At 40.9% G+C, this 57671-nt stretch carries 58 protein-coding genes and 2 pseudogenes (2 of these 60 cut by a window edge); 32 read left to right on the top strand and 28 right to left on the bottom strand.

Annotated elements, in window-relative coordinates; all coding sequences use genetic code 11:
* The 3 genes from GHNINEIG_RS11195 to GHNINEIG_RS11185 all read left to right on the top strand — a co-directional run.
* Nucleotides 1-1845 carry the 3' portion of a type I restriction-modification system subunit M gene (locus GHNINEIG_RS11195; protein ID WP_135796714.1) on the top strand. 570 nt of this gene lie to the left of the window's left edge, so 1845 of the gene's 2415 nt are visible here — the last part of the coding sequence; its start codon lies beyond the left edge, outside the window; it ends in the stop codon at nt 1843-1845.
* On the top strand, nt 1846-2646 hold the full coding sequence (locus tag GHNINEIG_RS11190; protein WP_135796713.1) for a restriction endonuclease subunit S: 801 nt from the start codon (nt 1846-1848) through the stop codon (nt 2644-2646).
* A 57-nt stretch (nt 2647-2703) separates the two neighbouring features.
* A protein-coding gene (locus GHNINEIG_RS11185) for an IS3 family transposase (RefSeq protein ID WP_135795037.1) occupies nt 2704-3881 on the top strand; the annotation gives its coding sequence in 2 pieces (ribosomal slippage) (nt 2704-2968 and nt 2968-3881; 1179 coding nt in all).
* Here the strand turns inward: GHNINEIG_RS11185 and GHNINEIG_RS11180 are convergent.
* The 18 genes from GHNINEIG_RS11180 to GHNINEIG_RS11090 form a co-directional block, all read right to left on the bottom strand.
* The gene (locus tag GHNINEIG_RS11180) at nt 3839-4192 is read right to left on the bottom strand and encodes a hypothetical protein (RefSeq protein ID WP_135796712.1); all 354 of its coding nucleotides are present in this window, start codon (nt 4190-4192) and stop codon (nt 3839-3841) included. The two genes, GHNINEIG_RS11185 and GHNINEIG_RS11180, sit on opposite strands and share 43 nt — an antisense overlap.
* Nucleotides 4193-4294: 102 nt before the next feature.
* Entirely contained in the window at nt 4295-5293 is a 999-nt protein-coding gene (locus GHNINEIG_RS11175; RefSeq protein WP_223260893.1) for a helix-turn-helix transcriptional regulator, read from the bottom strand.
* Between the two features lie 949 nt (nt 5294-6242).
* Nucleotides 6243-6626: a hypothetical protein gene (locus GHNINEIG_RS11165; protein WP_135796710.1), complete on the bottom strand. Its 384-nt coding sequence runs from the start codon at nt 6624-6626 to the stop codon at nt 6243-6245.
* Between the two features lie 190 nt (nt 6627-6816).
* The gene (locus tag GHNINEIG_RS11160) at nt 6817-7689 is read right to left on the bottom strand and encodes a DMT family transporter (RefSeq protein ID WP_135796709.1); all 873 of its coding nucleotides are present in this window, start codon (nt 7687-7689) and stop codon (nt 6817-6819) included.
* Complete coding sequence (gene phnP / locus GHNINEIG_RS11155; RefSeq protein ID WP_135796708.1) at nt 7689-8456, bottom strand: phosphonate metabolism protein PhnP; 768 nt, start codon at nt 8454-8456, stop codon at nt 7689-7691. Before phnP ends, GHNINEIG_RS11160 begins: the two co-directional genes overlap by 1 nt.
* Nucleotides 8453-9040, bottom strand: coding sequence for a phosphonate metabolism protein/1,5-bisphosphokinase (PRPP-forming) PhnN (gene phnN / locus GHNINEIG_RS11150; RefSeq protein WP_011371503.1), 588 nt, complete (start codon nt 9038-9040; stop codon nt 8453-8455). The genes phnP and phnN overlap by 4 nt, the downstream gene beginning before the upstream one ends.
* Nucleotides 9033-10196, bottom strand: coding sequence for an alpha-D-ribose 1-methylphosphonate 5-triphosphate diphosphatase (locus GHNINEIG_RS11145; RefSeq protein ID WP_011371502.1), 1164 nt, complete (start codon nt 10194-10196; stop codon nt 9033-9035). The genes phnN and GHNINEIG_RS11145 overlap by 8 nt, the downstream gene beginning before the upstream one ends.
* A 2-nt stretch (nt 10197-10198) precedes the next feature.
* Entirely contained in the window at nt 10199-10933 is a 735-nt protein-coding gene (phnL, locus tag GHNINEIG_RS11140; protein ID WP_011371501.1) for a phosphonate C-P lyase system protein PhnL, read from the bottom strand.
* Nucleotides 10934-10947: 14 nt separating this feature from the next.
* Entirely contained in the window at nt 10948-11784 is an 837-nt protein-coding gene (locus tag GHNINEIG_RS11135; protein ID WP_135796706.1) for an ATP-binding cassette domain-containing protein, read from the bottom strand.
* A gap of 1 nt (nt 11785) precedes the next feature.
* Nucleotides 11786-12712, bottom strand: coding sequence for an alpha-D-ribose 1-methylphosphonate 5-phosphate C-P-lyase PhnJ (locus tag GHNINEIG_RS11130; RefSeq protein ID WP_011371499.1), 927 nt, complete (start codon nt 12710-12712; stop codon nt 11786-11788).
* Nucleotides 12705-13841 (bottom strand): carbon-phosphorus lyase complex subunit PhnI, encoded by a 1137-nt coding sequence (locus GHNINEIG_RS11125; protein ID WP_011371498.1) that lies wholly within the window; start codon nt 13839-13841, stop codon nt 12705-12707. Before GHNINEIG_RS11125 ends, GHNINEIG_RS11130 begins: the two co-directional genes overlap by 8 nt.
* Nucleotides 13841-14449: a phosphonate C-P lyase system protein PhnH gene (gene phnH, locus GHNINEIG_RS11120; protein WP_011371497.1), complete on the bottom strand. Its 609-nt coding sequence runs from the start codon at nt 14447-14449 to the stop codon at nt 13841-13843. Before phnH ends, GHNINEIG_RS11125 begins: the two co-directional genes overlap by 1 nt.
* Nucleotides 14442-14933 carry a phosphonate C-P lyase system protein PhnG gene (gene phnG / locus GHNINEIG_RS11115; RefSeq protein WP_011371496.1) on the bottom strand — a complete coding sequence of 164 codons (492 nt, stop codon included), beginning with the start codon at nt 14931-14933 and terminating at the stop codon, nt 14442-14444. Before phnG ends, phnH begins: the two co-directional genes overlap by 8 nt.
* Before the next feature lie 11 nt (nt 14934-14944).
* Nucleotides 14945-15952 (bottom strand): phosphonate ABC transporter, permease protein PhnE, encoded by a 1008-nt coding sequence (gene phnE, locus GHNINEIG_RS11110; protein WP_135796705.1) that lies wholly within the window; start codon nt 15950-15952, stop codon nt 14945-14947.
* Nucleotides 15949-16767: a phosphonate ABC transporter ATP-binding protein gene (gene phnC / locus GHNINEIG_RS11105; RefSeq protein ID WP_135796704.1), complete on the bottom strand. Its 819-nt coding sequence runs from the start codon at nt 16765-16767 to the stop codon at nt 15949-15951. The genes phnE and phnC overlap by 4 nt, the downstream gene beginning before the upstream one ends.
* A 113-nt stretch (nt 16768-16880) precedes the next feature.
* Nucleotides 16881-17798 carry a phosphate/phosphite/phosphonate ABC transporter substrate-binding protein gene (locus GHNINEIG_RS11100; RefSeq protein ID WP_011371493.1) on the bottom strand — a complete coding sequence of 306 codons (918 nt, stop codon included), beginning with the start codon at nt 17796-17798 and terminating at the stop codon, nt 16881-16883.
* Between the two features lie 107 nt (nt 17799-17905).
* The gene (phnF, locus tag GHNINEIG_RS11095; protein WP_223260892.1) at nt 17906-18649 is read right to left on the bottom strand and encodes a phosphonate metabolism transcriptional regulator PhnF; all 744 of its coding nucleotides are present in this window, start codon (nt 18647-18649) and stop codon (nt 17906-17908) included.
* Nucleotides 18650-18887: 238 nt separating this feature from the next.
* Nucleotides 18888-20035, bottom strand: a protein-coding gene (locus GHNINEIG_RS11090) for an IS3 family transposase (RefSeq protein WP_135796703.1) whose coding sequence is annotated in 2 segments (ribosomal slippage) — nt 18888-19786 and nt 19786-20035 — 1149 coding nt in all. Because the reading frame shifts where the segments join, the coding sequence is not laid out codon by codon here.
* A gap of 243 nt (nt 20036-20278) precedes the next feature.
* Here GHNINEIG_RS11090 and GHNINEIG_RS11800 point away from each other — a divergent pair.
* Nucleotides 20279-20401, top strand: a complete 123-nt coding sequence (locus tag GHNINEIG_RS11800) for a hypothetical protein (protein WP_262982063.1) — start codon at nt 20279-20281, stop codon at nt 20399-20401.
* On the top strand, nt 20398-20637 hold the full coding sequence (locus tag GHNINEIG_RS11085) for an FtsX-like permease family protein (protein ID WP_135796702.1): 240 nt from the start codon (nt 20398-20400) through the stop codon (nt 20635-20637). Before GHNINEIG_RS11800 ends, GHNINEIG_RS11085 begins: the two co-directional genes overlap by 4 nt.
* A 22-nt stretch (nt 20638-20659) precedes the next feature.
* Here GHNINEIG_RS11085 and merA read toward each other — a convergent pair whose 3' ends face one another.
* From merA to GHNINEIG_RS11060, 5 genes are all read right to left on the bottom strand, one after another.
* A complete protein-coding gene (merA, locus tag GHNINEIG_RS11080; protein WP_223260891.1) occupies nt 20660-22093 on the bottom strand; it encodes a mercury(II) reductase in 1434 nt (477 codons plus the stop codon).
* Nucleotides 22094-22102: 9 nt separating this feature from the next.
* Nucleotides 22103-22375 (bottom strand): mercury resistance system periplasmic binding protein MerP, encoded by a 273-nt coding sequence (gene merP, locus GHNINEIG_RS11075; protein WP_135796701.1) that lies wholly within the window; start codon nt 22373-22375, stop codon nt 22103-22105.
* 32 nt (nt 22376-22407) lie between these two features.
* Nucleotides 22408-22770: a mercuric transporter MerT family protein gene (locus GHNINEIG_RS11070; protein ID WP_135796700.1), complete on the bottom strand. Its 363-nt coding sequence runs from the start codon at nt 22768-22770 to the stop codon at nt 22408-22410.
* A 144-nt stretch (nt 22771-22914) separates the two neighbouring features.
* A complete protein-coding gene (gene merR / locus GHNINEIG_RS11065; protein ID WP_449549720.1) occupies nt 22915-23331 on the bottom strand; it encodes an Hg(II)-responsive transcriptional regulator in 417 nt (138 codons plus the stop codon).
* A gap of 166 nt (nt 23332-23497) precedes the next feature.
* Nucleotides 23498-24397, bottom strand: a complete 900-nt coding sequence (locus GHNINEIG_RS11060; protein WP_135796699.1) for an IS481 family transposase — start codon at nt 24395-24397, stop codon at nt 23498-23500.
* A gap of 253 nt (nt 24398-24650) precedes the next feature.
* Between GHNINEIG_RS11060 and GHNINEIG_RS11055 the strand changes: the two genes are divergently transcribed.
* The 12 genes and pseudogenes from GHNINEIG_RS11055 to GHNINEIG_RS11000 all read left to right on the top strand — a co-directional run bounded on the left by GHNINEIG_RS11055 (nt 24651) and on the right by GHNINEIG_RS11000 (nt 37544).
* Nucleotides 24651-25028, top strand: a complete 378-nt coding sequence (locus GHNINEIG_RS11055; protein WP_223260890.1) for a hypothetical protein — start codon at nt 24651-24653, stop codon at nt 25026-25028.
* Nucleotides 25029-25153: 125 nt separating this feature from the next.
* A complete protein-coding gene (locus GHNINEIG_RS11050) occupies nt 25154-27154 on the top strand; it encodes a copper resistance system multicopper oxidase (RefSeq protein WP_135796697.1) in 2001 nt (666 codons plus the stop codon).
* A 38-nt stretch (nt 27155-27192) separates the two neighbouring features.
* Nucleotides 27193-27900: a copper resistance protein B gene (locus GHNINEIG_RS11045; protein WP_029939052.1), complete on the top strand. Its 708-nt coding sequence runs from the start codon at nt 27193-27195 to the stop codon at nt 27898-27900.
* A gap of 60 nt (nt 27901-27960) precedes the next feature.
* A complete protein-coding gene (locus tag GHNINEIG_RS11040) occupies nt 27961-28407 on the top strand; it encodes a c-type cytochrome (RefSeq protein ID WP_029939051.1) in 447 nt (148 codons plus the stop codon).
* A 34-nt stretch (nt 28408-28441) separates the two neighbouring features.
* Nucleotides 28442-29956, top strand: a complete 1515-nt coding sequence (locus GHNINEIG_RS11035; protein WP_038152333.1) for a multicopper oxidase family protein — start codon at nt 28442-28444, stop codon at nt 29954-29956.
* 12 nt (nt 29957-29968) lie between these two features.
* Nucleotides 29969-30193 (top strand): SHOCT domain-containing protein, encoded by a 225-nt coding sequence (locus tag GHNINEIG_RS11030; RefSeq protein ID WP_011370998.1) that lies wholly within the window; start codon nt 29969-29971, stop codon nt 30191-30193.
* 130 nt (nt 30194-30323) lie between these two features.
* Nucleotides 30324-30707: a DUF302 domain-containing protein gene (locus GHNINEIG_RS11025; protein ID WP_135796696.1), complete on the top strand. Its 384-nt coding sequence runs from the start codon at nt 30324-30326 to the stop codon at nt 30705-30707.
* A 66-nt stretch (nt 30708-30773) separates the two neighbouring features.
* Nucleotides 30774-33104, top strand: coding sequence for a heavy metal translocating P-type ATPase (locus GHNINEIG_RS11020; protein WP_135796695.1), 2331 nt, complete (start codon nt 30774-30776; stop codon nt 33102-33104).
* Between the two features lie 118 nt (nt 33105-33222).
* Nucleotides 33223-33528, top strand: a complete 306-nt coding sequence (locus tag GHNINEIG_RS11015; RefSeq protein WP_223260889.1) for a hypothetical protein — start codon at nt 33223-33225, stop codon at nt 33526-33528.
* 432 nt (nt 33529-33960) lie between these two features.
* A complete protein-coding gene (locus GHNINEIG_RS11010; protein ID WP_011371519.1) occupies nt 33961-35298 on the top strand; it encodes an APC family permease in 1338 nt (445 codons plus the stop codon).
* A 300-nt stretch (nt 35299-35598) separates the two neighbouring features.
* Entirely contained in the window at nt 35599-36264 is a 666-nt protein-coding gene (locus GHNINEIG_RS11005) for a DsbA family oxidoreductase (RefSeq protein WP_135796694.1), read from the top strand.
* 166 nt (nt 36265-36430) lie between these two features.
* Nucleotides 36431-37544 (top strand): annotated as a pseudogene (locus tag GHNINEIG_RS11000) (IS3 family transposase).
* Between the two features lie 207 nt (nt 37545-37751).
* Here GHNINEIG_RS11000 and GHNINEIG_RS10995 read toward each other — a convergent pair.
* On the bottom strand, nt 37752-38108 hold the full coding sequence (locus GHNINEIG_RS10995; protein WP_135796693.1) for a DsrE/DsrF/TusD sulfur relay family protein: 357 nt from the start codon (nt 38106-38108) through the stop codon (nt 37752-37754).
* A 52-nt stretch (nt 38109-38160) separates the two neighbouring features.
* Nucleotides 38161-39420 carry an MFS transporter gene (locus tag GHNINEIG_RS10990; protein WP_135796692.1) on the bottom strand — a complete coding sequence of 420 codons (1260 nt, stop codon included), beginning with the start codon at nt 39418-39420 and terminating at the stop codon, nt 38161-38163.
* Nucleotides 39421-39690: 270 nt separating this feature from the next.
* Here GHNINEIG_RS10990 and GHNINEIG_RS10985 point away from each other — a divergent pair, with 270 nt between their 5' ends.
* From GHNINEIG_RS10985 to GHNINEIG_RS10935, 11 genes are all read left to right on the top strand, one after another.
* Nucleotides 39691-40434: an MBL fold metallo-hydrolase gene (locus GHNINEIG_RS10985; RefSeq protein ID WP_135796691.1), complete on the top strand. Its 744-nt coding sequence runs from the start codon at nt 39691-39693 to the stop codon at nt 40432-40434.
* A 69-nt stretch (nt 40435-40503) separates the two neighbouring features.
* Entirely contained in the window at nt 40504-41610 is a 1107-nt protein-coding gene (locus GHNINEIG_RS10980; protein ID WP_135796690.1) for a YeeE/YedE family protein, read from the top strand.
* Nucleotides 41611-41632: 22 nt separating this feature from the next.
* Nucleotides 41633-42208 carry a class I SAM-dependent methyltransferase gene (locus tag GHNINEIG_RS10975; protein WP_135796689.1) on the top strand — a complete coding sequence of 192 codons (576 nt, stop codon included), beginning with the start codon at nt 41633-41635 and terminating at the stop codon, nt 42206-42208.
* 100 nt (nt 42209-42308) lie between these two features.
* A complete protein-coding gene (locus GHNINEIG_RS10970; RefSeq protein WP_135796688.1) occupies nt 42309-42959 on the top strand; it encodes an ArsR/SmtB family transcription factor in 651 nt (216 codons plus the stop codon).
* 279 nt (nt 42960-43238) lie between these two features.
* On the top strand, nt 43239-43589 hold the full coding sequence (locus tag GHNINEIG_RS10965) for a DUF3147 family protein (protein ID WP_135796687.1): 351 nt from the start codon (nt 43239-43241) through the stop codon (nt 43587-43589).
* Between the two features lie 152 nt (nt 43590-43741).
* Nucleotides 43742-44086, top strand: coding sequence for a hypothetical protein (locus tag GHNINEIG_RS10960; protein WP_145963192.1), 345 nt, complete (start codon nt 43742-43744; stop codon nt 44084-44086).
* Between the two features lie 159 nt (nt 44087-44245).
* The gene (locus GHNINEIG_RS10955; RefSeq protein WP_223260888.1) at nt 44246-44965 is read left to right on the top strand and encodes a HupE/UreJ family protein; all 720 of its coding nucleotides are present in this window, start codon (nt 44246-44248) and stop codon (nt 44963-44965) included.
* A gap of 172 nt (nt 44966-45137) precedes the next feature.
* Entirely contained in the window at nt 45138-45497 is a 360-nt protein-coding gene (locus GHNINEIG_RS10950; RefSeq protein ID WP_135796685.1) for a DUF6488 family protein, read from the top strand.
* Between the two features lie 82 nt (nt 45498-45579).
* Nucleotides 45580-46887: a TolC family protein gene (locus tag GHNINEIG_RS10945; RefSeq protein WP_135796684.1), complete on the top strand. Its 1308-nt coding sequence runs from the start codon at nt 45580-45582 to the stop codon at nt 46885-46887.
* A 2-nt stretch (nt 46888-46889) separates the two neighbouring features.
* Nucleotides 46890-48137, top strand: coding sequence for an efflux RND transporter periplasmic adaptor subunit (locus GHNINEIG_RS10940; protein ID WP_135796683.1), 1248 nt, complete (start codon nt 46890-46892; stop codon nt 48135-48137).
* A 9-nt stretch (nt 48138-48146) separates the two neighbouring features.
* Nucleotides 48147-51260 carry an efflux RND transporter permease subunit gene (locus GHNINEIG_RS10935; RefSeq protein WP_135796682.1) on the top strand — a complete coding sequence of 1038 codons (3114 nt, stop codon included), beginning with the start codon at nt 48147-48149 and terminating at the stop codon, nt 51258-51260.
* Nucleotides 51261-51452: 192 nt separating this feature from the next.
* Here GHNINEIG_RS10935 and GHNINEIG_RS10930 read toward each other — a convergent pair.
* The 3 genes and pseudogenes from GHNINEIG_RS10930 to GHNINEIG_RS10920 form a co-directional block, all read right to left on the bottom strand.
* Nucleotides 51453-52566: pseudogene (locus GHNINEIG_RS10930) on the bottom strand (IS3 family transposase).
* A gap of 605 nt (nt 52567-53171) precedes the next feature.
* A protein-coding gene (locus GHNINEIG_RS10925; RefSeq protein ID WP_135796681.1) for an IS3 family transposase occupies nt 53172-54349 on the bottom strand; the annotation gives its coding sequence in 2 pieces (ribosomal slippage) (nt 53172-54085 and nt 54085-54349; 1179 coding nt in all).
* A gap of 42 nt (nt 54350-54391) precedes the next feature.
* Nucleotides 54392-55099: a hypothetical protein gene (locus tag GHNINEIG_RS10920; protein ID WP_189636885.1), complete on the bottom strand. Its 708-nt coding sequence runs from the start codon at nt 55097-55099 to the stop codon at nt 54392-54394.
* Nucleotides 55100-55418: 319 nt separating this feature from the next.
* Between GHNINEIG_RS10920 and GHNINEIG_RS10915 the strand changes: the two genes are divergently transcribed.
* The 4 genes from GHNINEIG_RS10915 to GHNINEIG_RS10900 all read left to right on the top strand — a co-directional run.
* Nucleotides 55419-55643, top strand: coding sequence for a ChaB family protein (locus GHNINEIG_RS10915; RefSeq protein ID WP_135796680.1), 225 nt, complete (start codon nt 55419-55421; stop codon nt 55641-55643).
* A gap of 128 nt (nt 55644-55771) precedes the next feature.
* Entirely contained in the window at nt 55772-56818 is a 1047-nt protein-coding gene (locus GHNINEIG_RS10910; protein ID WP_135796679.1) for an AI-2E family transporter, read from the top strand.
* Between the two features lie 95 nt (nt 56819-56913).
* On the top strand, nt 56914-57297 hold the full coding sequence (locus GHNINEIG_RS10905; protein ID WP_135796678.1) for a DUF302 domain-containing protein: 384 nt from the start codon (nt 56914-56916) through the stop codon (nt 57295-57297).
* A 47-nt stretch (nt 57298-57344) separates the two neighbouring features.
* Nucleotides 57345-57671, top strand: the 5' end (the start) of a protein-coding gene (locus GHNINEIG_RS10900; RefSeq protein ID WP_135796677.1) for an ATP-binding protein. Its footprint extends 2520 nt past the window's final position; the window shows 327 of its 2847 coding nt (coding positions 1-327); its start codon is at nt 57345-57347; the stop codon falls past the right edge of the window.

The following is a 57671-nucleotide window of genomic DNA, read 5'->3' as shown; positions in this document are numbered from 1 at the left end:
TGCGGTTCCGGTTCGTTACTGCTTAAAGTCAGCGATGAGAGTCCGCGCGGTATGACGATTTACGGTCAAGAAATGGACAATGCCACCAGCGCCTTGGCACGTATGAACATGATTCTGCATAATACCGCTACCGCTAAAATCGTAAAAGGGAACACGCTTGCTGAGCCAGAGTGGAAAGAAGCCAATGGTGAACTCAAGCGCTTTGATTTTGCGGTGGCCAACCCTCCGTTTTCTTCCAAAAACTGGACGTCGGGTCTGAATCCGGAACAGGACGAGTTAGATCGTTTTCATTGGGGCGTGCCACCAGAGAAAAACGGCGACTATGCCTTTTTACTGCATATTCTAAAATCGCTTAAAAGCACGGGTAAAGCCGCAGTAATTTTGCCGCATGGTGTGTTATTCCGTGGTAATGCCGAGGCGCGCATTCGTGAAAATCTGATCAAACAAGGCTATATCAAAGGCATTATCGGTCTGCCTGCCAACCTGTTTTACGGCACCGGCATTCCGGCTTGTATTATTGTGGTCGATAAAGAACAGGCTCAATCCCGCACGGGCATTTTTATGGTCGATGCCAGCAAAGGCTTTATTAAAGACGGCAATAAAAACCGTCTGCGTTCGCAGGATCTGCACAAAATCGTCGATGTGTTTACCAAACAAATCCAGCTACCACGTTTTAGCCGCATGGTGGCCATGCAGGAAATTGCTGACAACGATTACAACCTTAATATTCCGCGCTATATCGACAGCTCCGAACCGGAAGATTTACATGATCTAAGCGCCCACTTACAAGGCGGTATTCCCAATGCCGATATTGATGCATTAAACGAATATTGGCAAGTCTTTCCCAGTATTCGCGCCACCTTGTTTGACGATGATCGAGAAGGCTACAGCAAGGGGTTGGTAGAAGCCAGTCACGTCAAAAGCACAATTTTGAACCATCCAGAGTTTATGCATTTTGCCAAACAAAGTCTGAAACCGTTTAGCGACTGGTATCAAGCCTGCGACTTAACAAAGCTGCAAATTGGCGAGGCGCCTAAAGCCATTATTCACCGTATTAGTGAAGCCTTGTTACAGGCCTATACAGATGCGCCGCTGTTAAGCAAATACGATATCTATCAAATCCTCATGGATTACTGGGCAGACATTATGCAGGACGATGTTTATGTCTTGGTGCAAGACGGCTGGCAAGCGGGTAGCCGTATTCGAGAACTCAAAGTCGCCAAAGGCGAAAAACTCAAAGAAACGCCGGATTTAATCATTGGCAAAGCCAAATACAAAGCCGAACTGATTCCACCAGGCCTGGTGGTTTCTCGTTATTTTGCCGACCAACAAGCGCAAATCGAACAGCAGCAAACCGAACTGGACAGCATTACGCAAGAGCTGGAAACCCTAATCGGAGAAAACAGCGGTGAAGACGGATTACTGGTCGAGGCAATGAACGATAAAGACAAAGTCACCAAAGCCACTGTGACCGCCAGATTAAAAATCGTCACCGAGGCAGACGAAAAAGCACTGTTAATAACGGTTCAAAAACAATTTGAAAGCGAAGCCAAAGCCAAAAAAACACTGAAAGAAGCGCAAGAAGCCTTGGATTTAGCGGTCTTTAAAAAATACCCAGGTTTGGTGGAATCGGAGATTAAAGCGCTGATTGTTGAAGATAAATGGTTGGCTACCTTACAAGCGAATATTGAAGCCGAAATTGAACGCATCACCCAACAACTCGCCAACCGAGTGAAAGAGCTGGAAGAACGCTACGCTGAAACTTTGCCCAAAATCGAAAGCCAAGTGTCGGCTTTAAGTGAAAAAGTTGCCGACCACCTGAAATCCATGGGATTGGAGGTCTAAATGAGCAAGCAAACGATTCCAGCGGGTTATAAGCAGACAGAAATAGGCGTGATTCCTGAGGATTGGAATGTCAAAAAAATTGGTGAGTTTACCGACTGCACAGCAGGAGGGACTCCTAGCACATCGATTTCTTCATATTGGGGAGGAAATAATCCTTGGATGAGTTCTGGAGAATTACATTTAAAAAGAGTGTTTGATGTTTCTGAAAGGATTACAAATGAGGGTCTCTCAAATAGCAGTACTAAATATGTTCCATCAGAGTCAGTATTGATGGGGTTGGCTGGTCAAGGAAAGACGAGAGGAACTGTAGCTATATCAAAAATAGACTTATGTACAAATCAATCTATTGCGGCAATATTTCCAAGTTCAAAACACTCAACAGAATATCTGTTCTACAACTTAGATTACAGGTATGAGGAGCTTAGAAGCTTATCAACAGGTGATGGAGGTCGTGGAGGATTGAATCTAAAAATAATTAGAAGCTTATCGTTACCATATCCTTCTCTAGAAGAACAAACCACCATTGCAAATGCCTTGTCGGATGTGGATGGGTTATTGGCGGAGTTGGAAAAACTGATTGTCAAAAAACAAGCCATTAAGACCGCCACCATGCAACAACTGCTCACCGGCAAAACCCGCTTACCGCAATTCGCCCACCACCCCGATGGCACAAAAAAAGCCCAAAAACAAACCGAACTCGGACCAATCCCAGAGGATTGGAAGGTAAAGACAGTTTATGAGTTAGCTGAAAATCAGAAGCCACAATTTGATGATGGGGATTGGATTGTAGTGGTAAAGTGAAATTGGCCACCTAATTGGAGATGCTAAAATGCATCTAAATCAAAAAGGTGAGTCAAAATGACAAAGACAAGAAGAACATTTTCAGCCGAATTCAAACTTGAATCTGCGCAATTGGTCGTTGACCAGGGCTATACGGCATCAGAAGCCGCTGAAGCCATGGGTGTTGGTTTATCAACGATGAATAAGTGGGTTAAGCAGTTGCGTGAAGAACGCAAAGGTAAAACGCCTAAAGCCAGTGCTTTAACGCCTGAACAGATTGAGATTCAGCAACTCAAAAAGCGGGTTAAGTACCTCGAAGAGGAAAAAGACATATTAAAAAAGGCTACAGCGCTCTTGATGTCGGATTCACTGAACAGCTGAAGGTCATCAAAAAGCTTCAGGAGCGCTATTCAGTCAAGCGTCTTTGCAAGGTCTTCCAGGTTCACCGTAGCACGTTTAAATACTGGAAAAATCGTCGCAGACGACCGAATGCCAAACGAGTTAAAGAACTCGCTATGGTTCGGCGAATTCATGCGGAAAGCAACGGTTCAGCCGGGGCAAGAACGATTGAGCAGATATCCTCTGATAGAGAATTACCAATCAGTCGTTATCGTGCTGGCAAGATGATGAAGCAATTGCGACTACAAAGCTGCCAGTTGCCGAAGCATAACTACAAAAAAGCGTTGCAAGAACACATTGCCATACCTAACTTGCTCGATAGACAGTTTTCACCGAGTAAACCGAACGAAGTGTGGTCGGGTGATGTCACCTATATCTGGACGGGCAATCGCTGGGCTTATCTTGCCGTAGTGCTAGACCTGTTTGCCAGAAAACCTATTGGCTGGGCTATGAGTTACTCTCCTGATTCGGAATTGACAGTCAAAGCCTTAACGATAGCTCATGAGTCTAGGGGGAAACCGGAAGGTGTGATGTTTCACTCCGACCAAGGAACCCATTATACCAGTGTTAAATATCGCCAATCGCTGTGGCGATACAAGATAAAACAGAGCTTGAGTCGCAGAGGAAATTGCTGGGATAACAGCCCAATGGAACGCTTCTTTAGAAGCTTAAAGACTGAATGGATTCCAACAGCGGGTTATCGGAATCTGGCAGAGGCCAAAAAACACATCGGAAATTACATTCTGGGGTATTACTCACAGGTGAGGCCGCATCAATTTAACGGCGGTAAAACGCCAAATAAGGCGGAGCAGATTTACTGGTTAAATTGCTCTAAAGACGTGGCCAAATTTACTTGACCACTACACTCCATAGAAATATTCTTAAACATTAAATTATCGATATGGGTATCTAAATATTCTGTAATGATGGCGATTCCAAGAGTTGTTGGGGAGTTCATACCAAATACATAGGAAGGGTTCTTATTTTCGGTCTCAATTATTGGAATGATTCTTCTGGCAATTTTTTCATCATTGCTCAGGTCTTGAGTATTAATTGTATAGTCAGTTAGATTGCTATTATGGAATTCATCAATGAAGTTGGCACCTTGTTCAAAAACTTCTATCAATAAGTATTTAGCCGTTTTAGTTTTTTTACACATCTCTTGCATATTCTTCATCCCACTTATTAGTTCTTTTTTATTAGGTGAGATTTTACGATGAGGGTGCGTCAATTATTGACGTACATATGAATCTAACTGGATGTCATTAATCTACTGAGCACGCTCAACAATGGCTAAAGCATGGTTGTAAATCTTTTCCCGCCAGCATTTAGGGCTTACCACTTCCACTTTGCTTCCAAATCCCATTAACCACCAAAGTGTTTCATCATTGTCAGGAACAGTTGCTTTTAACTTAAATAAATTCATCTTCGGTTCAAAAATAAGTTCTTGTTGATGACTGACTGGGGTCTCTTCCAATACCCATGCAACGGAAGGCTCAATTAAAGCATTGAGCTCTGTTTCTTTTTCTTCTATTGAGTAACCAAACGCGCCAGAGTTAATGTATTCGTCAATGGAAAAGTTTTCTATTGTTCTAGCGTTTGACTCCGTCAAAGTGGCCTTTTTTATTCGATGTAGCGCAAGTTGCCTAATATCATCATAATCTTTGATCATAGCCACTAGATAGGTAATCGAGTGCTTAACAACCATACCAATGGGATGAACCGAAAAGCTTTTAACTTTATTTTTCTTTCGACTTAGATATTCGACTTCAAGAGCCTTTTTTTCTAAGAGTGCTTCAGTTACAACCTGCCAAATATCGGATTCAATTTCAGCAGGTATGAGAGCTTTACCGTTTGGAATGGCTTTAACCGTTTGTCGCCACTGAGAAAAACTGTTCTTTGATTGTACGTCTAAAATTTGATGGGCATGTTCAAATTGATTTTTGAGCTTATCTACCGCAACCTGTGGTAGCAAGCCTGTTAAATACTCCTCTGCCAAAGCCCACGTTAAAGCTGATGCGTTATCCATCTCTGGCAATCTATTAGAATAATCATTATGCAGAGACCATTTGTAAGGTTTCTTGGAATCATCGCACTCTATTGGAAACCCTAAACTCAATTTCTCTAAATCTCTTTGAAGAGTTCTGTCTGAAGGGGCAAAACCTTCCTCTATCAATTTTTGTTTTAACGTCCAAGTGTTACTTGACCGCGGAGAGTTTGGGATTAATTGCAAAAGCGTAATAAGCCTTAATACAGTTTCATGATTCATTGTTTGTTCTTCATTGTTTTGAAATTAATTTATTTAAAAACACCGAAAGTGACGAATTTAGAATTTTCATATTAATTTTTTTTGAACCACATTTAGGGCATTCATTTAAAGGTGCACAAATAGCGTCTGATCTTGGTGCATAAACTTGTGCCCATCCGCAGTCCTCGCACATTAATTTAAATGGTTTTGGCTTAACTGGCATATCTGTCCTTTATGATTTATGAGTAGCCAGATTATAATCTTATTTAGCGACAAATGAAGACGCTACCATTTTGGTCTAAATGTTAATAATAAAATCTAGGATTTATGATAATCCGAATAAAGGTTCTCTTTTAATATTTTCAAAGGGGAGAGCAACTTATGTGCTAATTCCGTAGTTATTGGCCATCTAGCTATTAATGGTATAATTTAAAAAAGGGTAATGCTTTGGTCAAAGGGAGGCGTAATGATTACCACATTCTTGTTAGGCATTGTAGTAATGGCTTCTTCATTAGCTTTATGTTTTATTGTCTTGTATATGATTTTTGGTAAATCAAATACGAAATCCCACTCTCATTAATAAAAGCCAAGTTTTGAGGTGGTTTTTTAATTCTGAAGCCCCTCGAAAACCTTACGTTTATTCAACGATTTTTTGCGTCATTAAGGCTTGATTCGGATCTAAATTTCATCAAGAAATGACAAAAGTCTTTTGATAGTTTTCTACTTTTATTTAGTGAGGTAGTTGGAATAATAGTCAATGACGGGGTGAAGGTAATAAACCTACTATCAAGTAGATATATGTGTAATCCCTTTTAGGATTGAATGCGTCTAATCATCATAGGTTGTAACATCAGAAGGATCCATACCATGCCCAAAGTAATTTCTTTTTCTGGTTCACTTTTAATACTCATCTCTTCTTTTTGTTTTTCATAGGCTCTGGTTATTTTCTCGATCAACTTAATTTCGTTTTCTATAAATCTATTTCTCTTAATTGCTTCAAGTTCTTAACAGCTTTAGCTATATCGTCATCTTCATTGACCAATTTCTCAATGCTTTTAGCTACATCAATAGGCATCTGGCTGTAAGCTTTTTGTTTAATTTGATTGATTTTTTTAGGATCTGCATTTGAGGCAGTATCTTTCAATAGCTCTCCTGCTAGATCATAGTAATAACTATATGCCAAAACAGCATTGTCTTTGGTTAAGGAATTGATTTGCTCTAATATTTGTTCAGAACACCAGTTCTCGGCTTTTTTTATTCTTTTTTCATACAGCCTACTTTGTTTAGCTGATAGGTTTTCACAGAACTGATTTTCCAAATCTGATAGGTAACTAAATAATTTTTTAATCATCATAATCTAATTTGTCTTCATCTATTTCATCAATAAAGCCACCATGTGCACTGAACTAAACAATTGAATGGTAGTCTTTCTTCCAAAATTTCTTGAAGGTCCTCTGACATACAAGTGGTAAGGTCTAAGTTTACCAGATACTTTTTATAGTAAAAAATGTCTAGGAAATTGTTGGCGATTCACAGGTCAACTGTTAACGATAAATACCCAACATCAATAATCCAATCATAATAATAATCGTTGCCATGAGTTTCTGTTTTAGATGTTCTCGATCGTTAAAAAATAGTATGGACAATACAACCGCCAATAAAATCCCTAAGTTGGTCATGGATACGACATAGGCGATTGGTAAGGTTTGCATGGCGAGTATGACTAAGGCATAGGCAGAGCCAATAAACAAGCTACCGGTTAGCCATACACCAAGATGTGGTCTTTTGTTTGGGATGATGCTTTTGCAATGTCGTTTTCGGTAGAGACTTAAGGTCACCCAAGCTGAAAAGTAACCAATCGTGACAACCCCTAAGAGTCCAGAAAAATGGTTAACCTCTAGGGCGATGGCTTTATCGGATAAAGAATAGATGCTGGTGAAAAAGGCTGCTGCTAAAGTCCATTTGAGCACTTTTGGGTTGGGGTTGTGCTTCACCGTATTGCCCAGTATCCACAAGCCAACAATGCTGATAGTGATTCCCATCCAAGCCAATCCAGACAGCTTTTCATCAAACAACCACCATGCCCATATTGCAACTAATATCGGAGAACTCCGTGCAATCGGGTAAACGAAGGCGACGGGTGCAAGTCCATAGGCTTGTCTTAATGAAAGAAAATAGAGGCTATTGGCAACAGCGGTAATGGCGATTAGCCCTGTGAGCGTCCAAGACCAGTTAACTTGTGCTAGGTGATACAAGCCAAATCCCCCTAATAGAACAAGGTGTCCAAGCAATCCCCACCATAAGAAATCGGTTTCTTTATCAACATGTCGTGCCATTAAGTTCCAGCTAACATGCATGACCACTGAAAGCCCAATAAACAACCAGGCCTGATGAAAATCTGAAAGGTTTTCGAGCATTAAATTGTCCAAGTTTGGCTGTCTAATCCAATGGCAACGCCATCAGGTAGGCAATCTGGATGGGTTATAAAGTATTCGTCTAAATGATGACTAATGTGGGTGAGTAGAAGTTGTTTCGGCTGAATCGATTTATACACGTCCAAGGCTCGGGTTAGGTCATTGTGATTGCGGGGAGCCTTTTCCTGAGGAGGTTGATCGCAATCGAGGATCAATAAATCAAGAGGGTGTTCTTTGAGAAGAACTTCAACATCTCGTCGCAAGACGCCTGAATCGCAGAGATATGCTAAACGCTTTCCATTAAATTCAACGATATAGCCCATTGTAAGTTTTGAGTGCACTAAGGGTACAGGCGTTATTTTGATGCCTTTGAAATGAAAGGGTTCAAAGGGCAAGCTCTTTTTTGAAAAGTCAAAGATTCCCGGATATTTAAATAAATCATCACAGCCATGTGGGTCGTCTGGCGAAAACACTGGAATGGATTCCCCCATGCCCCATCGAATCGGAAACAAACCTTGGACATGATCCATGTGAAAGTGCGTTAGCAATACCGCATCTAAACTGCCAGGGGGGAATTTTTCTTCAAGGCCGAGATAACCAGCATCAATTAGAAAACGAACTCCATTGACCTCTAGCACACCACAAGCGGCTTGTCGGCGGTACGTTTGATTCGATAAAGCTCGTTGGCAAGCAATACAATCGCAGCCATAAACGGGTGCTGCTTTGACCGAACCGGTGCCTAAAAAAGAAAATGCCATGTCAGATATCATGGGGATTTCAAATCCTTTGTTTTTAATAGGTTGACTAGCCGCTCTCCCGAAACGCTCAGTTCAGTATTGTTTTCAATACGTTGTAAATTTGGCGCCCTTAAATTTACAAAGGTTTCAGCACGCTGAACGCGTTTTTCGATTTGCGCGAGTGTTTCACGGCCACGATTAATAAGTCGTTCACGAAGTACATTGACATCGACTTCTATGAGTACGGGCACTAGATCTGGTTGTTTTTGGATGGCGGTTTCTAAATAGCCACGAGAGCCATTCATCACCACGTTTAAACCTTGATTTAACCAGTGATCCACTTCTATGCCGATACCATAATCTAAATCGTGTGAGTGCCAGTGAAATTTAAAGCAATGGTGTTTTAATCGGTTGGTAAATTCCGCCGTAGATAGTTGGATATGGTTTTCCCCCGTCAACTCAACTGGACGGGTTATATAACGATGCGTAAATACAACCGCTTCACTTGCAAGCTGTTGGCGAGCATAGTGTAGCAACGAATCCTTGCCACACCCCGAAGCACCCATTACGTAAAATAATGTGCCTGGAGCGGGTTTTAAGTGAGCTTGATTAGGCATGATCATAACTGGCCTTAAAGGCTAAAACACCTTCTACAAAAACATCAGAGACCTGGACCAGCCCATCCAGATTGGCGATCATAATGATGTCTGCACGTTTACCAACTTCAATGACACCGCGATCATGCAGCTTTGCCGCCTCCGCTGGGTTTTTAGTTACCAGTTGAATGGCCTGTGCCAACGTCAGCTTTGAAACTTCAGCCAGTTTAAAAACGGCCATGATCAAGGTTGCAGGGGAGTAATCCGCACATAGGCAATCACATACACCGGCATTGACAGCATCTAAAGCTCGCATAGAACCCGATTGGCTTTTGCCGCGGAGAATATTGGGAGCACCCATAATCGTTTTCATGCCTTTTGCTCGAGCGTATTCAGCGGTTTCCATATTGATTGGAAACTCGGAAATATCGACGCCGAGAGCGGTCATTGTGTCGACGCGTTCTTTACAATCGTCGTCATGTGATGCCACCGAAATACCTTGAGCATGTGCCATTTTGACTAATTGCTCAACACGTTCCATTGCACCTTCTGCCTGTTGCTGTTTTTGAGCAATAAACTGATCTAGTTCTGCATCCGATTTTTGGTAGCTTTTTCCAAAATAGGCTTTATACGCCGCTAAGTCTTTAAACTGACCTTGTCCAGGGGTGTGATCCATTAACGAAACCAAGTGCATGGATCGCTTTTCCATCAGTTCCATTAAGATTGGTAGCCCTGTGGGGTCGGTAATTTCATAACGACAATGCACCCGATTATCAACTAAGGCATGCGGTTGAAATTGGTGAACTGCCTCAGCGATTTCCTTAGCAAATTGGTTGTTGCGGACGCCCAGTTCTTCATTGGCAAATGACAAGGCATGATATACCGTGGTAATCCCTGCGCCTGCATTGCGCTTATCTGCTTGGGCACAAGCAAAATCTATTGGAAAGTGAACATTTGGGCGAGGTTCGACCTCTTTTTCGAGGGCATCACAATGCAAATCAATCATGCCTGGCATGACCGTTTTTCCTTGTGCATCAACGGTTTGAACTTGGTCGGGTATGTTTTCAGGATTGATCGCTGAAATTAAACCATTTTCAATCAATAAGCTTGCATTTGTTAAAACATCTTCCGCCAAAACAATATTGGCATTGGTAATATATATCGGTAGAGTATTCATCGTTAGAGGACCTTTCTTGTATCGTTAAAAAACTGTTCAGTACCTATGGGAGGTTCTAGTTCGACGACCTTGTCAGCCAATCTTTCAACCAAATTCAAATCATGAAAAATGGCAATTACGGCAGTGCCGGATTGTTTCAAGTTGTCGATAAGTTCCACCACTCGATCGGTGGTTTTGGGATCTAAGCTTGCTGTTGGTTCATCCAATAACAACAAGTTTGGTCGAGCCAATAGACCACGCGCTAAGTTGACGCGTTGTTTTTCTCCTCCTGAAAAGGTTGCTGGTGAAATGCCCCATAATCTTTCAGGTAAGTTAAGCTTTGCTAACGTCTCACGAGCTTTCTCAATGGCTAAACGGCGTTCCATACCCTTTTTGATTAATGGCATGGCCACCACGTTTTCGGTAGGCTGGCGCGGTAAAGTGTGTAAAAACTGGGTGACAAAACCAATTTCATTTTGACGCAAAGCTAAGATTTGGTGTTCATCTGCCGTTGCTAAATCGATTTGTTGACCATTTTCCATGGTGAACATCATGCGACCACTGGTGGGCAGGTAGGTGCGATAAATGCCTTTTAACACGGTCGATTTACCCGCACCTGTTGGCCCAATAATCGCTGTTAAACGTCCAGCGTAAGCTTTTAAAAATACGTTATGGGATGAAGGCAGTTCTTTACCTTGCTCATGTAACATAAACGTTTTTGAGAAGTTTTCGACTTCTAATATTGGTTTAATAAACATTATTTAAATCTCTTTTAAAGTGCAGAGGCGACAAGGCGTTGGGTATAGGCATCTTGTGGATCTTCTAAAATTTGATCGGTTAAACCGGTTTCAACGATGCGCCCATATTTCATCATAATGGTGCGATCTGCCAGTAAGCGAATCACGCCTAAATCATGTGTTACTGCAATCATGGCGGTGTTGCTTTCATGTTGAATTTCCATAATCAAGTCTAGAATGGCGGCCTGTACTGATAAATCTAATCCAGTGGTGACTTCGTCCAAAAACAATAGCGGTGGATTTGTTGCTAAGGCTTTGGCGATTTGGACACGTTGTTGCATGCCCCCCGAGAAGTTCTTGGGCAGTTCATCCATCCGTTCCGTTAACACTTCGGTACGGCGGAGTAACTCAATCGCTCTGTCGCGAATATCGGAATAATGGGTTATATTGTTCATTAATAGGCGTTCGGCAATGTTTCCACCCGCAGAGACATTAAAGTTCAAACCCAATACGGGGTTTTGATAGACCATACCGAAGTGATGATTGCGTAAGTGACGTTTTTGTTGTGCGTTTAATTTAAACAAATCATACTGTTTACCCTGATCAAAAAAGGTAGCTTGTCCTGACGAGGGAATTTCATCGAAAAATAGGTTTTTAATCGAGGTGGATTTTCCAGAGCCGGATTCACCCATAATGCCTAGAATTTCACCTCTATAAAGGTCAAAGCTGATGTCATGAGCGGCGACAACTGAGCCGCAATGCGGGCAAATATTGGTATCGTGTTTGGGGCCTGTTGACTCAAAACATTTAGAACACCCTTTTCCGTATACTTTTGAGAGATTACGGACTTCTAGTATTTTGTCGTTTGACATCCTATCCCTCCGAATGCTGATTTGATGTGCTGGTTTTATAAATTAACTGTTCGTGACAATAGTCAGAATCAGAACATTGATAGCGTTTTTGGCCGCTTTTGGCATCCATAAACTCATCTAAGAAACTATGGTTACAGCCACAAAGATGGCAGGCTTGACGTTCACCATTTTCGTCATTAAAGTTTTCGACCCTGAAAGGCATATCATCAAACTCCAAAGGTTCGGCAAGGGTATAAGGTGGCACGGCATAGATTTTCTTTTCTCTACCTGCTCCGAGCAAAATAAGCGCTTTGGATTGGTGCATTTTAGGCACGTCCCAGCGAGGAATTGGTGAGGAATCAATCACATAATGCCCATTAATACGTGTTGGGTAACGGTGTGAAATGGTGATTTCATTGAACTTAACAATGTCTTCATATAATTTGACCAGTAGACGAGAATAGTCCGCTTCACCGTGCATGATTTTGCGCTTATCCTCAGATGACTCAACCACCACTAGCGCATCAGGGTAGGGTACTTGTAATATCAGGACTTGGTCTTCTCGTAATGGTTGTTCAGGGATACGGTGGCGAGATTGAATCAAGTTTGCTTCTGTGACTTTTGTGGTGGTATCAATACCGGGACAGGTCATTTCAATAAAGCTACGAAGATTCACCGCATTAACTGAATCATCTGAACCTTGGTCAATCACTTTTAGCGTGTCTTTTTGACCAATTAATGCCAAAGTCAGCTGCAAACCTCCGGTTCCAAATCCACGGCCCATTGGCATTTCACGGCTAGAGTAAGGTACTTGGTAACCCGGTATTGCAATCGCTTTAAGGACACTGCGGCGAACTTCTTTTTTGGCATACTCATCTAGAAATCCAAAATTGTATTCGGCCGAAGCCTGTCTGAACTGGGTGTCTGTTGTTTGGGTTGTGTTAGACATTTTCAGCTCCTTGGGTGGTTTGATCGTGTTGAGCGCCATGTTTTTCTTGGGTGGTTCTTAAACGATCCATATCAGATTGGAAGGTCACGTAGTGCGGCATTTTGTAGTGTGTACAGAACCCCATGGAGTCGATACCATCGATGTGTAATAGCACAAATTCTGGGTCTTCCGATGGGTTGGTTGGCCCATTTTGCATGCCTAATTGTAAGGAACGATCTAAGATCGACATGGATATAGCTTTGACTTCGTTATGCCCAAAACAGGCGCCGTAGCCTAGGCTGAAAGTTGGCTGGCTGCCTTCATCATCATCTTCATACATGGCAACAACTTCACACTCAGTCATTAACACTTCTCCGACTTCAATGAGTTCACCGGTAATAGGGTGGGGTAACATCACCGGCAAATAGCCTACTCGCAACTCGGCAACGGTCGGGTGAACATCGCCATAACCGCGCATGTTTGAATAAGCGATGGCTAAGATTGACCCAGTTTCTGCACGCGCCATCGTTGATAAAGCGGCCGAACGAGGGACTGGAAAAATCAATGGTTCACGTGTAATATCAAAGGGTTTATTTTTTGCCATGGACTCATCAACAGGCGGTAATAACCCTTCTTCACGTAAGGCATCTAGTACTTTTGGAAAGGTGTCTGGAATGTCATCATAATGATTTTCATCTAACCATTTAGCTGCTACCGCTTGAAAGTCTTCCCGGGATTCATTTAGGAGTTCGGTACGCATTAGGCGCAAGGCATAATCGGTACTGGCTCCGAGCATTTGCCCGCCGGGAATATCTTTAAACGAAGCCGAAATACGGCGAATTACCCGCATGTTGGTGGTATCCAGTACGGGCGTTTCAATTAAACGAGGTTTGGTTGACCGATAGGCGCGTAATGCAAATGCCGCTTCTAGCGTGTCACCTAAACTCTGTTTGATGGCTAAAGAAGCCAGCTTTGGATGAAACAACCCACCTTCAGATAGAATGCGGCTGTGTAAAAAATACAACTGGTTTTCAATGGTGTCTAAATCTAACGGTTCTGCCGACTCGCCTTGACGAGTGCGTATGAACTCTAATAACTTTTCAGCACCCGCAATGGCTTGACCGCCACCTTTTATGGCAACATAACCCATTAGCTCAGCCCTCCATTTTCGAAGACATCAAGAACTTCAATTTTGGTCGTGCGAGGTAGCGCCATAATTTGAGTGTCATCCACTAAAATACAGTCGATGCCCATTGGAAAAGCAGAGCACCATTCGTTGCGGTGTTCTAACCAGGCCTGGTCAATTCCTGAAACAAATGCTTCGGTTTCATTATTGACGCCAGGCCCGGTCAATTTTAGGTGAATATTGCCTTGCTCTTTGTCTAAAGAAGCAACCTTTAAGACTAAAGTGGCAGCAAAGTCCGGTGAAGATAAGGTTCCAAGCTTAGGGGAAAAGGTGGGTGCTTTTGTCGCGTCACATAAAACGTAATTGGCTTGCTCAGTCGTTGATTTTTGGGCCTGTAATAACGGCCATGTTGATTCAGTCAATAAACCGTCTACATCCGCTAGGGTCACTTCACCGTCTAAAAGGGTACTGAGAACGGCCAAGTAGGCAGGATTGTTGTCTAGACATTCAGACCAGTTATCCATGCGGCCAGGACGTGACACGGCCTGCATCAGGCTGTTAAATAATATTTGTTGTGTATCGGCCATCCAAATGGAATCAATCTGTGCACCGAGTAAATCTTGTTTAAGCACTTTGGGTCTCCTTTTTATCTTCATCTTGAGTTCCCAATAATGAAAAATCGACCGCTGTAGAGCCTAACATTGCCTTGCGCGCTTTGACTTTTTCTGAAAATTTGAATTCGCCAAGCTCAACTAAATCGGCCAGCTTCCGACAATAAAGTAAATTATTCGCCAAAACAGTGTCACAGACTGCGAATAAGGAGGCGATATTTTCATCATCGTCCATTAATTGTGCTGAGCCTTCGAAACAATTCCCTTGTTTGTCCGTTAAAACGACCCAGCTGGTGGCAATGGGAAATTCCCCTAAAAAGTAAGGTTCATGTAAGGCCGTATCTTGAGTTTGTAACACGCCTAATCCAGACTGAGGAACAGCTTTGTAAGCCACTTGATATTCATTTATGACCGCATCGATGACGGCTTTAATTTCTTCCACACAAACCATTTTTAATGCACGCATCCATAGACTACGTGGGACAGAGCAACAGCTATTATTCATGGTGAGTTCCTTCAAAGTGTTTTGTTGCGTAATTTTTGCGTGGAAGCTTCCAGCAATACGACTGTGATAAAGATGATTAATAAAATGGTTGCAACATGGTCGTAATCAAACAGGTCCCAACGTCCTTTTAATTCCATGCCAATTCCTCCCGCACCGACAATACCCAATACGGTGGCGGTACGAATATTACGTTCAAAAATATATTGAATGTAGGCAATCCAAGCGGGTAGGACATGTGGGAAAACTGCATAACGTAAGACTTTTAATGGGTTTGCCCCTGCTGAACTTAATGCCATTTGAGGACCTTTAGGTGCATTTTCAATCTCATCGGCAAAGAACTTTCCCAGCACGCCTGATGTATGAATTGCAAGCGCTAGAACCCCAGCAATAGGGCCGAATCCATAGATTAAGACCAAGAATAGCGCCACAATTAGCTCAGGCATAGCTCGGTGAAAACTAAGCCAACCACGCGCCACTTGATAAATGATCGGATGGGGTGAAAAGTTACGGGCGGCTAAAATGCCTAAGGGTAAAGAAATCACGATTGAAATTGCGGTACCCCAGAACCCCATTTCGATGGTTTCCCACATCATCTTCAGTACTTTTTTCAGGTAACCGATGGGGTCGACTAAGTACTCTGTCTTGCTTTGCGTCCATGTATCCGTGTCTACGTCATACTCTCTAGAGACACCGTCTTCAACGTAAGACAACCATGGTAGATTCTCTAAATCGACATCTTCTAGGCGTGTTAATTCGGTACGCGTTGAAAATTGAATAGGAAAGGCCTGGCTACCAAATTTTGAGACACCATCCAATACATCCGAGTTTCCAATGCCGACAGCGGATAATACCGCCTGACCAGTTTCTACTGCGGCTCTATCCATTTCGGTGTTGTGTGCAGACCAAGACAGTAAAACAAACGTAATAAAAAAGCCGAAGATTATTTTGGGGGTGATGGCTTGATAAGTTTGCCATTCACGCCAATCGCGTTTTATGATATTTTCTACTGGCTTATTCATGCGACGTCCTTTATTTTGAGTTCAAAGGAGAGAGAGTCTTCAAGGGTTTCTTGATGTTTTTTTTGTATTTTTTCTTTGGTTTCATGCTCAATTTCATACAGTCTTCTCTGAACGTCCTCGTCCATGTCTGATGGATGGCCATCAAAAAAGACTTCTCCTTCTCGTAAGGCTACTATCCGGTCTGCAAACTCCAGCGCATAGTCGATTTGATGAAGGGTGCATAAAACGGTTGCCCCATTGGTTTGAGCGGCATGTTTTAAACTGTTTAAAACGCTACGACTCATGGCCGGGTCTAAACTGGCGACAGGTTCATCTGCAAGAACTACTTTAGGGTTGGCCATAAAGGCACGAGCAATGGCAACACGCTGTTGTTGCCCTCCGGAAAGTGCTGAGGCACGTCGCATTAGGTGTTTTTCTTCTAAGCCCACTTCACTTAATAGTTCAAATGCACGTTGTTGATCCTTAACGGGGAAGGATTTAACCAAACTTGTCCAAAAATTGGCCGTCGGTAATATGCCAGTTAACACATTGTGTAGTACAGATAAACGAGGGATTAAATAGAGTTGTTGATGAATCATACTGACGCTACGTTGAATCAACTGTAGGTTTTTTTTATTCAGGACTCCTCCATCTAAAATAATCTCTCCAGAGGATGGTTCAACTAGGCCATTGACCATATTCATTAAGGTAGACTTTCCCGCACCAGAAGGCCCTAGTAATACACAAAATTCACCTTTTTCAAGGTGGACAGAGACATTTTTTACCGCCTGAGTACCATCAGGATAAACTCGGTTGACTTTGTCAAAAACTAACATGATTTTTTCTCCATAAATAAAGACCTTTGTAAATAGGCCTGGGTAAAGAGTGTTTGCAAAAACCTTTGAAAAAAGCACCTCAGTGGTTCTGAGATGCTCTCAATAGGGGGTAATTAACGCTGACCTGCTTTTTCTAGCAGTTCACCTTTTAATTCATGTGTGACAGCATTCAGCTTTTTCAAAGCATCAAAGATTTTTTGCTCATCAAATGCAGTGTCATAACGATCGACTTTTTTGCCACCGTAACCGCGGATTTTTGAAGGATCAATTTTGGTATGAATTTCACCAAATGCCTTACGAAGTTCTGCTTTTAGCTTAGAATTTAAACTTTTGTTCATAGCTAAAGGCGGGTTTGGGATTGGCTGAGATTTAGCTAAAGGCATAAATAGGGCAGGATCAATAGCGCCTTTTTTGGCGGCTTTACCAAAAGAGTTGTAGGATGCGGCGGCGGCATCTACTTTACCTTCTGAAAGTGCAGCTATAGAAGCTGAGTGAGAGCCAGTGATAATCACTTTAGAAAGGTCGTTAACAGGATCAACGTCTGCGGCAATAATCATGGCGACTGGAAAGTTGAATGAAGAGGTTGAACTTGGGCTACCAAAAGCCATGCTCTTACCTTTAAGGTCAGCGATCGTTTTAATGCCACTGTCTTTACGGACGAAAATACCAGAGTAATAGGAAGAATCTCCTTTTTTCACATCAACCGCTAAAAGATCAACCCCACATTTATCATTGGCTTGACCATAAGTAACCGCGCCAAACCAGGCAATATCCGCTTGATCGTTACACATACCTTCAACAACGGCCGCATAACTTGCGCCAGCTTTAATATCAAAGTGAATACCATAGTTTTCTGTAATACCTTGAAAAACTGGTCCATAATCTTTAGTGATATCGTTCGTGCCTGTATCAGTCGGGATCATCAATACCCGTAAAGGGTGTTCTTTTGAGCCATCAGGAAGAGCGAATGCGGCTAAAGGCGTTAAGGTTGCAATGGCGACAACAGATAACAACAAGTTCTTAAGTTTCATGCGAGTTTCTCCAAAAATATGAAAATCAAAAGTAAAGTTAAAAAAATTAAGTAAAACGTTTAAACAATCCAGCTAACTAAGTGATTAGACGGATTGCGTAAAGGTCTTTATGGCTGTTCAGGGTTAATTAAAATCTCAAGTTGAATCATGTCCGAACGAAAACGCGATACTGAATATTCGATAATTTTTCCACTAACGTCATCCTTATTCAGGGTTTTAACTTTTAAGATAGGCTGACTGCCCATCATGCCCAGTTGAAAATTGTCTGATGCATTTGGCATAGCCGAAGACACTAGACTCGAAATACGTTTTGCCTTAATCCCATATACATTTATTAAAAAAGAACCTAATGAGCCAGATTCATAACTCTCCAACACCTCGGGGCAAAATGCTTTAGGTAAAAAATGGCTAATTAACGCCAATTCTTTGTTATCAATTTTTCTGAGTGTGTTTACTTGAATGACTTCTTCGCCATTTTTGAGCTGTAAGTTTTCGGCAATGCTGCCTCTCGCTAAAATGGTGCTTTTACTTAAAACGGTTGTCTCAACGCTTAGCCCATTCGCTTCAACCGCTTCGGTAAGGCGCTGATGACCTTTAATGCGATAAGCCAATCTTTTTTCAGCGACAAAAGTACCAAAACCATGACGTTTTTCTAAAACCCCTTGTTTCACTAGCTCTTCTATGGACCTTCTGACGGTATGACGGTTAACCCCAAACTTTTCAGTTAATGTTTTTTCAGAAAGGTACAGGTCTCCAGCTTCAAATCCCTCTTGGAGGTCGGACTCAATGGCTTTCGCAATTTGCATATAAATTTTTTCAGGGCTGTAACGATCAATCACGCAAATACTCACTTAGGTTGTCTAGATATCTAAAACTATTGAGAAGTTTAGAACGGTAGGATGACTGTCAATGGTCAGTTAGATGAAAGTTTTATGGAGGTTCTAGACATCCACTGATATTCAGCTCAGAGAAAGCTTGATTTGTTTGAAATTTGGTATGTAGGTAGGAAAACGAAAGTTTTGATGGTCTGTTTGGTAAGGCTTAATTTACGAGATACAAAAAATAGAAGTTTGAATCGCCACTAAAATCCTAGAGACTTTTTAGCCTCATTTCGTACTGCTTCTCGTATTCAACCGGTGAGAGATGATTGTTCGAAGAGTGACGTCGTTTGGGATTGTAAAACATTTCGATGTAATCAAAAATGTCTTGGCGTGCCTCATTTCGATTTTTATATATCTTTCGCTTGACGCGTTCTCGCTTCAACAACTGAAAGAAGCTCTCTGCAACCGCATTGTCGTGACAATTGCCGCGTCTGCTCATACTGGCTTCCAGTCCATGAAACTTTAAAAAGTGACTCCAGTCATGACTGGTATATTGACTGCCTTGGTCGGAATGCACGATTACCTTCTGTGTCGGGCTTCGTTTCCATATCGCCATAAGCAGCGCATCTAGAACCAAGTCCTTTGTGATTCTGGGCTGCATCGACCAACCAATCACCCGTCTTGAAAACAGGTCAACGATTACTGCTAAATACAACCAGCCTTCGTGCGTTCTGATATACGTAATATCAGTAACCCATGATTGATTAGGCGCTTGCGAATTAAATTCCCGGTTCAGTCGATTCGGAACAATAATGTTTTCCGCTTCTGATCTCTGTCTTGGTTTTCTATAACCTACCTGCGCCTTTAATCCAGCGTGATACATGAGCTTGTGAACACGATTAATCCCAATAGACTCACCATGCTCAAGCATATCGGAAAATATCTTCCGATAGCCATATACACCACCAGATTCAAGCCAAAACTGTTTTATCAACCCAGTCTGACGTTGGTTGCACTTTTGGCTTTTCGATATAGGTTTATTTAGCCAAGCATAGTAACCACTAGGATGAACATTAAACAACGCACATAATCGCCGAATGGATTGTCCTTTTGTATTCTCTCGAATAAAGGCATACCTCAATCGGACTCTCTTGCGAAGTATGCCGCCGCCTTTTTTAAAAGGTCTCGCTCTTCCGTCACTCGAGCCAGCTCTTTGCGAAGACGCTTTAACTCGGCTTGTTCATCTACTTTAGCCTGATGCTTGTCCTTATCAGGACCATACTTTTTAACCCAGGCATAAAGACTATGCGTGGTCACTCCTAATCGGTTGGAGACTTCCGAAACCGGATAACCTCGTTCGACAATCTGTTTTACTGCTTCAATTTTAAATTCTTCAGGGTATCGTTGACTGCTCATTTAGCACCTCTTTTTTTTACCATTATAAAATGGCTAAGAAGTGTCTAGTAAATTAGTGGCGATTCACACCTGACCTTTATTTTAGTCAATCCAGTAGAGGGCATTAACCCTGTTCAACTGTCAAAAACCATCAGCGCAAAAACAGGACTCAAAGCCTTAACGCGCGAAGCATTTATTAAAAGCACTGTGCAATGGTATTTAGAAAATTCGGAAGATGTCGGTGATATGACCAATGCAATCATCATGGCAATAATCGTGGGCGTCGGAGCAAGCGGCATTCTGCTTTATATTTTTACGCTGGAAAATATCCGTAACTATGCAACTCTGCAAGCACTTGGGGCTAACTTCAGACAAATCCAATCATGATATGGATTCAAATGGCTGTCATTGTGTTAATGGGGTTTTTAATCGGTATAGGGTTAAGTGTTTTGACCGGTCTTGTTTTGTACAGTATCGGTTCCGATGTGCCTTTTCGTTTACTCTGGTTGGAACCTTTTTTGGTGTTGTTCGCCTTGCTCGCCATCGGTTTTGTGGCTGTAATGGTCAGCCTATGGCCTTTAAAAAACATGGATGTCACGCAAGTTTTTTCAGCAAATCGCTAGTTTGCGATCTGCTGAAACTGTTTCAACCTGCACAACAGGAAAGTTGTGAAACATCCTGGGTGAACGTCTGTGCACATAACTTTAACCCTTCAACTTGAGTTAAATAAGGAAATAATGTATCTGCCAATGCTTGTACCGTCATACCTTGCGCTATAGCAATCGATACAGTCTGAATCATTTCTCCAGCAACATCTGCAATAATTTGCGCGCCAATTATCTGCATAGTTTCCGCGTCCGCCACCAACTGTATAAACCCGTTTGTTTTAAAGTTGGCTAAGGCTCTTGGAACATGCTCCAAATCGAGTTTGCGTGCCACCACATTAATACCTTGTTTTTGAGCCTGTGCAACATCTAAACCAACAGTTGCTACCTGAGGGTCGGTAAAAACCACTGTTGGCAAGGTAGAGATATCTAGTTTCTCATCGCCACCAACCATGTTTTTTCCTGCTCGTGTACCAGCGGCGGCAGCGACATAGACAAATTGAGGCAACTGAGTGCAGTCCCCTGCTGCAAAGATATCTTTCTGACTTGTTTGCAAATCATTACCAACAATCACTCTGCCTTGATTATCAACATCCACTCCGGCAGATTTTAGGTTAAGCTGATCTGTATTCGCTTGTCTACCCGTGGCAATTAATAGCTTTTCAGCTTTGAGTTCGCTTCCTGATGAGGTAATGCACTCAAATTTACCATTTGTGTAGGTGACTAATTGTAATTCAGTGAATGTATGAATTTTCATCCCTTCAGAAATTAACTCCTCCATCAGCAAATCACTTATTGATTCTTCTTCATGAGACAATAATGTCGTTCGTGCTATTAAGCTCACTTGAGTGCCCAGACGTAAGAATGCTTGAGCAATTTCCAAAGCGACAACTGAAGCACCTACTACGATTAGACTTTCAGGTGTCACTTCCGTAAATAAAGCTTCTGTTGATGTCAAATATGGCGTGTTCTCTAATCCATCAATTTTTGGTACATTTGGCCTAGAACCAGTTGCTATCAGAATCTTATCTGCCACTAGGTTTTCCGTACCTCCGGCATTTAATTCTATCTGCAACTCTTTAGAACTAAGGAACTTAGCCCTGCCATTTATTAGTTTAATAGATGGATTATCTTCCAAAATGCTTTCATATTTAGCTAAACGTAGCTCATCAACTCGGTTTTGAATTTGGCTTGCAAGCATTGAACGATCCAATACATATGGAGATATTTTCAACGCTGGAAAAGCTGATTGCTTGGTTTCTTGAGCAATTTTGGCCGCATTAATCAATATTTTTGAGGGAACGCAACCTATATTGACACAAGTTCCGCCAATGGTATCCTTCATCTCAATCATGGAAACCCTTGCTCCAGATTTTGAGGCTTGGATAGCTGCTGCAAACGCCGCTGACCCCGTGCCTATAATTGCCACATGGAGGGCACCACTTTCATTTTCATGATAATTACTCATATGCATATGTCTCTCCTATTTTCTTACCGTTGATGGATAGCCAGAATTTTCTGTTGCAAAAGTTAAATCTTCAACATCTGCAGCTTCATCCTCATAAGTAACAATTGCTGTTTTGTCTTTTAAAGACACTTTAACGTCTTTAACACCATCAACATTGATTAAAGATTTTTTTACCGTAATTGGGCAAGTTGGACAAAACATACCAGGAACATCAAGAGTTACCGTTTTTTCAGCTGCTGTGACACCAAACGAAATAAACATACTCATAATTAGAATTAAATTTTTCATAATAATTTCCTTACTTTTAGCGATATATTTTTTTAATACAACCACGACTCTGGAAGAAGTGGTATCCACCAGGTTGACGTAACAAGAATGGTTGCAATAATTAAAGCTAACCAAAAAAGACGGCGGCGATTTTTTTGAACTTGCGGAATCGCACAGGCTTCGCCTTCCTTACAGGATGACTGAGGCTTATACAGCCCCCAACCAATCCAAACAAATAAGAGCACAGTAGCCAAAATAAAATAGGGTTTAAACGGCTCAAACATAGTTAAATTAGCTATCCAAGAACCGCTTACCCCTAATAGAATTAAAATTAATGGACCTGCGCAGCACAGGCTCGCTCCAATTGCTGCCGAAATAGCACCCAACAATGGTAGCTTTGAATTCTGAATAGACATATAAAACCTCTTTTAAACTTATCTTTCATTTATAACCTTACAACCGTACCTAAGTACAGATTCAAGAAAAAAATAATCACAAAAGTTTGTTGTCTAAACAATGCAATCAAGCATATTGAATTAAATGCTGATTATCAGTGAAAGTTAGTCATTAAAAAGTTTAGAAATTAAAGGACAGGAAATATTTGAATCTTCAGATATAGTACACTCTTTGGTATATTGGTCTAGAATTCGTTCTAATCGAGTTAAATCCGCAATTTTTTCTCGTATAGAATTCAGTTTAAGTTGCGCGATATCTTTGGCTTCAGAACAATGACTACCATCTTCTAAGGCAAGCAAACTTGAAATTTCCTTTAAGCTAAACCCCAATCTTTGAGCCGATTTAATAAATTTAACCCTTTTAACATCAGTCAAACCATATCTCCGTATTCCACCATAGGGCTTAACAGGCTCTACGAGTAACTTTTTTCGTTGATAAAAACGAATCGTTTCCACACCAACACCAGATTGCTTTGCCAACCCACCGATTGTTAAGTTTTTTGAATCATCTTCAATATTCATGATAGAACCACACTCTAAACTTTTACTCAAAGTTATACTTAATTGGGTTTTGAAGGAAATATTTTAGGTACGAATCGAATATAGAACAATTCCCCTACTAGCTCAACCATCGTTTGAATAACGTTTGTGAATTCCACGACCTCGCTAGACATTGAATAATAGTAACCTAAATTCTTTGTTTTAGCATTTCATATGGTGTTTTTCCTTGGTGTGCAGAGTGTGGCCTGATGAAGTTATAGTAATCTTCCCATTGATTCAGTCTTTTCTTCAGATCAACATCATCGGTGTAATCTAGCAGCTGATAAAACTCCTTTTTATCTGTTAAATGTGAGCGTTCAACCTTGCCATTTAGCCTTGGAGTTCCAGGCTTGATATATGCATGTATTAAGCCTAAATCATCTGCATGCCAATGAAACTTAGATTGGAATTCATGACCATTGTCAGTACGTATCATTTTTATTCTGAAAGGGAGTTTATCAACGACATGATTTAGAAAATCTATAGAACTTTGTTGATTATGCTTTTCATAGACTTTTAAAGCACGAATTCGCGTACAGTCATCAATAGCAGTGTATTGAAAGCGTTTAATTCTTTTACCGTCAGAATCATTGAAGAAAAGGAATTTCACATCAATTTGAACATGATGCCCAGGTACCTTTTTTTCATAACGTTTAAATTTAGTACGAGAACGCTTTTTGATATTCTCTGGCAATCGATTTAAGCCATTTCTTAGCAAAACCTGATAACACCCATTCCGTGAAATTTTAATGTCGTGATAACGCTTTAAATGCCAAACAATGACTGTGGCTCCGAAATGATAGTGCTTACGAAGATAAAGTATCTTTTCTTCAATTGTTTTAGGGGTTCTAAGTTTATGGTTCTCGGGGCAGGGGCGGCTATCAATTAGGCCTTTTTCGCCATATTTTTCATACGACTTTTTCCAAGTGTGAAAGGTTTGTCTGCATATGCCAAAATAGCGACATGTTTTTGCAACGTTGCCAATCTCCTTGGCATAATTAAGCACCTTTAGTTTTTTTGAAATATCTCTTTGAGCTTGCTGGTTCATAACCCGACTCCTTGACAGTTTTAAAAAGTATAAACTGTCTAGCTAAGTCAGGATTTTTATAAACCCGTATTTTTTACATAAATATAAAAAATAAAACATATTTAAAAAATTAATTAGCATTTATTAGTTTAAACAACTAGAATCAAACCATATTAATTAAATAAGCGTTGCAATAAACATCATGTTTAAACGGTTTTTTCTTATCATTTTTATCTCACAAACTCTGGCATCAACCGCCTGGGGTGGGGTATCTATGTCAGATTTTACGCATATTGAAAAAACCAAAATGCAAATCATGCATCAAGTGATGAATATAAACCCTGAAACAATGCAATTTAACGCCAATAAAACAATTTCAGCAGTCGGTCACAGTATGTCTGCAGATACAAACGTTTCAGCGATGGGCTGTTCTAATTGTGATGACAGTCAGTGCCATAACTTGCTATGTTACTCTATTCACGCCGCACCGATATATCATTTCAGCACCCTCTCTCAATGGCAATCCCAGCTTAATAGTCAAACCGACTACCCGACTTTAACAATCGCTGTCAGTGATTATGCAGTAAAACCGGAAACCCCTCCACCTTCCTTATTGACCAGACAATTTTATCCACTAGAGTCTCTTCAATAATCTGAAAATCGCTTTTTTTGCGTATTCAAGTGCACATTGAAAAACTCAGTGAATCCTTTTGTCAAAACACTCAATTACAAAAACAAATCTTGCTTTAAATTATTTGAATGTTTAAGAGGTTTATCATGAACACATTACATAAAAGCGTACAACCGCAACTGGGTCGACGCCAGTTTGTTAAAGGCATTGCGTTAAGCACCATTTCAGCTGCCATCGGATCTCATCTGCCTTCAGCTTGGGCTAAAGAAGAATTTTCAGCCATCGGCGCAGGGAACTTGAACCCTAAACAGCCCGTTTTAATTGGACCTGAATTTGATTTAACCATTTCAGAAACGCCTGTCAACATTACAGGTTCACCTGTCAAAGCAACCTTAATCAACAACTCTTTACCCGCCCCAACATTGGTTTGGCGTGAGGGAGAGACTGTAACCATTCGCGTAAAAAATACTTTGTCGGTTGATACGTCCATTCACTGGCATGGCATTATTCTTCCCTTTCAAATGGATGGTGTGCCGGGCTTAAGTTATGACGGCATCAAACCTGGTGAAACATTCACCTATCAATTTACTGTGCAGCAACATGGGACCTATTGGTATCACAGTCATTCCGAATTTCAGGAGCAAACCGGATTGTATGGAGCACTGGTTATTTTACCCAAAAAAGCAGACCCACTGGATTACGACCATGATTTCGTGATTCAGCTGTCAGACTGGTCAGACAGTGCGCCCGAGACCCTTTATTCAAACATAAAGAAAATGGGAGGCTATTACAATTACAGCCAAAGAACGGTGGGTGACTTTTGGCATGAAGTCAAAACCTACGGCTTCTCCAAAGCATGGGAAAAACGGAAAATGTGGAACCAAATGCGCATGACAGACCGTGATTTATCCGATGTCACGGGAGCAACCTATACCTATTTAATGAATGGACTGTCGCCTAAAGCGCATTGGCGTACCGTCATTGAATCAGGCAAAAAAGTGAGATTACGATTTGTAAACAGCTCTGCAATGACTTTTTTTGATGTCCGTATCCCGGGCTTAAAAATGACAGTGGTTGCAGCAGATGGAAATTTAGTCCAACCGGTTGAAATTGACGAATTCCGTATTGGCGTTGCCGAAACTTATGACGTCATTGTCGAACCGGATACGTCGAAACAGGCTTATGCAATTTTTGCACAAGCAATTGACCGCTCTGGCTTCGCTATGGGTTCGATCACATCGGATCCGACTCAATTAGCCGACACGCCTGAAATGGACCCTTTACCCATCTTAAGCATGACCGATATGGGCATGAAAATGGACATGGGTTCCACGTCACACCCAATGAATATGGATGGTGAAATGGAAGGAATGAACCCTTCATCTCAATCAATGGACATGAGTAACGGTTCCCAGAGTATGAAACATTCTGATCATAATTCGATGAATGGAACGAAGCATGATATGAGTTCCATGCAACAACAAGACTATGGCCATGCTTTGGCTATGGAGAAAAGCCAAATGGGGATGGATGTCAGCAATGTTGACCATTCCAAGCATTCTCATGGCATGGAGAACATGAACGTGAATCTGGATGACATTACGATTCCGATGGATATGAATCCTCAGTTACCTCAAATCAAAACACCTTCAGCAGAAGGTGCTCAAATTGGTATGAGAGCCATGGCTCCTCAATATAGGCTGGATGATCCAGGAGTTGGACTGAGAGAAAATGGTCGGAAGGTTTTGACATATGCCGACTTAAAAAACCGCTTCCCGACCCGACATCATCCGAAACCGACCAAGGAACTGGTTATGCACTTGACCGGAAATATGGAACGCTACATGTGGTCGATAAATGGCATTCCTTTTGAGGAGGCCGAACCACTTAACTTTCAATATGGTGATCGAATTCGTATTACCTTTATTAATGACACGATGATGAATCACCCTATGCACCTTCATGGCGTTTGGAGTGACCTTGAAACGGGAGATGAAAACCATATTCCCCGTAAGCACACAGTCATTGTCCAGCCTGGCTCTAAAATAAGTTATCGAGTCACCATGGACGCAAAAGGCGACTGGGCTTATCACTGTCATTTGCTTTATCACATGATGGGAATGTTCAGAAAGGTACAAATCCGATAATCATGTTTAAAGAACCAACCCTATTTGAAGGAAGCATCATGAATACACATATTAAGAAATTACCGATAGTATTATTACTTTTCACATCAACTTACAGCCATTCCTCTTTTGCGCTAAGCGAATACGATCCTTTGTTGGCGGGCTTAAGAGTCAATCAGCTTGAAAAATCCACCCAACAAGGTGAGCCGTTATCCTGGGATGCATCAGCCTGGGCTGGAAAAAACTGGCATAAGGTTTACCTAACCTCGGAAGGGGAATCATCAAATGGTTCGACCGAATCCGAAAATCAGTTGTTATACAGCACCCCTGTTGAAAGGTTTTGGGATTTGCAGGCGGGGATAGGCTATGACGAAACCCCCGAAAACAGCCAAACTTGGGGAGTAGTTGGTTTTCAAGGCTTAGCACCTTACTTTTTTGAAATAAATTCAAGATTACTTGTTAATGACAAGAATGCAGGGTTCCGTTTGGATGCAGAATATGAAGCGCTATTCACACAACGATTGATTTTAACTCCTAGTCTTAAATTGAATGCCTATACATCAGATGATAAAAAAATGGGGATTGGGTCAGGCTTATCGTCTACAGAATTGGGGATGCGGCTACGTTATGAATTTAGTCGAAAGTTTGCACCCTATATTGGTGTGAAATGGAACCAGGCTTATGCAACAACGGCTGATTATAAAAAAGAGGAAGGTGCTAAAACATCAGAGACCAGCCTTGTGGCAGGACTGCGTTTTTGGTTTTAACACTTAACAACAAGAGAAAGTCAAAATAGACTTTCTCTGTTTTAAATCAAGGAATATGACATGAAGTTATTGGTTTTAATATTAACAAGTTTGAACCTATTTGCTTGTTCTTCCAAAGACGATCTCTCTGAAGCCAGCCAAAACACAAAACGTTGGTATTCATCAAGTGATGTCAAAATAGGACAGCACCTCTTCAAACAGCATTGTGCTGTCTGTCATGGAGAAGAAGCTCAAGGGCTGGCCGCCGACTGGAAGCAACCACTCGTTGATGGCAGTTACCCTGCTCCACCTCTCAACGGAACCGCGCACGCATGGCACCATTCTCTCAACGGACTTAACAGAACTATTTTACAAGGTGGAATTCCACTTGGCGGAACAATGCCGGCTTTTAAGAATAAATTAACACCGGAAGAACGGCTACAAGCCATCGCTTATTTTCAAAGTTTCTGGTCGAATAAAATCTACCAGGCCTGGCTAGAAAGAGGAGGGTTAAAAAATGACCGCTAACAATCAATCCTCACAGCGTACGACAGGAGAAAATATGAACAGACGACAATTTATCCAAAAAAGCCTGATTGGGCTGACGCTCCTTCCTCAGGCAGGCAATGCCATGGGAACGTTACTTGGCGGGGTTGGACAGGACGATTTTATCCATCCTGTTTTTCCTAAAGTGGACTTTTACCTTCCGGATTTAGAACAGGGTCAACCTCTTAATGGAAAGCAGCGCTTTACATTAACACTGCAACAGGGAAAAACGAAGATCCTGCCCGATGTCACGACTCAGACCATTGGCATCAATCAAGATTTTTTAGGCCCCGTCATTCGGATCAAAAAAGGCCAAAAGCTTCGCATGGAAGTCACCAATCAACTGAATGAAGTGGCGGCACTTCACTGGCATGGCATGATTTTGCCTGCAACAGAAGATGGCGGGCCTCACCAACCCATCTCCCCCGGAAAAACCTGGATAGCCGAATGGGACGTGATTAATGAACCCTCCACATTATTTTACCATTCACACACGCACCAACATACCGGATCCCAAGTTTGGCGTGGTTTAGGCGGACAGATGCAAGTGGTTGATGAAGAACGCGATGCCGAACTGGGGCTGCCTCATGAATATGGAATGGATGATTTCCCGGTCATACTCATGGATCGCGCTTTTGACGAAACCGGAGAATTCATCTACAGCAATGAACGGATGAACAAAATGCAAGGCATGCACGGCGACACCATGCTGGTGAATGGCCGAGCCAACTCCGTTTTACGTCCTCAAAAAGATCGTATTCGTTTAAGACTGCACAATGCTTCCAATGCACGTTTTTACGATTTGGTGTTTTCAGACAAGCGTTCTTTTCAAGTCATTGCAGGAGACGGCGGTTTATTGGAAACACCACAAACCCTCAACCGCCTTCGATTATCGCCAGCAGAACGCGCCGAAATTCTGGTTGATCTTTCCGATCACCAACCCGTCTCACTAAAAACCCTAGCGGGTTATGGAAACTTATCGATGGGGATGGGCGGCATGATGAGAGATACATCAAAGCTTGATCAAGACTATGATTTATTTCACATCGACCCCAGAAAATCCGAAGCAACTAAACCCTCGATGATTGAGCGTTTAATCCCATTACCTGACTGGTCCAATGTCGAAATAGCGCAAACGCGAACCATGAATTTAGAAATGCAAATGGGACCTAGAATGATGTTTGGTTCAGGTGGTTTTACAATCAATGGACAAGCTATGCAAATGGAGGTAATAAATGAACGTTTAACCGCCAATAGCTTTGAAATATGGCACCTTAAAAACCCATCAATGATGCATCACCCTTTTCACATTCATAACACTCAATTCAAAGTCTTGGATCGAAATGGCCAAGCGCCTTATCCATGGGAACAAGGATTAAAAGATACAGTGACTGTTCATCGCGATGAAACAGTTCGCATATTGTTACCGACTGGTCCTTATTATAACAATCAAGAACCTTATATGTACCACTGTCACATCTTAGAGCATGAAGATGCGGGAATGATGGGACAATTTATCGTAACAACTTAAAAGGAGAACACTATGTTTAATTACGATCATACTTGGGGATTCATGGGAGGCGGAATGTGGTTACTCTGGTTAATTTTCATTATTGTTATATTTTTACTAATAAAAAACTTCAACACATCTTCCAATTCTGCTTCAGAACAAAATGAAACCGCTTTGGATATTTTAAAAAAACGATATGCCAAAGGCGAAATAACAAAAGAGGAATTTGAAGAGCAGAAAAAAACACTGCACTCTTAGAGCGGAATCAAATCCAAATAAAAATCCAGGTCGAATTTAAGCAGGCCTGGTCAATATTTAGATTTCAATCTAATAATCGTTAGTTAAGGTTCAATATTTTATTAGGTACATTTTAGACAAAGGAAGAGATATGTTTTTTCAAGTAGAAAGTCACAAAACATTTGAGCAGGCAGTGGTGGATTTGGAAGCCGCTGTTAAAAATCATAATTTTGGTGTGTTACACATCCATGATTTAGGAGCCACTTTACGAAGTAAGGGTATTGAGTTTAAGGATGAATGCAAAATTTTTGAAGTATGTAACCCTGTTAAGGCCGTGGAGGTTTTAGCAATCGATATGCGTTTGAATATGGCACTCCCCTGCCGTATCTCTGTTTTTACAGAAAACAACAAAACCTTTATTGGCATGATTGAACCCTCCGAAATGCTCGGCTTATTATCAACAGATGAGGCCTTAAATAAAATCGCAAAGGAAGTTGAACAGCAATTAATTCAAATGATTGATGAAGCGAAATAATGTCATTGATAACAGTGTGTATATCAGAGTGGGATAGACACTCTAAATCGATATATTGGAGATAGTATGACAAATCAAGTTTCAAAAGTAACGGGCAATCTTATTGACCCTGTTTGCCAGATGGAGATTTCGGAAAACACGCCTTTTCATACCTTAAATAAAGGCAAAACATTTTATTTTTGCAGTGAAAATTGCAAGCATAAATTTGTCAGTCATCCTGAAAAATATCTACAGGATCTATCTTCACAGTCTGTTAAAGAATTAGACATTACTGGTATTCAATATACCTGTCCAATGCATCCTGAAATCATTCAAGACCATTCGGGAAACTGTCCTATTTGTGGCATGGCACTTGAACCATTAATCACGCCAATGCACGTTGAAAATAGAGAAGATTCAGAACTAAAATCAATGCGCCTCCGTTTTTGGATCAGCACTGTATTAGCTTTACCCGTTTTTGTATTAGCCATGATGACGGATCTATCCCCCCAATATTTGCCCCAAGACTTGAACTTGCATACGGTGCAGTGGATAGAATTTATTTTAGCAACACCAGTGGTTCTTTGGGGAGGCTATCCATTTTTTGTGCGAGGTTGGCTGTCCATAAAAACCTGGAATTTAAACATGTTCACCCTCATTTCAATCGGAATTGGAGCCGCTTGGGGTTTTAGTATGGTCGCACTCTTAGCACCGCACATATTTCCAGCTACGATGCAATCTGAAACAGGTTTAGTGGCTGTTTATTTTGAAGCGGCCGCGGTGATTACCGCCTTGGTATTATTAGGTCAAGTTTTAGAATTACAAGCTCGCTCTCAAACCAATTCAGCCATCCAAATGCTCTTAGGACTCGTCCCTAATACAACTTGGAAAGTTGAAGAAGACGGTTCTGAAGCAGAGATTCCATTAGAGGCAGTGCAAGTTGGAGATATATTACGAGTTCGGCCAGGTGATAAGGTACCTGTCGATGGTTTTATCACCAAAGGTCAAAGTTATGTGGATGAATCCATGGTCACTGGAGAGTCCTTTCCTGTTTCAAAAAACATTGGTGATCGCTTAATTGGTGCCACCATTAATGGTTCTGGCAGTTTATTGATGAGAGCAGAAAAAATTGGCAAAGATACTCTCCTTTCACAAATAGTTGACATGGTAGCGCAAGCGCAACGTTCTCGTGCACCGATTCAAAAACTAGCAGACACTGTCTCGGGATTCTTCGTGCCTATTGTGGTTGTTATTTCAATCATTGCTTTTTTTGTATGGTGGTTTTTTGGCCCCGAACCAAAACTCGCTTATGCCTTAGTCAGTGCTGTCGCAGTTCTTATTATTGCCTGTCCTTGTGCATTAGGACTAGCAACCCCAATTTCAATTATGGTAGGTACTGGAAGAGGAGCTACCCACGGGGTGTTAATTAAAAATGCTGAAGCGCTTGAGATGATGGAAAAAGTGAATCTTTTGGTGATTGATAAAACCGGAACCATAACTGAAGGCAAACCGAAATTGGTCGAATTTAACGTTGAATCCGGGTTTGAAAAACAAACGGTTTTACAGTTGATTGCCAGTTTAGAACGAGGCAGTGAGCATCCTTTAGGTTTAGCGATTATTGAGGCTGCACAAAAACAGGGACTCTCTTTTGAATCGGTAGATGGTTTTAAATCGCTTACTGGAAAAGGGATTATGGGCGAAGTAAATAATCAAACAATTGCCATTGGAAATGATCAATTAATGAAAACACTCGCAATCAACTTACCGCCATTGAATGACACCATCAAAGACTATAGATCGCAAGGTCAATCGGTCATGTTTGTCGCTATCGATCAACGTTTTGCGGGATTTTTTGTCGTGGCTGATCCTATCAAATCGACAAGCCAAGAAGCCATCAAATCGCTTCACCAAGAAGGGATTCGAGTGGTGATGTTAACGGGTGATAATGTAACAACTGCAAATTCGGTTGCCTCTAGTCTACAGATAGATCAAGTTGAAGCTGGCGTATTACCCGATGAAAAAGCTCAGTGGATTAAAAGTTTTCAAAGTGACGGTTACGTTGTTGCCATGGCAGGTGACGGAGTTAATGATGCACCCGCTTTAGCACAAGCCCATGTTGGAATTGCCATGGGTACCGGGACTGATGTCGCCATGGAAAGTGCCGCAATTACTTTAGTAAAAGGAGACCTGAGAGGTATTGTCCGAGCCAGAAAATTAAGTAAAGCAACCATGAAAAATATTCGTCAAAATCTATTTTTTGCCTTTGTCTATAATGCTGCAGGCGTACCGATTGCAGCAGGCGTTTTGTACCCCGCTTTTGGCCTACTGCTGTCACCTATAATTGCCGCAGCGGCTATGAGTTTTAGCTCAGTGTCTGTGATTGGTAACGCTTTGAGATTAAAGAAAGTGACACTCTAATCCTAAAAATACACAGAAATTTAAACATTACGCCTAACTAGCTAGAAAACTGGTCGCCAATTAAAAGTTGCGTTGGTGATTTAGATCTTTTAAGCAACTTAATTAAGAGGACATAATCATGTTAAAACAAAAATTACTTGTTATTGCTATTGCTGGGAATATGGGACTGTTTACAGGAGTCTCTTTTGCATCTGATCATGCATACCCTCGTACACATGCTATACAAAATATGGAAGGAACCCACATTATTGGCGGACACTTAATGACCCCTGAGGAAAAAGACATCTATGAGCAAAAAATGGAAAATGCTAAAACCCCTGAAGAACGTGAAAAGATCTTACGGCTAAACCATCAAAAAATGAAAGCTAGAGCAAAAGAGCGAGGGGTTCCTTTAAGACCAATGCCCCAGGTCAAAAAGAACTAATGGAGCATGACAGCCAACATCGGAACAAGATGAGTAATGATATGGATGATGCTCACATGTCACCCGACAATCATCATAATGATGAAATGGGACAACATAAAATGCATTAAGTTTGAGGGACGATAAATCTACACTGCACGCTAATAATGATACTTTTTTGTATATGTACTTAAACCTGTAAAAAAGTATTTAACCCCGTTTTCAAACAAGCATTACGGGGTGTTTAGCAAGACCACAAATAAACGAATGAAAATCAAAATAACGTCTGACTCGCTTTTCAACTCTAGCATTTTAGCTTGATGTTTAATCAAACTTGTCAGCAAAGATGCAACGATAAAGTTTTAAAAAATCAATTTTAGATGGCTTTACGTACGTACTAAAGCCAATTCTGGAATGACTAGTTATAGCTCGGCCACCATACTGGAGATTTATATGGAGCACTCAGAAAATAGAACACCGAAATACCAAGAAAACAGCCTGACACTAATTGGCGCAGTAGCCTTGGGAACGGGTGTGATGATTGGAGCGGGCATTTTCGCCTTAACTGGCCAAATGGCTACAATGACCGGGGTACTTTTCCCTCTGGCATTTCTCTCGGCCGCACTCATTGTTTCATTTAGCGCTTACTCATATGTGAAGATGTCTAATGCCTACCCTTCGGCAGGAGGCATTGGTATGTACCTCTACAAAGCTTATGGCAACTCTCTATCGACAGCTTTTAATGCGCTGCTGATGTATTTTTCCATGGTGATTGCTCAAAGCTTTCTGGCTCGAACCTTCGGCGAATATACCCTACAACTTTTTGATACAGACAATAATGAGATATGGGTTCCAGTCTTGGGCGTTGGTCTGTTACTAGTCGCTTTTCTCATTAATTTATCGACGAATCGATTAATCGGAGGTGTTGCGTCCTTCATTGGCTTTCTAAAGATAGGCGGTATTATCATTTTTGGTCTGGTTGGCATATGGGCTGCTGATAATATTGCGATGGATTTTACCCAAACAACGCCTGACTCCTCGACGTTGAGTGGCTTTCTTGGTGCTACAGCATTAGGAATTCTTGCGTTCAAAGGGTTTACCACCATCACCAATAGCGGCTCAGAACTAAAAGATCCTCATCACAATGTGGGTCGTGCCATTACTATTTCCATCATCTTTTGTGTTGTGATCTACACCCTGGTGGGATTTGCTGTGGCCAGCAATTTGTCACTGAGTGATATTATCGCAACTCAAAATTATTCTCTGGCTGCCGCCGCAAAACCTGCACTAGGTAATTATGGTCTCTGGTTTACGGTAGTTCTAGCGATGTTGGCCACAGCTGGTGGCATAATAGCCAGCATTTTCGCAGTATCTAGGATGCTCGCCATGCTCACAGAGATGAAGCTTGTGCCTCACAGTCACTTTGGAATGTCTGGTAACATCCAAAAACATACACTTCTCTACACAGTGGTTCTCGGTCTGTTTTTGACGGCATTTTTTGACTTGAGCCGGATTGCTGCACTGGGTATTATTTTCTACCTGATCATGGACATAGCCGTACAGTGGGGGATTCTGCGCTATTTACGCAAAGAAATTCATGCCAATTTACTAATTTTGTTCACAGCAATTATGCTTGATCTATTGGTGCTTGGTGGGTTTCTGTGGGTTAAGATCATGTCTGATCCAATGGTTGTCGGGGTGGCGATAATAAGCATGGCAATCATAGCGATAGTCGAATTTGTCTTTCTCAGAAATCAGAGGCTAACGAACTCTTCTAGTTTGACAAAATAAAGAATAGTATTTGTTAAAAAAATAACAAAGTGGCATCGAATGAGTAATACGAGATACTAAATGTATAGCCACATCATAGATTTTTATAAAATTTTAGGGATTATCCGATGCTGACACAGAGTTTTAAACATTGCCAATGATACGTAGTCAGCAAGTTTATAACGTTATCGCTACACCTTTAGCTACGGGTGTTCCTTACAGCCTGCTTTCAGTGTCATATTAATGTCATTCAATACTGTTGTCGTTACCTTTAACGCACCAGTGCTGAAATTTAAAAAATTAAAGTTAGGAGCCAATTAAATGACTAGAAAGATCAAAATTACATTTTTAGGTGACATTCTTTGTGTCTGGGCCTACTCCACTCATGCACTCTTAGAAAAGTTAAAGCATGAATATGCTGACCGCATTGAAATTGATTATCGGTTTATTTCCGTGTTCGGCGATGCTGAAAAATTTATAGAGGACGGCTGGCATGATAAAGGAAGCTATTCTGGCTTCTCTAATCACTTACAAGCAGTTGCAAATGAACTTGGATACATTAACGTCAACCCAGTCATTTGGAAAGACTGCAAACCCAAAACTTCTTCTATGGCTCATCTATATATGAAGGCAATCCAGTTATGGGAACAAAAAAATATGAGTTTATCTGATAACCAAAATCCACTAAAACGTAAAAGTGAAGAAGTACTTTGGCAAATGAGAGTGCTTTTTTTTGAACAGGGTAAAGACATTTCTAATACAAAAATTCTGGATGATTTATTAAAAAACGCTAACATAGATCCTGTACAAATTACCCCCTTTCTAGAGAATGGTTCAGCTATGGCATCATTACTAAGTGATTACGAGCTTGAGCCACAACTAAAACTTGATGGAAGTCCGACCTTGTTGTTGAATGAAAATCGTCAAAAATTGTATGGCAATATTGGCTACGAAGTTATTAAAGCAAATATTGAGGCACTACTTTAATTGATCCTGATTCAGATAATAAACACACCACCTGAAACCTGTAGAAGGAAGTGGATATTATCGGCTTGAGAATGGTTAAGTTACCACACAAAACATTCAGGTGAATCGCCACTAATTTACTAGACACTTCTTAGCCATTTTATAATGGTCAAAAATGAGGTGTTAAATGAGCAGTAAACGCTACCCTGAAGAATTCAAAATTGAAGCCGTAAAACAGATAACCGAACGAGGTTATCCAGTATCAGAAGTATCCAAAAGATTAGATGTCACAACCCACAGTCTTTATGCCTGGGTAAAGAAGTATGGGCCAGATAAAGACCAACATCAGGCTAAAGCAGATGAGCAAGCTGAATTAAAGCGTCTTCGTAAAGAATTGGCTCGTGTGACAGAAGAGCGAGACCTTCTAAAAAAGGCGGCGGCATACTTCGCAAGAGAGTCCGATTGAGGTATGCCTTTATTCGAGAGAATGCAAAGGGACAATCAATCCGACGATTATGTGAACTATTTAACGTTCATCCCAGTGGCTACTATGCCTGGTTAAATAAACCCATATCAACAAGCCAGAAGCGCAATCAGAGACAAGCAGGACTGATAAAACAGTTCTGGCTGGAATCAGGTGGTATCTATGGTTATCGTAAGGTATTTGCCGACATGCTTGAGCATGGCGAGTCTATCGGTATCAACCGAGTACACAAGCTCATGCATGATTCCGGCTTAAAAGCTCAGGTTGGTTATAGAAAACCAAGGCAGAGATCAGAAGCGGAAAACATTATTGTTCCGAATCGACTGAACCGGGAATTTAATTCGCAAGCGCCTAATCAATCATGGGTTACTGATATTACGTATATCAGAACGCACGAAGGCTGGTTGTATTTAGCAGTAATCGTTGACCTGTTTTCAAGACGGGTGATTGGTTGGTCGATGAAGCCCAGAATCACAAAGGACTTGGTTCTAGGTGCGCTGCTTATGCGATATGGAAACGAAGCCCGACACAGAAGGTAATCGTGCATTCCGACCAAGGCAGTCAATATACCAGTCATGACTGGAGTCACTTTTTAAAGTTTCATGGACTGGAAGCCAGTATGAGCAGACGCGGAAATTGTCACGACAATGCGGTTGCAGAGAGCTTCTTTCAGTTGTTGAAGCGAGAACGCGTCAAGCGAAAGATATATAAAAATCGAAATGAGGCACGCCAAGACATTTTTGATTACATCGAACTGTTTTACAATCCCAAACGACGTCACTCTTCGAACAATCAACTCTCACCAGTTGAATACTAGAAGCAGTACGAAATGAGGCTAAAAAGTCTCTAGGATTTTAGTGGCGATTCATATTGCTGTTTAGTCAGCGTAAGTAAATATTACAGTAACCATAATGACAACTTCAGCTGGATTAACCCTGTCAGTAATTTATCAGTTTTTTCTTTTTATGATTTTTGTAATTTTTGCCATAAAAAATGTCTGGCTTTTTCAGATCCTAGTAATTTGCTATAAATTAATAACTCTATCGCTATCTATAATCCATTCAGATAAGTCCTTAATCGTTGATTTCTCCACATCAGAAAAGTACGGTTTGTTTTTATAAATACCACATCTGGTCATGCATGTTCCACATGCTTTTACGCTTACCCCCTTATCAACTAAAGCTTTAAGCTGATTGGACAGATCCTGATCATACCCTTGAGTCTCTATTTTCATATCACGAGCCAAATCTACTGCATCATTCATCATAAAAATTCTGACTTCCTGATTCTCTTCATGTAATTGGTTTGCTAACCTTAAGCCGTTCCAAGTTAAGTCAGTGCCATCGTATGGTTCTTTGTTAAAAATTAGTAATATTTTCATAGTTCCTCCTAATCAAATTAGCGCAATATATGTCATATTCGATATGGTTAAATCACTTAGACTCTATGGCAAGCATGACCCACGTCCCGGATAACAACATCATGACCCCTACAAAATAAAAGGGCCAAATAACAGATTCCGTATAAAAAGCTAATACACCCATTAATAGCGCGCCAATGGCGTAACCAAAGTCTCGCCAAAAACGATAAATCCCTAATATACTAGCTCGCCATTTAGGTTCACTAACATCTGCGACAGCTGCCCCTAACGTTGGATAAAGCATCGCCATCCCAAATCCCATAACACCCGCTAACAATGACCATGCCCAAACACTCTCAACCAAAACAAAGAGGATGCTACTAATTCCGCAGAGCCAAAACCCTCCAAAAATTAAACCTCGACGTCCCCATTTATCTGATAATGGTCCTGTAATTAGTTGAGAGCCTCCCCACACAACACCATAAATTGCGATAATAGCACTTGCTTGAACTAATGACTGAGCTTGGTTCATTAAAAATACCGGCATGAATACCCATACCAGAGCATCAATAAATTTTTCGACCAGTCCTGCCTGATTAAGTGCCACCAATTCTCTTTTTTCGAACGTGGCATAAATCATCATACTTTTTAGCGATATCGGTACAGTACTTAATTTTTCTCCCTTAGCAATTAGAGTTTCACTGTGCTGTTGCTGATGCAGTTGTGACCAAGGATGGGTATCAATGACCTTCCATAGTGCTAAAGACAATCCTAGACCAATTACAATTAACCCGAATCCTAATAATGCTTCTCGGGCACCATATTGTTCAGCTAAAAATGCCGTAACCCAACCGGCTATACCAACTGCTGCATACCCTGAAAACTCGTTAAAACCATTGATAAGACCCTTTTGACTTGATTTAGCTAAATCTAATTTACTATTAAGAGACATTGACCAACACAAGCCTTGGTTAAGCCCTAGAAACATCATAGCCCACAATATCCATGTCCATGACTCGGCATAGAAAATCAAAAATGGTACTGGAAACGCCAGAAGCCAGCCTACAACCAGCAAACGACGACGACCAAACCGATCGCTAAGATGACCAGCAACCAGATTCATAACTGCTTTGACAAACCCAAAGACCACTACAAACAAAGCCAGACTCATAAAAGATTTACCTGCTAACCCGAACTCACTTTCTGATAGGCCAGGCACAACAGTACGAGTCATACCAATGGTCAATCCAACAAGAAATACTTGTATTAATTGTTGCAAAATCTGGTGTAGATTCACACGAATTCCGTGCTCTATATTTAATGATGTTGACATAAAAGCCTCTAATTTTTTATACAAAATAATTCAACCATTGGGTTGAATACTAGACTTATTTATTTAAAACTGCAAGTTCGTTTTAAATTTCTAACATTCAAAAAATTAATGGCAAATAAAAAAATATAATCAACCATGTAGTTGAATTATTAAGGCTTATTGAGTATATTAATCCAAATTCAACCAAATGGTTGAATTGAGTCAAAGAATCTTTGTCAAATGTTTGATCCTTTTTCTCGGTCGTTTTATAAACCTTATAGGAGCAAGAAAATGTTTTTATTTCAACACACACCTGAATCAGAACCGGGATCTTTATCCTATCTATTAGGATGCGTAGGCCAAGGTCTAGGCATTGCTGTCGATGTTCATCAAGATGAAATTGATCTTTATATGAAAGTGGCCGAGCAAAAAGGCATAAAGATAGCCTATGTTATCGATACGCATGTTCATGCTGATCATTTTACTGGCGGTTATGATTTAGCTCAGCGCAGTGGCGCTCATTATGCCCTACACAAAGATTCTCCAGCACAATGTGAATTTATACCACTAGATGATCATCAAATAATTAAAGCAGGCAATGTAGAAGTTGAAATTCTTTATACCCCGGGGCATACTGATGACAGCATTACTCTTATGGTAACTGATCGTTCTCGCTCCGATGAGCCATGGTTTCTGGTAACAGGTCACACATTGTTTGTTGGCAGCGTTGGTCGTCCAGATCTAAAAGGCCGAGCAGAAGAGATGGCACATAAACTATACGAATCTATCCATGAACGCATTTTGCCTCTACCCGATATTATAGAAATTTTACCAGGTGCTCAGGCAGGTAGTGTTTGTGGTGCAGGCATCAGTGGAAAACCCATGTCAACACTGGGGTTTGAAAAACGTTACAATCCAACATTAAAGCTAGATCGCGATGCATTTGTTAAACAGGTTGTTGGAGCCGTTTTGCCAGAGCCTGAAGAAATGAAAAAAATTGTAAACTTCAACATTAATCCAACAAAAGGCATTTAACACTTAGAGCTTATTGTTAAATTTCCTCCACTTATTTGCGGGGGAATCAGATTAGGAATTTAAATAAATATGGAAAATTTATGGACGGCTTTTTGGCCATATTATTTAGGGGTTTTAAGTTTAGCCATTGTGTTTGGATTTACCGCTCAAAGAAGTGCTTTTTGCCCAGTAGGTGGGATACGAGATTGGGTCAATCAAAAACAATTTACCCGCTTAGGCACATATTTTGGTGCAATTGCTGTAGCGATGTTCTTTACGGCAACAGCTGAAGGAGTTGGCTGGATAGATCTTTCTTTGACGGTACCCCCTTATCGCAGTGCAGAATTTGCTTGGGGGCGTTACATTATTGGTGGATTTATATTCGGTTTTGGAATGGTACTGGCTGCAGGCTGCGGAATGCGAAACCTTGTTCGTATGGGGCAAGGAAGCTTCAAAGCGATATGGTTAGTAGCGTTGATGGCATTAATGGCTTATTTAATGACGCGTACAGACTTCTATGCTTCTTGGGTAATGCCTACTGTGTCGCCAATGACTACGACTTTAAATCAAAGTGGGTCACAAGATATTGCTAGCTTACTAGTAGGTAAAAGTGAAAACATCTCTACTTTACGGTGGATCATTGGCACATTAATTGGTTTAGGGTTATTTGTTTGGCTGATGAGATCCTCCGAATTTAAACAGATCAAACCGGTTGCAACAGCCATGATTATTGGTGGAGTAATTGTTGCAGGATATGGTCTTACTGGTGGTTCTTATGCCGCATATATGCAAGAAGAAGCTTCATTTATGGATATGCCTCCGGCTGGCCTGGGGACGCAATCGTTTACCTTTGCAGCTCCAATGGGAGATGTAGTTCATTGGATGTCTGAACCTTATTTGCCACTGGTAACTTTTGGTGTACTTGCTGTTTTGGGTATGGTGATTGGTTCCGCTATCAGTGCCCTTATGCAAAGAAGCTTTAAATTGGAGGGCTTTGCATCTGGCAAAGATTTCCTACTTTCAAGTCTAGGTGCTTTGATGGTTGGATTTGGTGCTGTATTAGCAATGGGATGCTCAATAGGCCACGGACTCTCCGGTATATCGACCCTTGCATTAGGATCGTTTTTAGCACTATCATCAATTTTAGCTGGTGCTTATACAGGTATTCGCTTAGAACCCTATTGGCAACCACGTTAAAGTCCTGTAAAGGAATCTCAACATGAAAGTCCCACAAAGTGATATGCCTGAAACAGCATTATGGGAAAGTTTTTTCGATCCTGATAGATTGATTCAGCAGCTTATTCCTGATGCACCTTTTATGGGCGATGCGGTGGAGCTAGGGGCTGGGTATGGCACTTTTACTAAATCTGCTCTAAAGTCGGTCACAGGAAAAGTGCACGCATATGAAATAGAACCTCATATGTGTACAAACTTGGAGGCTCGGTTTAACGATATCATTCCGCTTCGCTTACAGGTTCATTGTGCGGATGTATTAATAGGCGGGACTGGGCTCACCGCCGGTTCTATCTCTTTAGTGATGGCGTTCAACTTTTTACATTTTGGGGACCCACAAACATTGTTAGACCATGTGTATCATATATTAGGTCCAGGTGGTCGGCTATTGATCATTCATTGGCGAAGTGATATTGATACGCCACGTGGACCAGACATGCATCTACGCCCCACACCAGAAACTGTATGTAAATGGTGCCATAAATCAGGGTTCAAATTGTTACAACAACCAGATATCAGCGGCAGCTGTCCATGGCATTATGCTGTTGTTGCGACCAAGTAAAATTTAGAACATGTAAATTTTTACGGTAAAATAAAAAATGGATTATGATCCAAGATTTTTGTATTAAATCACTTTAATATTTAACGGAAAAAACTCATAAATGACTTTACAACCACTTAAGCGCAACCTTTTTGAGCAATTAGCACAAGTAAGCAAAGCTTTAGGCCAGACGAATCGTTTAATGATTTTAGATATACTTTCCCAAAGTGAATGCGATGTAGATACATTACACCGAAAACTCGGGCTGAGTGTCGCTAATGTCTCTAAGCATCTGCAAAACTTAAAACAAGCAGGGTTAGTAAAAAGTCGTCGTGATGGTCTACGTATTATTTATAAGTTGAGCGATGAGTCTGTGTTTCGTTTAATTGTAAGCCTTAGAGAAGTTGCTGAGACTCAATTGGAAGAAATGCAAGCGCTTTTAGTAGAACACCTAAAACCAAATACGCCACTAGAACCTATTTCCTTACAGGTTTTGAAGAAGATGGAACGCAATCACCAGTCATTTACATTACTAGATGTGCGTCCATATGATGAATTTAGTTCAGGTCACCTTCCTAACGCAATTAACATACCTATTGACGAGTTGTCAAAAAACTTTTCACAGCTTAGCCCGGATCAACCATTAATTATTTATTGTCGAGGACCATATTGTATGTGGTCACATGAGGCTGCAGAAATACTCCAAGAAAAAGGGTATGAAGCAAAACGGTTAATTGAAGGTTATCCTGAATGGCGAGCAACACAAGAATAATTTACAGCTCTTAATTTTTTAGTTCTGACTGCGCATTAGCTTGAGCTTGACATGTGTTTTTATCCGAACCGGATTTTTTTAACCTCAGCATAAAAACTGCAGGGTGGTTCCACTAGTCTTTTGAAAAACTTAACGACAGGATACTTCGTTTAATCATGAGACGATCCGCTTCAAGTTTAAATTCATCTGGATATCGGTTTCTGTTCATAAAGCGCTTCTCTAATGATTGTATAATTTTAATGCAAACTTCCTGCACCCCCTTATATAAGAGTGATATTAATGCCTTATTATTTATTAAAAATATCCATAACAGTAATACTGATCGTTGTGATATCTGAAGTGGCAAAACGTAGCAGCTTAATAGGAGGCATTCTTGCATCCATCCCTCTTGTGTCTGTTTTAGCAATGACCTGGCTTTATATTGATACTAAAGATATTCAAAAGGTATCGGAACTATCAATCAGCATTGTGTGGCTTGTCATTCCATCTCTCACATTGTTTGTTACTTTACCCATTCTTCTAAAAAAAGAGATTAACTTCTATCTTAGTTTAATGATTGCTATAAGCATGACAGCCGTCGTTTATTTTTTAATGATATGGGCTCTCGGAAAACTAGGTATCAAATTGTAATGGTTTAATTAAACCCTCTAAACAGTTTTAATCAATAGTAAATATAAATTGAGTATAATTGTAAAAACAAAACAAGTTAACTGAACAAATACGTGATCAAATTACGACAACACTTCCCTCTTCTTTTTACCTTTATCATTGCTTTTATCACTATGCAATGGGCTTCTGTACATATTCATTTAGCAGAAAGCCATACACATGATGAAATTCACTACCATGAATTGGAAGGTCACGCCCACAATTTAACAACCCCTCATTCCGATACAATAGAGCCATTTCATCTAGCAAATGATTTTAATACTATTGACCTGGATAATCAGCTCAATCCCCCACCAGGAAAACATAACACACCTGATCAAGCAACGGTTCCAAGTTATTTTCAACAATATACCCGTGTACAAACCGTCAGGTTTGAACGCCCTTTAACAGATAATCTCTTTTACCATCGCCTCGAACGGTCAGTCGCCAATCCTCGCGCGCCTCCTTATTTCTCGTAACAGTTCCACACATCTAAAATATATTTAACCTTATCAAGGTATTACAACACCTTGAATAAATTGTTATTGAGAAAAAATATGCTATTTTTGTTTAAAAAATCACGATGGTTACTAGCCGTACTTGTAATGCTGGTAGTTGGCCAGGCTTTTGGACATGGTATGTCAGAAGCCGAAAAACAAACGATTATCGATGGCGGCAATCTAAGCTACCTGTGGATTGGAGCAACCCATATGCTGTCAGGTTATGATCATTTATTGTTCATATTCGGTATTATCTTTTTTTTAACTAAGTTCAAAGACATTATTAAATACATTACCGCGTTTACGCTGGGTCACAGTGTCACGCTTATCTATGCCACATTTAATGGCATTCAAGTCAATTACTTTTTAATTGATGCAATTATTGCTTTAAGCATTTGCTATATCGCCTTTGCCAACCTTGATGGATTCAAGAAGTATCTAGGTATTAAGCCACCAAACTTACTGTTAATGATTATCGGTTTAGGTTTAATTCATGGCCTTGGACTCTCTACCCGCCTACAGCAACTGCCTTTAAACCAAGATACTTTATTGATGAATATTATTTCTTTCAATATCGGCATTGAACTTGGCCAAGTTATAGCGTTAACAATCATGTTACTTGTAATGGCTTTATTTCGCAGATCAACACTATTTGAACCTTTTAGCCTTATCTCCAATTACGGACTGATATTTGCCGGTTTGTTTCTATTCATAATGCAAATGCATGGGTATTCTCATATCACTAACCCAGATGAATTTGGCTTTAGCTCTGACAATCATATCCATGAGCATATCAAAATGGATGAAGAGCGAGCCGCCCAGGTTATTAAAAACTCGCAGCATGACAGCATTGAATAAAAGGAAGCTTAAGATGCCTAAAATATTTGTAACGTTAATAACAGGCTTACTCTTTATTGCCTTAACAGGTTGCTCGGATCATTCACACGATGATGGTTCACACGATGATGGTTCACACTCACATGATGCACAAGAGCATCACGAAACAATCGAATAATACTAAGGAATTTTTATGAAAAATTTAATCACAACACTATTTTTATCACTATTTATTACTACTTATGCAGTGGCCAGTGGAGGACATTCTCACAGTCCAGACGGTGGACACAGTCATTCTCATGGTTCCATTTCGAATAAAGAAGTGATTAATAAAGCAACAGGGAAAGTAAATCAATTAGCTTCAGCAGGCATCATTGATATTTCTTGGAAAAATGTAAAAGCCCATAATGCAGTTAAAAAGCAGTTTAGAGATGACTTAGAGTGGGTTATTGCATTCAAGAATGGCAAAATCGACGATCCAAAAAAACAAACCCTCTATTTATTCTTCAGTTTAGACGGTCATTACATTGCCGCAAACTACTCAGGTAAATAAGACTCTGTTAGCCTCACAGCCTATAAAAACCCGAACGCTTCAGCCATAGTGACTAAAGTGTTCCAATAAATGGATTGTATCGATGTTATTTCATACCCCATATAGATTACATAATAAAACCACCGTTAAGCGACTATTGAGTGCGGCCACCCTGCTCTCTTTATCGTTAACCTCATTTGCGAGCTTGGCACAAACGCAGCCAACTGAATTGGTCGATTTAACGACGGCGATTAACAAAACACTTGCGAACCATCCAAGCTTAAACCAGTATCAATACCAGTTTAACGCTCAACAAGGCATGCAAATTCAAGCGGGCGTTTCTGCACCTACTAAAGTGTCGCTCTCTTTAGAAGACATGCTCGGAACCGGTGCAATGCAAGGCTTAGATAATTCACAGTCTTCTCTAAGCATAAGCTGGGTACTCGATAAAGATATTATCAGTAAACGAGTCAGTGTCGAAAGCTCTAAAAAAGAGATTATTGAGATTGAGCAGCAAATGAATAAAATTAATGTAGCGGCTCAAACCGCTCAATATTTTTTACATACCCTGGCTCTACAAGAAAAATTAACCATTGCACAACAATCGGTAAAACAGTTAAGCCAAACCAAAGCGCAAATCAAGCGACGCGTGCAGGCTGGTAAAACCTCCGAAACCGACTTATTAAGAGCACAATCCGAGCTTGAAACCGCCTTACTGCAACAAGAAGACGTTCTCCATGAAATCAAGTCCGCTAAACGAATGCTTGTTGCACAATGGGGTGAAACGAATCCCAACTCGCTCACCCTAAACGGTTCACTGCAAAGTCAACCCAATTTACTGAGTTTAGCGCAGTTAGAGCAAAAGCTTGAAACTTCACCTGCGCTGAAAAGGTTCATGGTATTAAAAGGCATTGCACAAACCAAAATCGATTTAGCTGAAGAACAATCTAAAGGTTTATGGCAAGTCTCAGCAGGAGTTAAACGCCTGCAATCATCGGGCGATTTTGGCTTAATTGCAGGTGTAAGCGTACCAATTATGCAGCGTAATAGAAACCAAGGTTTTATTGCCGCTTTAACCGCACAACAAAACCAAAACCAGTCTGAGTTTACCGCGCTTAAAAAGCAAGTTGAAACACAATTATTTGTACTCTACCAAGAGCTAAAACATTCTCTGCATACGCAAGAAGCATTGCAAGAGCGCATTATTCCTAGCTTACAAAAAGCGTTAAATGAAGCAAACCGTATCTACTTACAAGGTAAATACAGTTATATGGAGCTTAACTCAGTACAAAGAGATTTATTAAAAGCTCAGTCTAAACTGATAGACGCCAATTTGATGATGCACCTAAAAATGATTGCGCTTGAAAAGCTAACTGGCATGCAGTTAACCCGAATTGAAGAGAGAAAATAATCATGAATAACATTTTTTATACATTACGTACTGGGCTTATTGCAAGCTTACTCATACTGGGTACGCCTTATAACGTCATGGCTGAAAGTGGTCATAATGAATCCGCTGAGAGCGAACACACTGAACCAGAAAAAGGCGTTCATGGTGGCCGTTTACTAAAAGACGGTGATTTTGTGGTTGAGCTGTCTATTTTCGAAAAAGGCGTGCCACCAGAATTCAGAACTTGGGTGACTTTAGAGGGTCAACCCGTGGATCCAAAAGAGGTGTCTTTAAACGTCACTTTATCTCGCTTGGGTGGCGTGGAAGATAATATCAATTTTACCGTGCAAGACGATTTTTTGCGTGGAGATATGGAAATCTATGAGCCTCACTCTTTTGAGGTCACTCTTCAAGCAACCTACCAGGGCAAAACCTATGAATGGCATTACGATAATTTTGAAGGCCGAGTAAAAATCAAAGCCGACATTGCAGAAGCGATGGAAATTAAAACGGAAATAGCATCCAGTGCCGTATTAAAACAAAGTGTTCCAACTTACGGCAAGCTAGCAGTTGTGCCAGGTAAGACTGCACATATCTCAGCACGTTTTGACGGCATCATTAAAAAGGTCTATGTCCATCTTGGTCAAAAAGTCAAAAAAGGCCAACGTTTGTTAACCGTTGAAAGTAATGAAAGCTTAAAGTCTTACAACGTCACTTCTCCCATCAACGGCTACGTGACTCAAGTGAATGTGGCTATAGGCGAGCGAACTCAAGGTAAAGACTTGCTTCAAATTGAAAACCAAGACGAATTAACCGCCGAATTATTGGTCTTTCCCGCTCAAACAAACCTCATCAAACCAGGGTTAAATGTCAGCTTATCAATGAACAATATCAATCAAACCTTTACCGGTTCGGTGACGCAAATTGATCGTCAAGTTTTAAACAACCAAGCCCGAGTTGTCCGTGTTCGTGTCAACAATCAGGCTGGCAAACTTTCACCTGGTATGTTTGTAAAAGGGGATATTGAAGTGGCCACCTTTACCGTACCTTTAGCGGTAAAACGTAAGGCAATCCAAAGCTTTAGAGATTTCAAAGTTGTGTTTGCAAAAATAGGTGAAGAGTACGAGGTTCGTATGCTTGAACTTGGACGTGTATCAGGTAACTGGGTAGAAGTGCTCGGCGGTTTAAAAGCCGGTACCGAATACGTTACTCAGAACAGCTATATCATCAAAGCCGACATTGAAAAGTCTGGCGCTTCACACGATCACTAAGGAAACAAAATGCTTAATTTTATTTTAAAATTTTCCATACAACGCAGTGGAATGGTCCTTGGAGCTGTCTTACTGCTGATTGCATTGGGAATTTGGAATGCCACCAAACTTCCCGTTGATGCCGTGCCCGACATAACCAATGTACAAGTCGTTATCAACACTGAAGCACCAGGCTACACACCTTTAGAAGTAGAGCAACGTATTTCATTCCCAATTGAAACCGTACTCTCTGGCACCCCCAATATGGTGCAAACCCGATCCATTTCTCGTTATGGCTTATCGCAGATAACCGCCATATTTGAAGATGGTACGGACATCTACTTTGCACGCCAGTTAATCAATCAAAAGCTGGCCAACGTAAAGTCGACTATACCCGATAATTTAGTGCCTGAGTTAGGCCCTATTTCAACAGGCCTAGGTGAGATTGTGATGTTTACAGTCGATGCCGAACCCGGGGCTAAAAACCCAGATGGTTCAGCTATTACACCGATGGACTTACGTACCGTTCACGACTGGATTATTCGTCCACAACTTTTAAAAGTGCCTGGCGTGGTCGAAGTGAACCCAAGTGGCGGTTACAAAAAAGAAATTCTCGTTGAGATTATGCCTGATAAATTGCTTGCTTATGGCTTAAGCCAGGCTCAAGTGGTTAAAGCCATTGAAATGAACAATGACAACCGTGGTTTAGGGTTTATTGAAAAGAATGGTGCACAATGGTTAATGCGTGTACCTGGACAATTGACCAGCATGGATGCACTGGCCAATATTGTTATACAAAATGATTCTGGAGCCTACATCCAAGTCAAAGATGTCGCCAATGTTACCGCTGGTAAAGAACTCAGAACCGGTGCATCAACACAAAATGGTCGTGAAGTGGTATTAAGCACCGTATTAATGTTAATTGGTGAAAACAGTCTAACGGTGGCCGAAGCGGTTTCGAAAAAACTAGAAGTCATTAAGGCATCATTGCCTGACGGAGTTACCTTAACCGAAACTTACAACCGTATTAATTTGGTCAATAAAACCTTAGATACCGTTAAAAAGAACCTATTTGAAGGCGCGCTTTTAGTCATCGTTATCCTGTTCTTACTATTAGGCAATATCCGTGCAGCCATCATTACCGCCGCCGTCATTCCTATCGCTATGTTAATGACTATCAGCGGCATGGTACAAACCAAAGTCAGTGCTAATTTAATGAGTCTAGGGGCGCTTGACTTCGGTCTGCTGGTTGATGGTGCCATAATTATTGTCGAAAACTGTTTAAGACGGTTAAGTCTAGCCAGTGTTCATAAAAAAACGCTGGATTTAAAAACCCGTTTTGACATAGTCTTCAGCGCCACACAAGAAGTGATTAGACCGGCACTGTTCGGGGTATTTATTATCACCGCTGTGTACTTGCCTATCTTTGCCTTAACCGGTGTTGAAGGCAAGATGTTCCACCCAATGGCTACCACCGTTGTGATGGCATTAGCCTCGGCGATGTTACTGTCTATTACCTTTGTGCCTGCGTGTGTAGCGGTATTCTTTAAAAAGCCTGTTGAGATCAAACACAACATCATTATGAGCTCTGCCAATAAGGCCTATAAACCTTTATTGCACTTTGCGATTAAAGCAAGATGGCTTATTGTGGTGTTTGCCATCGCTTTAGTGTCTTTTTCAGGTTATCAAGCTACCAAGCTAGGCAGCGAATTTGTACCTAACTTAGATGAAGGCGATATTGCCATGCATGCCTTGCGTATTCCGGGTACTTCGCTGAGCCAATCGGTCGCCATGCAAAAACTGCTTGAAGAAAAAATTAAAGAACTACCAGAGGTTGAGCGTGTGTTTGCCAAAATTGGTACGCCAGACGTAGCAACCGACCCTATGCCACCGAGCGTAGCGGATAATTTCATTATTCTGAAACCACGTGATCAGTGGCCTGATCCGTCTAAAGAAAAACAGCAAATTGTTGATGAACTAGCCGCACTGGTTGAGCCGGTACCGGGTAACCGTTATGAGTTCTTGCAACCTATTCAGATGCGTTTTAACGAACTGCTATCGGGTGTGCGAGCAGAGCTTGCCATCAAAGTATTTGGTGACGACTTTGATCGTTTAGGGGAACTAGGTAAAGAAATTGAACGTGCCATTGAAAACGTACCAGGCATGGCCGATTTACAAGCTGAAAAAACCACGGGTTTGCCAATCTTAACCTTCAACCCTAAGATTGATAAACTTAACCAGTATGGTTTAAGCATCAAACAGCTTCAAGACCAGCTTTCCATTGCTTTGGGAGGCCAGCAATCTGGACGATTCTATGAAGGTGATCGTAACTTTGATATTGTCGTGAGGTTACCTGAAAACCTAAGAACGGATATTGATGGTTTAGCCTATCTGCCCATTCAACTTCCCAATAAAGAGGTGGTACCTTTACAAGAGCTGGCACATATAGAGCTGGTTGAAGGTTACAACCAAATTAAAAGGGAAAACAGTAAACGCAGCGTGGTGGTAACAGCCAATGTAAGAGGACGTGATTTAGGCTCTTTTGTAAAAGAAATTGAAGCCACAATCAATCAATCTGTTGATTTACCAGCCGGATATTGGGTGGAATATGGTGGAACCTATCAGAAGCTACAATCGGCATCTGAAAGACTATCTGTTGTTGTCCCTCTGACACTTGTCATGATTTTAGCGCTGCTATTTTGGGCCTTAAACTCCATAAAAGATGCCGCCATTATTTTTACTGGTGTGCCGCTAGCTTTAACAGGTGGGGTGATTGCTTTACATATAGCAGGTATTCCATTCTCTATTTCGGCTGCCGTTGGCTTTATTGCTCTATCGGGTATCGCCATTCTAAATGGCTTGGTTATGGTGTCTTTTATTAAAGATTTACGTAAAAGAGGTTCGGTTTTGGATGATGCCATTATTAATGGTGCTTTAGCTCGACTACGTCCAGTACTCACAACTGCCTTAGTGGCCGCATTAGGGTTTATTCCAATGGCGTTAAATACAGGGATTGGTTCAGAGGTTCAACGACCTCTTGCCACCGTGGTCATTGGGGGAATCATTTCCTCAACCATCTTAACGTTGTTTGTGCTGCCAGCACTTTATCGAATATTACATAGTAAGAATAAAGTAATAAAATAATAGTCAAATAACATAGACAAAGCGTGCTTTTGCGCGCTTTCATTAGCTGGGAAAGCCCGAAAAAATTATCTATAGGAATTGTAAGACTGTAAGAGGCTAGATAAGTTCTAGCTTCTCAGAATATTGAGTCTAAATCAACGATTTCAGATGAAGTGGCCCAGTAGTTAAGAGATTTGAATCGCCACTAAAATCCTAGAGACTTTTTAGCCTCATTTCGTACTGCTTCTCGTATTCAACCGGTGAGAGTTGATTGTTCGAAGAGTGACGTCGTTTGGGATTGTAAAACATTTCGATGTAATCAAAAATGTCTTGGCGTGCCTCATTTCGATTTTTATATATCTTTCGCTTGACGCGTTCTCGCTTCAACAACTGAAAGAAGCTCTCTGCAACCGCATTGTCGTGACAATTTCCGCGTCTGCTCATACTGGCTTCCAGTCCATGAAACTTTAAAAAGTGACTCCAGTCATGACTGGTATATTGACTGCCTTGGTCGGAATGCACGATTACCTTCTGTGTCGGGCTTCGTTTCCATATCGCATAAGCAGCGCACCTAGAACCAAGTCCTTTGTGATTCTGGGCTTCATCGACCAACCAATCACCCGTCTTGAAAACAGGTCAACGATTACTGCTAAATACAACCAGCCTTCGTGCGTTCTGATATACGTAATATCAGTAACCCATGATTGATTAGGCGCTTGCGAATTAAATTCCCGGTTCAGTCGATTCGGAACAATAATGTTTTCCGCTTCTGATCTCTGCCTTGGTTTTCTATAACCTACCTGCGCCTTTAATCCAGCGTGATACATGAGCTTGTGAACACGGTTAATCCCAATAGACTCACCATGCTCAAGCATATCGGAAAATATCTTCCGATAGCCATATACACCACCAGATTCGAGCCAAAACTGTTTTATCAACCCTGTCTGACGTTGGTTGCACTTTTGGCTTTTCGATACAGGTTTATTTAGCCAAGCATAGTAACCACTGGGATGAACATTAAATAGCACACACAATCGCCGGATGGATTGTCCTTTTGCATTCTCTCGAATAAAGGCATACCTCAATCGGACTCTCTTGCGAAGTATGCCGCCGCCTTTTTTAAAAGGTCTCGCTCTTCCGTCACTCGAGCCAGCTCTTTGCGAAGACGCTTTAACTCGGCTTGTTCATCTACTTTAGCCTGATGCTTATCCTTATCAGGACCATACTTTTTAACCCAGACATAAAGACTATGCGTGGTCACTCCTAATCGGTTGGAGACTTCCGAAACCGGATAACCTCGTTCGACAATCTGTTTTACTGCTTCAATTTTAAATTATTCAGGGTATCGTTGACTGCTCATTTAGCACCTCTTTTTTTGACCATTATAAAATGGCTAAGAAGTGTCTAGTAAATTAGTGGCGATTCAATTATCATTCCTTTTGTATCTTCAAAGGAGAGAGCAACTAATGTACTAATTCCTTAGTTATTGGTCATTTAGTTATTAATGGTATAATTTAATAGATGGCATGCTTTAGTAAAAGGGAGGTGTAATGACTACCACATTCTTGTTAGGCATCGTAGTAATGGCTTCTTCATTAGCTACATGTTTTATTGTCTTGTATATAATTTTTGGTAAATCAAATACGAAATCTTATTAATAAAACCACTGTTTGAAGAGGTGTTACCACGAATCTTTTTGTTTATCGCAAATGAGCGGCTATGAATCATACAGACAATGTTTTTTATACTGGTTTTAAAGATAACATTGAGCTCGATCATTGTGTAGAATCTGGGCAGCCCGTTTATATGATAGTTGAGAATAAACCCTCACGAGAATCGATAGAAGAACTCTTTAGGCGTTATTCGACTCCCCATTACTATTTTGACTTTTCTGATTTAGAGACATTTCGAACATACCTACATCTGTAGTGGTCAAGTTTTTTTGGCCACCGATTTAGAGCAATTTGCCCAATAAATTTCCTCAGCTTTGTTTGGCGTTTTGCCATCATTAAATGCATGAGGCCTCACTTGGCTGTAATAGCCGATTATGTAACTGGTTACATGATTGCGTGCTTCAGCTAAACTTTTGTAACCCAACGTCGGCACCCATTCGGTTTTCAAGCTTCTAAAGAAGCGTTCCATCGGGCTGTTATCCCAGCAATTACCGCGACGACTGAGGCTTTGTTTTATCTGGTAACGCCATAATAGTTGGCGGTACTTAGTGCTCGTGTAGTGACTGCCTTGATCTGAGTGGAATAACAAGCCGTCTGGCTTGCCTCGTAATTCAAACGCCATGGTTAAGGCTTTTGCAGTCAACTCACTATCGGGTGAATAAGACATCGCCCAACCGATTACTTTTCTGGCATATAAATCCAATACCACCGCTAAATACGACCAGCGGTTACCTGCCCAGATATAGGTTACATCCCCGACCCAGACTTGATTCGGGCGCGCCGGGTCGAACTGGCGATCAAGACTGTTTGGAATACAAATATGTTCTTGTGTGGCTTTTTTGTAGCTATGTTTAGGTAACTGGCAACTGACTAAGCCAAGTTTTCCCATCAATCTTTGAGCACGATAACGACTAAGAGGAATAGCACGCTCTGTGGCCACTAATGCTATCGTTCGCGCACCGGCTGAACCGTTGCTTTCAGCATGAATTCGGCGCACCATCGCCAACTCTTTTACCAACTTTGGCTTGATGCGCTTTGGGCGGCTTCGCCAGGCTTTAAAGCTACTGCGGTACACGTTAAACACCTGGCATAATCGCTGCACCGAATGGCGCTCTTGAAGCTTTTTGATTATCTCGAACTGTTGAACGAGTCCGACATCAAGAGCGCGGTAGCCTTTTTTAATATGTCTTTTTCCTCTTCGAGGTACTTAATCCGCTTTTTTAATTGTTGGATTTCAATCTGCTCGGGTGTAAGTGCGCTGCCTTTTGGGGCAATGCCACGGCGCTCATCTTTAAGTTGCTTCACCCACTTACCCATGGTGGATAAGCCCACGCCCATGGCTTTTGCGGCTTCATTTAGTGTGTAGCCTTGGTCAACAACCAGTTGGGCTGATTCGAGTTTAAACTCGGCTGAAAATGTTGGTCTTGTTTTTGTCATCTTCGGTCACCTTTTATATGAGATGCATTTTAGCATCTCTATTTAGGTGGCCAATTTCACTTTACCACTACACAGGGCACTCGAGATAGAATGGTTAAAATTGCAATAAAAAGGTTGGTAAAAAAAGGCATTGAATATGATTGCCTTTAGTGTCATCAAGTCGTGAATGTATTGCTGTTTTTCTTCTGAAGGATTGTGAATAATTGGTTCAATCAAAGAAAGGTAAACAAATTGTTTAGTTTTCATTCCATGAATTGATCGTCGGATTTGGGTTTCGATTTCAACAGAATCAATCGGTTTTGAGAAGTTATGTTGGATAGCTTGAATAAATTTTTCGCTACTCAAAAAGGGGTATGTTTCAGACTGCTTTTCAAAGAAAGGTAAGGCTATACTTGTGACCTCTTTTATCTCATTCCAGCTATTTGAAATTTCATCCTTGTTTTCAATAAGCTCATCATCAATCAATATTTCGTGCATTTTTTCAAAGTGTTTTAAAGCATCAACAATGAAAATTAATGGTGTTGCTACGTGCGTCCGTTGTTTTTTTTGTGTTATATCGTATTCAGTTAAGCTGATAGGGGAGATTTGTTCATAGAGCTTTGAAGCTAATTCTGAATTAATTCCAGGAACGCATGAAAACAAGTTGTTTTGAATAGAAAATTTCTGTCGAAAGTTTGAAAAAGAGGTTCGAATAATCTCTGTTCGAATAGTATCTAAATTGTTACTATGGCTTGACGGAGAAGAGGTCATTTTGATTAGTCTTTATGTCGATATCTACACTATGGATTGTTCCATTTTATAGGATATAAATCAAAGTAAATAACCTTAAAGGACACTATTTATTTTCCTTTAGGCATAAAAAAACCGCTATTTAAAGCGGTTTAAGTATGTTTGTGTTGTTTCTAATTTGTGTGGGTAAAAGGATTTTCAATCTTTGCTCTACCGACTGAGCTATGTGGCCTAAATTTGAATTTGCGTATTGTAGAGAGCAGACAAATGAATGTCAAATGATTATTTTATAAATTATTAAAATTGATTTGGCTTTTCATTACAATCGAAGGAGTATCTTATGCCATACAAGTCGAGAAGTGCTTTGCCTGAAGCTGTAAAATCGCATTTGCCGAAGCATGCTCAAGATATCTATTTAGCGGCCTTTAACCATGCCTGGGAAGAGTATAAAAACCCAGAAGACCGTCGTGGCGATGAAAGCCGTGAAGAAGTGGCGCATAAAGTCGCTTGGGCCGCGGTGAAGCAAAAGTATCAAAAGTCCGGGGATGACTGGGTGGAAAAGTAATTGATAAAACCGTTTACACAGGCAACTAAATCCATTGAAGTTATTTCAGAGTCGTTTAGTCGGTTTTTTAATTTCCTCCAGAGTTTCGGTTAAAATAGATTTCTTGTCTATAAATGTAAGGCGCTTGAATGATAAGAGAGAATAAAGGGTTATCTTGGCTGGTCGGCATGGCCTCTGTCATCATTATTTTGACAGCGTTAAAACTGGCTGAAAGTGTCGTCGTTCCGATTTTACTAGCGATTTTTATCTCCATTATTTCTATCCCTTTCATTCGACTTATGATGCGTTATTCCGTACCGAACTGGTTGGCCATCATTTTGATGCTTGGTGTCTGGATCACATTGTTGATGCTGTTCTTTTTAATCTTGAGCCATTCAGCGCAAACGTTTAATAATAATATTCCAGAATATGAAAAAGGGTTGAATGATTTATTGGTTGAGCTGTCGCCGCTATTTCAGTATTGGTCCTTTCCTTTTTTTGAAGCCACGTTAAACGAGCATTTTAGCTCCGAATCACTCATTCAGTTTATGGCGAATACTTTGACGGGCGTCAGTGTTTTTATCATGAACACTTTTTTGGTGCTGTTTATTGCGATTTTTTTGTTGATGGAAGAAAGCAGTCTGACACAGAAATTTCAAGCAGCTTGGCCGAATTCAGATTTTAAAATTCAAGCGATTGCCGGCTTTTTTAAACAAGTGAATAGATATATTTTCATTAAAACAGTGATCAGTTTTATCACCGGTGTGCTAGTCACGCTGTTATTGATGTTTCTCGAGGTTGATTTTCCATACTTATGGGGTGTTTTGGCGATGCTGATGAATTATATTCCAAACATCGGTTCGTTAATTTCAGCTATCCCGCCGGTTTTTCTGGCATTGATCCAGATTGGCGTTTTTGATGCGATCTTAGTCATGAGCGGTTTTTTAATCATCAATGTGGTTTTAGGAAATTTCATTGAACCGCATTTGATGGGATTCGAGTTTGGTTTATCCCCTCTTGTAGTGTTTTTATCATTAATGGTCTGGGGGTGGATGTTTGGTCCGGTTGGGATGGTTTTATCAATCCCTTTGACAATGATCGTTCAAATAGCCCTGTTTCAGAATAAAGATACCCGAGCAATCGCGGTTTTATTGGGCAATAATATACCGAAATCACGTTTATCCAATGAAAAATAACTTGGCGACGAAAAAATTGAATAAGATTTTTTGATATTCATTCAAAAAACCAGTTCAATAAGACGTTGTCTTTAAAATATAAGGAAGAAAATATTATGTATTATGTCGTTGATACCAAAAAAACATTCGAACAAGCAGCGGAAGATCTGGATGCTGCGGTGAAAAGCAATCAATTTGGTGTGCTGTATGTGCATAATTTAGGCGAAACATTACGAAGCAAAGGGCTTGAGTTTGCTGAGAACTGTAAAGTGTTTGAAGTGTGCAATCCTGGTAAAGCGGCACAGGTCATGGGCATTGATATGCGATTGAATATGGCTTTGCCTTGCCGTATTTCTGTGTATACCGAAAAGGGTCAAACCAAAATTGGGATGATTGAGCCGGCAAAAATGTTAGCGACTTTATCGGATGATGCAGCACTGCAAGAGATTGCAAAAGAAGTTGAGCAAAAAATCATCAAGATGATTGATGAAGCAAAATAACTTGAGTGGTTGCTGAAAGGGTGCATGGAATGGTAGGTCTAGATTAAATGATTAAAAAGACCCTTTTAAAGTTCTATGAATGGCCTTTGGTCATTGCTTTTTCAGCAACGCTTATAGCCGTTTACGGTCTTTATCAAGTTTTTGAACAAGGTAACCAGCAGGAAAGACAAAGCTGGGGCCAGCTTTCCATTGAGCGTAACAAGCTGGAAACGCTAACAAAGATTTACGACCTGCGAACGCAGCTCAAATTGTTGTTGAAAGATGCTGTGGTGCACGATGATAAGGCCGAACAACGTGAAATATTCAATAAAATCTCACAAATACGGCATAAAATTGTTGAAGAAAGTGCTCGAATTCGACGATTAGCAGATCAA

This window comes from Hydrogenovibrio crunogenus (assembly GCF_004786015.1).
In the GTDB taxonomy this organism is placed as follows: Bacteria; Pseudomonadota; Gammaproteobacteria; order Thiomicrospirales; family Thiomicrospiraceae; genus Hydrogenovibrio; species Hydrogenovibrio crunogenus.
Note: the sequence above shows the minus strand (reverse complement) of the source record. Positions and strands in the feature narration are given on the sequence as shown.

Coding starts and splice junctions, on each gene's coding strand:
- GHNINEIG_RS11190 (WP_135796713.1), top strand. CDS start 1,846: ATGAGCAAGCAAACGATTCCAGCGGGTTATAAGCAGACAGAAATAGGC.
- GHNINEIG_RS11180 (WP_135796712.1), bottom strand. CDS start 4,192: ATGCAAGAGATGTGTAAAAAAACTAAAACGGCTAAATACTTATTGATA.
- GHNINEIG_RS11175 (WP_223260893.1), bottom strand. CDS start 5,293: ATGAATCATGAAACTGTATTAAGGCTTATTACGCTTTTGCAATTAATC.
- GHNINEIG_RS11165 (WP_135796710.1), bottom strand. CDS start 6,626: ATGATGATTAAAAAATTATTTAGTTACCTATCAGATTTGGAAAATCAG.
- GHNINEIG_RS11160 (WP_135796709.1), bottom strand. CDS start 7,689: ATGCTCGAAAACCTTTCAGATTTTCATCAGGCCTGGTTGTTTATTGGG.
- phnP (WP_135796708.1), bottom strand. CDS start 8,456: ATGATATCTGACATGGCATTTTCTTTTTTAGGCACCGGTTCGGTCAAA.
- phnN (WP_011371503.1), bottom strand. CDS start 9,040: ATGCCTAATCAAGCTCACTTAAAACCCGCTCCAGGCACATTATTTTAC.
- GHNINEIG_RS11145 (WP_011371502.1), bottom strand. CDS start 10,196: ATGAATACTCTACCGATATATATTACCAATGCCAATATTGTTTTGGCG.
- phnL (WP_011371501.1), bottom strand. CDS start 10,933: ATGTTTATTAAACCAATATTAGAAGTCGAAAACTTCTCAAAAACGTTT.
- GHNINEIG_RS11135 (WP_135796706.1), bottom strand. CDS start 11,784: ATGTCAAACGACAAAATACTAGAAGTCCGTAATCTCTCAAAAGTATAC.
- GHNINEIG_RS11130 (WP_011371499.1), bottom strand. CDS start 12,712: ATGTCTAACACAACCCAAACAACAGACACCCAGTTCAGACAGGCTTCG.
- GHNINEIG_RS11125 (WP_011371498.1), bottom strand. CDS start 13,841: ATGGGTTATGTTGCCATAAAAGGTGGCGGTCAAGCCATTGCGGGTGCT.
- phnG (WP_011371496.1), bottom strand. CDS start 14,933: ATGAATAATAGCTGTTGCTCTGTCCCACGTAGTCTATGGATGCGTGCA.
- phnE (WP_135796705.1), bottom strand. CDS start 15,952: ATGAATAAGCCAGTAGAAAATATCATAAAACGCGATTGGCGTGAATGG.
- phnC (WP_135796704.1), bottom strand. CDS start 16,767: ATGTTAGTTTTTGACAAAGTCAACCGAGTTTATCCTGATGGTACTCAG.
- GHNINEIG_RS11100 (WP_011371493.1), bottom strand. CDS start 17,798: ATGAAACTTAAGAACTTGTTGTTATCTGTTGTCGCCATTGCAACCTTA.
- GHNINEIG_RS11800 (WP_262982063.1), top strand. CDS start 20,279: ATGGCAATAATCGTGGGCGTCGGAGCAAGCGGCATTCTGCTTTATATT.
- GHNINEIG_RS11085 (WP_135796702.1), top strand. CDS start 20,398: ATGATATGGATTCAAATGGCTGTCATTGTGTTAATGGGGTTTTTAATC.
- merA (WP_223260891.1), bottom strand. CDS start 22,093: ATGCATATGAGTAATTATCATGAAAATGAAAGTGGTGCCCTCCATGTG.
- merP (WP_135796701.1), bottom strand. CDS start 22,375: ATGAAAAATTTAATTCTAATTATGAGTATGTTTATTTCGTTTGGTGTC.
- GHNINEIG_RS11070 (WP_135796700.1), bottom strand. CDS start 22,770: ATGTCTATTCAGAATTCAAAGCTACCATTGTTGGGTGCTATTTCGGCA.
- merR (WP_449549720.1), bottom strand. CDS start 23,331: ATGAATATTGAAGATGATTCAAAAAACTTAACAATCGGTGGGTTGGCA.
- GHNINEIG_RS11060 (WP_135796699.1), bottom strand. CDS start 24,397: ATGAACCAGCAAGCTCAAAGAGATATTTCAAAAAAACTAAAGGTGCTT.
- GHNINEIG_RS11055 (WP_223260890.1), top strand. CDS start 24,651: ATGTCAGATTTTACGCATATTGAAAAAACCAAAATGCAAATCATGCAT.
- GHNINEIG_RS11050 (WP_135796697.1), top strand. CDS start 25,154: ATGAACACATTACATAAAAGCGTACAACCGCAACTGGGTCGACGCCAG.
- GHNINEIG_RS11045 (WP_029939052.1), top strand. CDS start 27,193: ATGAATACACATATTAAGAAATTACCGATAGTATTATTACTTTTCACA.
- GHNINEIG_RS11040 (WP_029939051.1), top strand. CDS start 27,961: ATGAAGTTATTGGTTTTAATATTAACAAGTTTGAACCTATTTGCTTGT.
- GHNINEIG_RS11035 (WP_038152333.1), top strand. CDS start 28,442: ATGAACAGACGACAATTTATCCAAAAAAGCCTGATTGGGCTGACGCTC.
- GHNINEIG_RS11030 (WP_011370998.1), top strand. CDS start 29,969: ATGTTTAATTACGATCATACTTGGGGATTCATGGGAGGCGGAATGTGG.
- GHNINEIG_RS11025 (WP_135796696.1), top strand. CDS start 30,324: ATGTTTTTTCAAGTAGAAAGTCACAAAACATTTGAGCAGGCAGTGGTG.
- GHNINEIG_RS11020 (WP_135796695.1), top strand. CDS start 30,774: ATGACAAATCAAGTTTCAAAAGTAACGGGCAATCTTATTGACCCTGTT.
- GHNINEIG_RS11015 (WP_223260889.1), top strand. CDS start 33,223: ATGTTAAAACAAAAATTACTTGTTATTGCTATTGCTGGGAATATGGGA.
- GHNINEIG_RS11010 (WP_011371519.1), top strand. CDS start 33,961: ATGGAGCACTCAGAAAATAGAACACCGAAATACCAAGAAAACAGCCTG.
- GHNINEIG_RS11005 (WP_135796694.1), top strand. CDS start 35,599: ATGACTAGAAAGATCAAAATTACATTTTTAGGTGACATTCTTTGTGTC.
- GHNINEIG_RS10995 (WP_135796693.1), bottom strand. CDS start 38,108: ATGAAAATATTACTAATTTTTAACAAAGAACCATACGATGGCACTGAC.
- GHNINEIG_RS10990 (WP_135796692.1), bottom strand. CDS start 39,420: ATGTCAACATCATTAAATATAGAGCACGGAATTCGTGTGAATCTACAC.
- GHNINEIG_RS10985 (WP_135796691.1), top strand. CDS start 39,691: ATGTTTTTATTTCAACACACACCTGAATCAGAACCGGGATCTTTATCC.
- GHNINEIG_RS10980 (WP_135796690.1), top strand. CDS start 40,504: ATGGAAAATTTATGGACGGCTTTTTGGCCATATTATTTAGGGGTTTTA.
- GHNINEIG_RS10975 (WP_135796689.1), top strand. CDS start 41,633: ATGAAAGTCCCACAAAGTGATATGCCTGAAACAGCATTATGGGAAAGT.
- GHNINEIG_RS10970 (WP_135796688.1), top strand. CDS start 42,309: ATGACTTTACAACCACTTAAGCGCAACCTTTTTGAGCAATTAGCACAA.
- GHNINEIG_RS10965 (WP_135796687.1), top strand. CDS start 43,239: ATGCCTTATTATTTATTAAAAATATCCATAACAGTAATACTGATCGTT.
- GHNINEIG_RS10960 (WP_145963192.1), top strand. CDS start 43,742: ATGCAATGGGCTTCTGTACATATTCATTTAGCAGAAAGCCATACACAT.
- GHNINEIG_RS10955 (WP_223260888.1), top strand. CDS start 44,246: ATGTCAGAAGCCGAAAAACAAACGATTATCGATGGCGGCAATCTAAGC.
- GHNINEIG_RS10950 (WP_135796685.1), top strand. CDS start 45,138: ATGAAAAATTTAATCACAACACTATTTTTATCACTATTTATTACTACT.
- GHNINEIG_RS10945 (WP_135796684.1), top strand. CDS start 45,580: ATGTTATTTCATACCCCATATAGATTACATAATAAAACCACCGTTAAG.
- GHNINEIG_RS10940 (WP_135796683.1), top strand. CDS start 46,890: ATGAATAACATTTTTTATACATTACGTACTGGGCTTATTGCAAGCTTA.
- GHNINEIG_RS10935 (WP_135796682.1), top strand. CDS start 48,147: ATGCTTAATTTTATTTTAAAATTTTCCATACAACGCAGTGGAATGGTC.
- GHNINEIG_RS10920 (WP_189636885.1), bottom strand. CDS start 55,099: ATGACCTCTTCTCCGTCAAGCCATAGTAACAATTTAGATACTATTCGA.
- GHNINEIG_RS10915 (WP_135796680.1), top strand. CDS start 55,419: ATGCCATACAAGTCGAGAAGTGCTTTGCCTGAAGCTGTAAAATCGCAT.
- GHNINEIG_RS10910 (WP_135796679.1), top strand. CDS start 55,772: ATGATAAGAGAGAATAAAGGGTTATCTTGGCTGGTCGGCATGGCCTCT.
- GHNINEIG_RS10905 (WP_135796678.1), top strand. CDS start 56,914: ATGTATTATGTCGTTGATACCAAAAAAACATTCGAACAAGCAGCGGAA.